The sequence below is a fragment of the Micromonospora sp. CNZ322 genome, from assembly GCF_007827755.1.
In genome coordinates, this window is sequence record NZ_VITD01000004.1 from 338,243 (window position 1) to 395,913 (window position 57,671).

At 71.4% G+C, this 57,671-nt stretch carries 49 protein-coding genes and 1 pseudogene (2 of these 50 running past the window's edge); 30 read left to right on the top strand and 20 right to left on the bottom strand.

The features are described from left to right. A protein-coding gene (locus FB453_RS12965; protein WP_145790155.1) for a winged helix-turn-helix domain-containing protein crosses the window boundary here: on the top strand, nt 1-2,177 show its 3' portion. 664 nt of this gene lie to the left of the window's left edge; 2,177 of the gene's 2,841 nt are visible here — the last part of the coding sequence; the start codon falls outside the window, past its left edge; it ends in the stop codon at nt 2,175-2,177. Nucleotides 2,178-2,374: 197 nt separating this feature from the next. Here FB453_RS12965 and FB453_RS12970 read toward each other — a convergent pair whose 3' ends face one another. Together FB453_RS12970 and FB453_RS12975 are read right to left on the bottom strand one after the other, a co-directional pair. Continuing rightward, nucleotides 2,375-2,911 carry a phospholipase gene (locus tag FB453_RS12970; RefSeq protein ID WP_145790157.1) on the bottom strand — a complete coding sequence of 179 codons (537 nt, stop codon included), beginning with the start codon at nt 2,909-2,911 and terminating at the stop codon, nt 2,375-2,377. 179 nt (nt 2,912-3,090) lie between these two features. Beyond that, the gene (locus FB453_RS12975; protein WP_145790159.1) at nt 3,091-4,749 is read right to left on the bottom strand and encodes a family 10 glycosylhydrolase; all 1,659 of its coding nucleotides are present in this window, start codon (nt 4,747-4,749) and stop codon (nt 3,091-3,093) included. A gap of 202 nt (nt 4,750-4,951) precedes the next feature. Here FB453_RS12975 and FB453_RS12980 point away from each other — a divergent pair, with 202 nt between their 5' ends. Next, on the top strand, nt 4,952-6,448 hold the full coding sequence (locus FB453_RS12980; protein WP_145790161.1) for an amino acid permease: 1,497 nt from the start codon (nt 4,952-4,954) through the stop codon (nt 6,446-6,448). A gap of 49 nt (nt 6,449-6,497) precedes the next feature. Here FB453_RS12980 and FB453_RS12985 read toward each other — a convergent pair whose 3' ends face one another. The 5 genes from FB453_RS12985 to arfA form a co-directional block, all read right to left on the bottom strand. After that, nucleotides 6,498-7,526, bottom strand: a complete 1,029-nt coding sequence (locus tag FB453_RS12985) for a glycoside hydrolase family 43 protein (protein ID WP_145790164.1) — start codon at nt 7,524-7,526, stop codon at nt 6,498-6,500. Next, nucleotides 7,523-8,380 (bottom strand): carbohydrate ABC transporter permease, encoded by an 858-nt coding sequence (locus FB453_RS12990; protein ID WP_222431343.1) that lies wholly within the window; start codon nt 8,378-8,380, stop codon nt 7,523-7,525. The genes FB453_RS12985 and FB453_RS12990 overlap by 4 nt, the downstream gene beginning before the upstream one ends. A gap of 10 nt (nt 8,381-8,390) precedes the next feature. Beyond that, nucleotides 8,391-9,356 carry a carbohydrate ABC transporter permease gene (locus FB453_RS12995; RefSeq protein WP_145790166.1) on the bottom strand — a complete coding sequence of 322 codons (966 nt, stop codon included), beginning with the start codon at nt 9,354-9,356 and terminating at the stop codon, nt 8,391-8,393. Between the two features lie 6 nt (nt 9,357-9,362). Beyond that, entirely contained in the window at nt 9,363-10,694 is a 1,332-nt protein-coding gene (locus tag FB453_RS13000) for an ABC transporter substrate-binding protein (protein WP_145790168.1), read from the bottom strand. A 61-nt stretch (nt 10,695-10,755) separates the two neighbouring features. After that, nucleotides 10,756-12,270: an arabinosylfuranosidase ArfA gene (gene arfA / locus FB453_RS13005; RefSeq protein WP_145790170.1), complete on the bottom strand. Its 1,515-nt coding sequence runs from the start codon at nt 12,268-12,270 to the stop codon at nt 10,756-10,758. A 147-nt stretch (nt 12,271-12,417) separates the two neighbouring features. On the opposite strand from arfA, the gene FB453_RS13010 reads away from it, so the two are divergent. Next, the gene (locus FB453_RS13010) at nt 12,418-13,425 is read left to right on the top strand and encodes a LacI family DNA-binding transcriptional regulator (protein WP_145790172.1); all 1,008 of its coding nucleotides are present in this window, start codon (nt 12,418-12,420) and stop codon (nt 13,423-13,425) included. A gap of 18 nt (nt 13,426-13,443) precedes the next feature. On the opposite strand, the gene FB453_RS13015 is transcribed toward FB453_RS13010, so the two are convergent. From FB453_RS13015 to FB453_RS13025, 3 genes are all read right to left on the bottom strand, one after another. After that, the gene (locus FB453_RS13015; RefSeq protein ID WP_112584718.1) at nt 13,444-14,169 is read right to left on the bottom strand and encodes a methyltransferase domain-containing protein; all 726 of its coding nucleotides are present in this window, start codon (nt 14,167-14,169) and stop codon (nt 13,444-13,446) included. A 138-nt stretch (nt 14,170-14,307) separates the two neighbouring features. Continuing rightward, nucleotides 14,308-14,616: a hypothetical protein gene (locus tag FB453_RS13020; protein ID WP_091402668.1), complete on the bottom strand. Its 309-nt coding sequence runs from the start codon at nt 14,614-14,616 to the stop codon at nt 14,308-14,310. Between the two features lie 38 nt (nt 14,617-14,654). Next, nucleotides 14,655-16,292: an ABC-F family ATP-binding cassette domain-containing protein gene (locus tag FB453_RS13025; RefSeq protein ID WP_112699091.1), complete on the bottom strand. Its 1,638-nt coding sequence runs from the start codon at nt 16,290-16,292 to the stop codon at nt 14,655-14,657. 62 nt (nt 16,293-16,354) lie between these two features. Here FB453_RS13025 and FB453_RS13030 point away from each other — a divergent pair, with 62 nt between their 5' ends. The 3 genes from FB453_RS13030 to FB453_RS13040 all read left to right on the top strand — a co-directional run bounded on the left by FB453_RS13030 (nt 16,355) and on the right by FB453_RS13040 (nt 17,989). Continuing rightward, nucleotides 16,355-17,125, top strand: a complete 771-nt coding sequence (locus FB453_RS13030; RefSeq protein ID WP_112584721.1) for an ROK family protein — start codon at nt 16,355-16,357, stop codon at nt 17,123-17,125. Between the two features lie 119 nt (nt 17,126-17,244). After that, complete coding sequence (locus FB453_RS13035; RefSeq protein ID WP_112584722.1) at nt 17,245-17,613, top strand: tetratricopeptide repeat protein; 369 nt, start codon at nt 17,245-17,247, stop codon at nt 17,611-17,613. A 121-nt stretch (nt 17,614-17,734) separates the two neighbouring features. Next, nucleotides 17,735-17,989, top strand: coding sequence for a Smr/MutS family protein (locus FB453_RS13040; RefSeq protein WP_007465523.1), 255 nt, complete (start codon nt 17,735-17,737; stop codon nt 17,987-17,989). Nucleotides 17,990-18,913: 924 nt separating this feature from the next. Here FB453_RS13040 and FB453_RS13045 read toward each other — a convergent pair. Beyond that, the gene (locus tag FB453_RS13045) at nt 18,914-19,408 is read right to left on the bottom strand and encodes a GNAT family N-acetyltransferase (RefSeq protein ID WP_222431344.1); all 495 of its coding nucleotides are present in this window, start codon (nt 19,406-19,408) and stop codon (nt 18,914-18,916) included. A 283-nt stretch (nt 19,409-19,691) separates the two neighbouring features. On the opposite strand from FB453_RS13045, the gene FB453_RS13050 reads away from it, so the two are divergent. Further along, on the top strand, nt 19,692-20,009 hold the full coding sequence (locus FB453_RS13050) for a hypothetical protein (protein ID WP_145790176.1): 318 nt from the start codon (nt 19,692-19,694) through the stop codon (nt 20,007-20,009). Between the two features lie 16 nt (nt 20,010-20,025). After that, the gene (locus FB453_RS13055; protein WP_145790178.1) at nt 20,026-20,523 is read left to right on the top strand and encodes an NUDIX domain-containing protein; all 498 of its coding nucleotides are present in this window, start codon (nt 20,026-20,028) and stop codon (nt 20,521-20,523) included. Nucleotides 20,524-20,755: 232 nt separating this feature from the next. Here the strand turns inward: FB453_RS13055 and FB453_RS13060 are convergent, their stop codons facing one another. Continuing rightward, on the bottom strand, nt 20,756-23,176 hold the full coding sequence (locus FB453_RS13060; protein WP_486480253.1) for a zinc-binding metallopeptidase family protein: 2,421 nt from the start codon (nt 23,174-23,176) through the stop codon (nt 20,756-20,758). Nucleotides 23,177-23,466: 290 nt separating this feature from the next. On the opposite strand from FB453_RS13060, the gene FB453_RS13065 reads away from it, so the two are divergent. The 7 genes from FB453_RS13065 to FB453_RS13095 all read left to right on the top strand — a co-directional run bounded on the left by FB453_RS13065 (nt 23,467) and on the right by FB453_RS13095 (nt 32,170). Next, nucleotides 23,467-24,666, top strand: a complete 1,200-nt coding sequence (locus FB453_RS13065) for a fused response regulator/phosphatase (RefSeq protein ID WP_145790181.1) — start codon at nt 23,467-23,469, stop codon at nt 24,664-24,666. After that, on the top strand, nt 24,663-26,396 hold the full coding sequence (locus FB453_RS13070) for a sensor histidine kinase (protein WP_145790183.1): 1,734 nt from the start codon (nt 24,663-24,665) through the stop codon (nt 26,394-26,396). Before FB453_RS13065 ends, FB453_RS13070 begins: the two co-directional genes overlap by 4 nt. After that, on the top strand, nt 26,393-26,845 hold the full coding sequence (locus FB453_RS13075) for a response regulator (protein ID WP_088987503.1): 453 nt from the start codon (nt 26,393-26,395) through the stop codon (nt 26,843-26,845). The genes FB453_RS13070 and FB453_RS13075 overlap by 4 nt, the downstream gene beginning before the upstream one ends. Then, nucleotides 26,838-27,647 (top strand): inositol monophosphatase family protein, encoded by an 810-nt coding sequence (locus FB453_RS13080; protein ID WP_145790185.1) that lies wholly within the window; start codon nt 26,838-26,840, stop codon nt 27,645-27,647. The genes FB453_RS13075 and FB453_RS13080 overlap by 8 nt, the downstream gene beginning before the upstream one ends. 180 nt (nt 27,648-27,827) lie before the next feature. Then, on the top strand, nt 27,828-28,844 hold the full coding sequence (locus FB453_RS13085) for a coiled-coil domain-containing protein (RefSeq protein ID WP_112584727.1): 1,017 nt from the start codon (nt 27,828-27,830) through the stop codon (nt 28,842-28,844). A 36-nt stretch (nt 28,845-28,880) separates the two neighbouring features. Next, the gene (locus FB453_RS13090; protein WP_486480254.1) at nt 28,881-30,443 is read left to right on the top strand and encodes a fused MFS transporter/spermidine synthase family protein; all 1,563 of its coding nucleotides are present in this window, start codon (nt 28,881-28,883) and stop codon (nt 30,441-30,443) included. Between the two features lie 71 nt (nt 30,444-30,514). Beyond that, entirely contained in the window at nt 30,515-32,170 is a 1,656-nt protein-coding gene (locus FB453_RS13095) for a serine/threonine-protein kinase (protein WP_145790188.1), read from the top strand. Between the two features lie 113 nt (nt 32,171-32,283). Here the strand turns inward: FB453_RS13095 and FB453_RS13100 are convergent, their stop codons facing one another. After that, a complete protein-coding gene (locus FB453_RS13100; RefSeq protein ID WP_145790190.1) occupies nt 32,284-32,952 on the bottom strand; it encodes a potassium channel family protein in 669 nt (222 codons plus the stop codon). A gap of 68 nt (nt 32,953-33,020) precedes the next feature. Beyond that, entirely contained in the window at nt 33,021-34,355 is a 1,335-nt protein-coding gene (locus tag FB453_RS13105) for a potassium transporter TrkG (RefSeq protein ID WP_145790192.1), read from the bottom strand. Nucleotides 34,356-34,494: 139 nt separating this feature from the next. On the opposite strand from FB453_RS13105, the gene FB453_RS13110 reads away from it, so the two are divergent. The 8 genes from FB453_RS13110 (at nt 34,495) to FB453_RS13145 (ending at nt 44,173) form a co-directional block, all read left to right on the top strand. Further along, nucleotides 34,495-35,607 carry a glycerophosphodiester phosphodiesterase gene (locus FB453_RS13110; RefSeq protein WP_145790194.1) on the top strand — a complete coding sequence of 371 codons (1,113 nt, stop codon included), beginning with the start codon at nt 34,495-34,497 and terminating at the stop codon, nt 35,605-35,607. A 447-nt stretch (nt 35,608-36,054) separates the two neighbouring features. Next, nucleotides 36,055-37,254, top strand: coding sequence for a substrate-binding domain-containing protein (locus tag FB453_RS13115; protein WP_145790196.1), 1,200 nt, complete (start codon nt 36,055-36,057; stop codon nt 37,252-37,254). Nucleotides 37,255-37,256: 2 nt separating this feature from the next. After that, a complete protein-coding gene (locus tag FB453_RS13120) occupies nt 37,257-38,000 on the top strand; it encodes an ABC transporter ATP-binding protein (RefSeq protein ID WP_112584733.1) in 744 nt (247 codons plus the stop codon). Continuing rightward, entirely contained in the window at nt 38,000-38,779 is a 780-nt protein-coding gene (locus FB453_RS13125) for an ABC transporter ATP-binding protein (RefSeq protein WP_181518617.1), read from the top strand. Before FB453_RS13120 ends, FB453_RS13125 begins: the two co-directional genes overlap by 1 nt. After that, nucleotides 38,779-39,669, top strand: coding sequence for a branched-chain amino acid ABC transporter permease (locus tag FB453_RS13130; RefSeq protein WP_112584735.1), 891 nt, complete (start codon nt 38,779-38,781; stop codon nt 39,667-39,669). Before FB453_RS13125 ends, FB453_RS13130 begins: the two co-directional genes overlap by 1 nt. Next, nucleotides 39,666-40,775, top strand: coding sequence for a branched-chain amino acid ABC transporter permease (locus FB453_RS13135; RefSeq protein WP_145790198.1), 1,110 nt, complete (start codon nt 39,666-39,668; stop codon nt 40,773-40,775). Before FB453_RS13130 ends, FB453_RS13135 begins: the two co-directional genes overlap by 4 nt. Before the next feature lie 119 nt (nt 40,776-40,894). Continuing rightward, nucleotides 40,895-43,027, top strand: coding sequence for a DEAD/DEAH box helicase (locus tag FB453_RS13140; RefSeq protein WP_145790200.1), 2,133 nt, complete (start codon nt 40,895-40,897; stop codon nt 43,025-43,027). Nucleotides 43,028-43,246: 219 nt separating this feature from the next. Further along, nucleotides 43,247-44,173 (top strand): hypothetical protein, encoded by a 927-nt coding sequence (locus tag FB453_RS13145; protein ID WP_145790202.1) that lies wholly within the window; start codon nt 43,247-43,249, stop codon nt 44,171-44,173. Nucleotides 44,174-44,280: 107 nt separating this feature from the next. Here the strand turns inward: FB453_RS13145 and FB453_RS13150 are convergent, their stop codons facing one another. After that, nucleotides 44,281-44,697, bottom strand: coding sequence for a helix-turn-helix domain-containing protein (locus tag FB453_RS13150; protein ID WP_091402568.1), 417 nt, complete (start codon nt 44,695-44,697; stop codon nt 44,281-44,283). A 246-nt stretch (nt 44,698-44,943) separates the two neighbouring features. Between FB453_RS13150 and FB453_RS13155 the strand changes: the two genes are divergently transcribed. Next, nucleotides 44,944-45,399 carry a hypothetical protein gene (locus FB453_RS13155; protein ID WP_145790204.1) on the top strand — a complete coding sequence of 152 codons (456 nt, stop codon included), beginning with the start codon at nt 44,944-44,946 and terminating at the stop codon, nt 45,397-45,399. Here FB453_RS13155 and FB453_RS13160 read toward each other — a convergent pair. Together FB453_RS13160 and FB453_RS13165 are read right to left on the bottom strand one after the other, a co-directional pair. After that, nucleotides 45,396-46,550: a class I SAM-dependent methyltransferase gene (locus tag FB453_RS13160; RefSeq protein ID WP_145790206.1), complete on the bottom strand. Its 1,155-nt coding sequence runs from the start codon at nt 46,548-46,550 to the stop codon at nt 45,396-45,398. The two genes, FB453_RS13155 and FB453_RS13160, sit on opposite strands and share 4 nt — an antisense overlap. Before the next feature lie 88 nt (nt 46,551-46,638). Further along, on the bottom strand, nt 46,639-48,327 hold the full coding sequence (locus tag FB453_RS13165) for a DEAD/DEAH box helicase (protein ID WP_112584741.1): 1,689 nt from the start codon (nt 48,325-48,327) through the stop codon (nt 46,639-46,641). A 344-nt stretch (nt 48,328-48,671) separates the two neighbouring features. On the opposite strand from FB453_RS13165, the gene FB453_RS13170 reads away from it, so the two are divergent. Then, entirely contained in the window at nt 48,672-49,307 is a 636-nt protein-coding gene (locus FB453_RS13170; RefSeq protein ID WP_486480255.1) for a ferritin-like fold-containing protein, read from the top strand. Nucleotides 49,308-49,382: 75 nt separating this feature from the next. Here FB453_RS13170 and FB453_RS13175 read toward each other — a convergent pair whose 3' ends face one another. From FB453_RS13175 to FB453_RS34195, 3 genes are all read right to left on the bottom strand, one after another. After that, the gene (locus tag FB453_RS13175; RefSeq protein WP_088950288.1) at nt 49,383-49,610 is read right to left on the bottom strand and encodes a DUF3107 domain-containing protein; all 228 of its coding nucleotides are present in this window, start codon (nt 49,608-49,610) and stop codon (nt 49,383-49,385) included. Nucleotides 49,611-49,674: 64 nt separating this feature from the next. Further along, nucleotides 49,675-50,313, bottom strand: coding sequence for a TetR/AcrR family transcriptional regulator (locus FB453_RS13180; RefSeq protein ID WP_030489514.1), 639 nt, complete (start codon nt 50,311-50,313; stop codon nt 49,675-49,677). Nucleotides 50,314-50,702: 389 nt separating this feature from the next. Further along, entirely contained in the window at nt 50,703-50,987 is a 285-nt protein-coding gene (locus FB453_RS34195; RefSeq protein WP_186718269.1) for a hypothetical protein, read from the bottom strand. Between the two features lie 1,044 nt (nt 50,988-52,031). On the opposite strand from FB453_RS34195, the pseudogene FB453_RS13185 reads away from it, so the two are divergent. The 5 genes and pseudogenes from FB453_RS13185 to moeZ form a co-directional block, all read left to right on the top strand. Continuing rightward, nucleotides 52,032-53,744: pseudogene (locus FB453_RS13185) on the top strand (hypothetical protein); the annotation flags it as partial. A 23-nt stretch (nt 53,745-53,767) separates the two neighbouring features. Continuing rightward, the gene (locus FB453_RS13190) at nt 53,768-54,742 is read left to right on the top strand and encodes an alpha/beta fold hydrolase (RefSeq protein ID WP_145790211.1); all 975 of its coding nucleotides are present in this window, start codon (nt 53,768-53,770) and stop codon (nt 54,740-54,742) included. A 5-nt stretch (nt 54,743-54,747) separates the two neighbouring features. Then, nucleotides 54,748-55,593 (top strand): DUF3152 domain-containing protein, encoded by an 846-nt coding sequence (locus tag FB453_RS13195; protein ID WP_112584746.1) that lies wholly within the window; start codon nt 54,748-54,750, stop codon nt 55,591-55,593. A gap of 104 nt (nt 55,594-55,697) precedes the next feature. After that, nucleotides 55,698-56,519: a DUF3152 domain-containing protein gene (locus tag FB453_RS13200; protein ID WP_145790213.1), complete on the top strand. Its 822-nt coding sequence runs from the start codon at nt 55,698-55,700 to the stop codon at nt 56,517-56,519. Nucleotides 56,520-56,642: 123 nt separating this feature from the next. Next, nucleotides 56,643-57,671, top strand: partial view of an adenylyltransferase/sulfurtransferase MoeZ gene (gene moeZ / locus FB453_RS13205; RefSeq protein WP_112584748.1) — the 5' portion only. 153 nt of this gene lie beyond the right edge of the window; the window shows 1,029 of its 1,182 coding nt (coding positions 1-1,029); it begins with the start codon at nt 56,643-56,645; its stop codon lies beyond the right edge, outside the window.

A 57,671-nucleotide genomic window follows, 5' to 3' on the forward strand; every position in this document is an offset into this window, starting at 1 on the left:
TCACCGTGCTGGGCGCCGGCGGCGCGGGCAAGACCCGGCTCGCGGTGGAGCTGGCCAGCGGAGTTGTCGAGGCGTACCCGGACGGGGTCTGGTTCGTCGACATCGCCTCGGTGACCGACCCGGGGCTGGTGGCGTTCGCCATCGCCGCCGTGCTCGGCCTGCGTCCCGAGCCGGGCCGGCCGATGCTGGACACCCTCGTCGAGTACGCGGCCGGCCGCCGGATGCTTGTCGTACTGGATACCTGCGACACCCAACCGGCCGCCTGCGCAGAGGTGATCGCGCGTCTGCTGTCCGGCGGGGGCGGCGTACGGGTGCTGGCCACCAGTCGCGAGTCGTTCAGCCTGCCCGGCGAGGTGGTGTGGCGGATTCCGCCGCTCTCGGTCGACCCGCGGGCGGACGGTGCGGAGAGCGACGCGGTGGCGCTGCTGCTGGACCGTACGGCGGCGGCGCGCGGTGGTCGGCAGCCCGACCCGGCCGAGTCCGCCGACCTGCGCCGGGTCGTGCAGCGGTTGGACGGTCTGCCTCTCGCCATCGAGTTGGCCGCCGCCCGGCTGCGGGTGCTCTCCGTCGGCCAGCTCGCCGAGCGGCTGGACGACGTCCTCGGCACCCTGGACGCCGGCCGGGAGGACCCGGATCCGCCGCCGGTGGAGCGGGGTTGGTCCGGCAACCAGCAGGACACCGTGGACCTGGTCGCGGCGGCGGCCGGGGCGTCACCGCCCACGCCGGCGAGCCGAGCGGTGCAGCGCTCGGCCACCGAACGACATATGACCATGCAGGCCACCGTCACCTGGTCCTACCGGACGCTGGGGCCCCGGGCCGCCCGCCTGCTGCGGTGGCTGGCGGTCTTCGCCGGCCCGGTGGATCTGGCGACTGTGGAGTGGTTGCTGGGTGACGATCCGCTGGATCCGCTCTCGGTCCTGGTGGACAAGTCGATGGTGTTGGCCGAGCCGCGTGCCGCCGGCAGCACCTACCGGATGCTCGACCCCATCCGGGCGTACGCGGCGCGGCGGTTGGCCGAGGCGGGTGAGGAGCAGGCCGCTCGGGACCGGCACGTGGCCTGGTCGGCGCACGCCTTGGACCGGGCCCACCTGGGCCAGGACGGGCGGCCGGTGACGCTGTCGTTGTATGCCCTCGATCCACTGGCCGGGGAGCTGCGCGCCGCGTTGCGCTGGTGCGCCACCGGCGGCAGCGCGCGTGCCGGTCTCGGTCTGGCGGGTGGGCTGGACCAGTGGTGGCTGGAGCGGGGCCTGGCCCGGGAGGGCCGGCTGTGGCTGTTCCGGCTGTACGGGCGGATCGCCGAGACGGGGGAGCGGATCCCGGAGGCGGAGCTGGCGGCGGCGTACCACATGCATTCGCTGCATGCCAGCGCCGACGGCGAGTTCGCGGAGGAGCTGCGCTACTCCCAGCGGGCGGAGGCGGCGGCCCGTCAGGCCGGCGACGCCGGGTTGTTGGCCCGGGTCCTCGCCGGCCGGGCGGCGCCGCTGGTGGACATGGGGCAGTTCGTCGAGGCCGAGCGGGTGTGCCGGGAGGTCATCGACTGGGCGCACGGGCAGGACGTCGTCGGCGAGGCGCTGTTCGCGGTGTTCAGCCTGGCCGAGCTGCTCTGGCGGCGGGGCGCCCTGGAAGAGGCGGCCGAACTGCTGGGCGCGGTACGTCCGGTGGAGGCGGTCCGGCCCGTGGAGCGGGGCCGGCGTTCGGTGGACATGCTGCTCGGCATGGTCGCGCTGGCCCGCGGCGACGTGATCGCCGCACACGAGCATCTGCTGGTGGCGTTGCGCTCCCGGATGGGCCACGGCTACCACGGGCGGGCGTGCGACACCTTGAACGCGGTCGCGGTGCGCTGCGCGATCGGCGGGGAGCGGTTGACCGCCGCCCGCCTGTTCGGGGCCGCGCAGGCCACCCGGGCGAGCATGCGTGCCACCCCCGGCATCTTCGGCGGTTACTGGGCCGAGCAGCAGGGGGAGTTGCGCGCGGTGCTGGGCGACGCGGCCTTCGACGACGCGTACGGCGAGGGTGCGGAGCTGGGGCTGGACGAGGCCGCGGCGCTGGCACTCGACGTGGAACACCCGGACCTGGCGGCGGACTCGACCCGCTTCAGCACCGGCCTGTCCCAACCAACCCCCCGCCGTCCCGCCGACCCCGACCGCCATCCAGCCACCCGAACCGAACGCGCCTAACCCACCCCACCCCCTGCCCTGCCCCGCCCCGCCCTGCCCTGCCCCACCCCGGCGATCTTGCACTTTCTGTCGTGAGATAACGGTCCCAAAGCGGCAAACCGACAACCGAAAGTGCAAGATCGCGCGGTGCGGGCGCGGCGCGGCGCGGGCGCGGGTGGGGTGGGGTGGGGTGGTGGGGGTGGGGGTGAGGGGTGGGGTTAGTTGGTTGTGGCGTTGGCTTCGGCTTGGGCCTTCATTCGGGCGGCGCGGTCGATGTCGGCCTGCTGGACGGCCGCTACCGAACCGAAGATGCTGACCGCCTGGTAGTAGGTCCAGGCCAGGCTGTAGCAGGCCGGCCGTACGACCGAGTTGTACGTGGTGCAGACGCGCTTCAGGTCCTCGTAGAAGGCACTGTCGAGGCGGGACTTGTTGGCGGAGAACTGGCCGACCGCCTTGTAGTTGCGGTAGCCGAAGTCGTGCCGGTAGCAGCCCAGGTTGAAGGTGAAGCCGAGCGGGTTGTCCGGGCTGGACGAGCAGTAGTCGGTGGACCAGTTGAAGTTGTACTCGGCCCAGGGTGCCCGGTTGACCCGGGCGCTGTTCCACGAGTTGTAGCTGGACGCGCTGGTCTGGGTCCAACTGGACAGCACGGAGAGCCGTTGGGCGGGGGTGACGGCGGCGGCGGGGGAGGCGATGGCGAGGGTGGCGAGCAGCGCTAACGCGCCCGAGGCGATCAGGGTGGCGAGACGTCGGGGCACGGGTTACCTCCGCGGGGGTGAGCGGGTGGGACGGAAGTTACCGGCGGGTTACCGGATGTCGATGAGTGTCGATCAGCTGATCAACTAGGCGGTATGCGCATCGCCAACTATTGGTGACATACGTTGAAACAGACGAATGCCCCGGACGCGCGAGGCGTCCGGGGCATTCAGAGAGGCGGTCAGCGCAGGACGAATGCCGGCGGGCTGGCGGGGCTCTCGTTGGCGGACCGGTCCAGGGCGGTCAGCTGGTAGGTGTAGCGCCGACCGGGCTCGGCCGAGGTGTCCACCCAGGACTGGGTGCCACCGGGCGTGGCCCGGACGGTGTCGACCAGGCGCGCGGCGTCGGCCGTGGCGCACCTGCCGGGCAGCGTGGTGCCGTCGAAGCGGTAGATCGCGTACGAGGTGGCGGTGCCGAGCGGGCCGACGCCGTCGGCGGGCTGGCGCCAGGTGAGCCGGACCCCGTCGGCCTGCCGGGTCGCCTTGCTGACCACCGGGAAGAGCAGCGGCCGGGCCGGCAGGTGGGGCATGGCCGGCACCAGCGCCGGGCGGGAGTAGTGCTCGCCCGCGTAGATGTCGGTGGCGCCGAGGCGGTTGGCCCGAACCTGCACCGCGGAGAAGTGCACGTTGCCCTGCACCTCCGGGTACGACCGGTTGAGCGTCAGGTGGTCGGAGAGCTCACGCGGGTTCTGCCAGTACGGCCCGTACGCCGGATCGCCGCTCTTGTAGTCCGCCTGGCCGATGTAGAGCTGCACGCGGGTGCCGCGCACCGTCTCGGCCCACCACGGCACGAGGCGCGCGTAGTCGGCGGCCGGGTACTGGCCGATGTACCAGTAGAGCTGCGGCACCACGTAGTCGATCCACTCCTGCTTGATCCACTTGCGGGTGTCGGCGGAGATGATGTCGTACGACTGGCTGCCGGTGGTGTCCGAACCGAGCGGGTCGGCGGTCTTGTTGCGCCAGATGCCGAACGGGCTGACGCCGAACTTCACCCACGGCTTCGCCGCTTTGATCTTGCCGTTCATCTCCTGGATCAGCAGGTTGATGTTGTCCCGCCGCCAGTCGGCCCGGTCGGTGAAGCCCCGGTTGTGGGCCGCGAAGGTCGCGTCGTCCGGCACCTGGTGGGTGCCGCTGGGGTAGGGGTAGAAGTAGTCGTCGAAGTGGACGCCGTCGATGTCGTACCGCTTGACGGCGTCCATCATGGCGGTCTGGACGAACTCGCGGACCTCGGGAATTCCGGGGTTGTAGTAGAGCCGGCTACCGGCCACGCCGGCCGGCGGGTAGGCGAAGGTCCAGTCGGGGTGCTGCTGCGCCGGGTGGCCGGGGGCGAGCTGGGCGAGGTCGGCGCCGGCGCCGCCGGGGGCCGGCATGGAGACGCGGTACGGGTTGAACCAGGCGTGGAACTCCAGGTTCCGCTTGTGCGACTCGTCGACCAGGAAGGCCAGTGGGTCCCAGCCCGGATCCTGACCGCGTACCCCGGTCAGATATTCCGACCAGGGCTCGTACGGCGAGGGCCAGAGCGCGTCGGCGGTGGGCCGGACCTGCACCACGACGGCGTTGTGGTGCAGTCGCCCGGCGAGATCGAGCAGCTCGCGGTACTCGGCCTGCTGGGCCGCGATCCGATCCGGGCTGGTCTGGGATGCCTTGCTGGGCCAGTCGATGTTGACCACCGAGGAGATCCACATGGCCCGGAACTGCCGTTTCGGGGTGGCGGGGTCGGTGGCGCAGGTGGCGGTGGTGGTGTCGGCCGCGCTGGGTGCGGCGCTCGCGGGGGTGGCGCTGACGAACGTGCCGAGCAGGGCTGCGACCAGCCCGGCGACTCCGAGTCGGGTGGCTTTCATGCGGTGTGTCCCTTCGTTGGGGCTCCCGGATGCTTCGCGCGGTGCGCGGCAAGATTCGCCGTCGATGTCCGCGTTGCTGGTAGGAAATTTTCACAATCTGGCCATCGCCGCAAGAGTTCGTGGTTGACCAATCGCGCCGGTGGGTAGCAACGGCGGTCACCGGCCGCCACGGAGGTGGTCGCACGGTGGGAGGGGTGACCGGGTGTCCGTGCTGCGCACAAAACCAATCAAGGACGTGATAGCCCAGGGTGAGGCGGACGGCAGCGACGGCCAGCTGGGGCTGAAGAGGCGGCTCGGCGCGGTCGACCTCACCGGCTTCGGCATCGGCATCGTGATCGGCACCGGCATCTTCACTCTCACCGGGATCGAGGCCCGGGACAGCGCCGGGCCGGGCGTGGTGATCTCCTTCGCCATCGCCGGCGTGGTGGCCCTGCTCGCCGCCCTCTGTTACGCCGAGCTGGCCTCCAGCGTGCCGACCGCCGGCAGCGCCTACACCTACGCGTACGCCACGATGGGCGAGATCGTCGCCTGGATCATCGGCTGGGACCTGCTGCTGGAGTTCGCGCTCGGCGCCGCCGTGGTGGCCCGAGGCTGGTCCGGCTACCTCGCCGAACTGCTCGACCTGCCGACCCGCTGGTTTGGCGAGGAGGGCAGCACTGTCAACGTGGGCGCCATCGCCATCGTGCTGATCCTCGGCATCGTGGCGATCGTCGGTATCCGGGAATCCGCCCGGATCACCAACCTGCTGGTGCTGGTCAAGGTGGCGATCTGCGTCTTCGTGGTGGTGGCCGGGCTGTTCTTCGTCAAGGCCGCCAACCTCACCCCGTTCATCCCGCCGGCCGAGCCCGCAGGGAGCGGCGACGACGGCATCAAGCAGCCGGTCACGCAGGCGCTCTTCGGGCTGGAGCCGTCGGTCTTCGGCTTCGTCGGGGTGCTCAGCGCCGCCGCCGTGGTCTTCTTCGCGTACACCGGCTTCGAGGCTGTGGCCAACCTGGGCGAGGAGACGAGGAAGCCCAAGCGGGACCTCACCCTGGGTCTGCTCGGCACGCTGCTGATCTCCACAGTGCTCTACATCGGCGTCTCGCTGGTGGTGGTCGGGATGGTGCCGTACACCGAGATCGACCGGGGCGCCCCGATCGCGTCGGCCTTCGAGTCGGTCGGCGCGGGCTGGGCGGCCGTGCTGGTCTCCATCGCCGCTGTCGCGGGCCTGACCAGCGTCATCCTGGTCGACCTGGTGGCGATGGGCCGGATCGGCTTCGCCATCGCCCGGGACGGGTTGATCCCGCCCTCGATCGCGAAGGTGCACCCGCGCTGGGGCACCCCGTACCGGATCTCGGCGATCATGACGGTGGCGGTCGCGCTGCTGGCCGGCTTCCTGCCGCTGTCCGCGCTGGCCGACCTGGTCAGCATCGGCGCGCTCTGTGCGTTCGTCCTCGTGTCGGTGGCGGTGCCGATCCTGCGCCGCAAGCGGCCGGACCTGGAGCGGCCGTTCCGAGTGCCGTTCTCACCGGTGCTGCCGATCGTCTCGGCGTTGGCCTGCTTCTACCTGATGCTCAACCTGTCGGTGGAGACCTGGCTGCGGTTCCTGGCCTGGATGCTGCTCGGCGCGGTGATCTACTTCGGTTACGGCCACCGCCGCAACCGGCTGGCCCAGCACGAACCGGCGGTCGCCCCTGCTCCGCGCGAGCCGACCGACTGACCTGCGAGGTGCGGAGGGGCCCCGTCCCGGGCTCCTCCGCACGACCAGCTCAGGGGCGGGGCTGCGGCGTGGCCGTCGGGCCCTTGACGACCGGCTTGCCGTCGACCCAGGTGACCTCGTCCAGCCAGGTCTGACGACCCGGGTCGGTGCTGCCCTCCTGGCCGGGCGGCCAGGCGTGGTACAGCAGCCAGGTCCGGCCGTCCTTGACCACCATCGACGCGTGGCCGGGGCCCGAGGCGGCCTCGCTGCTCTTCAGGATCGGGTTCTCGGTGGCCTTCACACACGGGCCGGTCGGGCTCTCGCACACCGCGTAGCCCTCGGCGTACTCGGCACGGTCGTAGGCGTTGGCGGCGAAGAAGAGCAGCAGCCGACCGTCCTGGCGGTGGAAGAACGGCCCCTCGATCAGGGTGCCCTCCCACGGCTCGGTCTGCTTGAGCAGCTTCGTCGGCTCACCGACGAGGGTCAGGCCGTCGTCGGCGAGGCGCTGCGACCAGAGCCAGGTGTCCACCCCGATGGCGTTGCCGTCGTTCTTCCACAGCAGCCAGAGGCTGCCGTCGGTGTCCCGGAACGGGCTGGCGTCGATCGCCCCGCCCAGTTCGGCCTGGCAGATCAGCGGGTCGGCCGCGTCGTCGGAGTACGGCCCCTGCGGGGCGCTGGCCACCGCCCGCCCGATGCACTGCCGTCCCGACTCCCGGCCGGCGACGGTGTAGTAGAGCAGGAAGCGGTCCGGCGCGAGCTGGATCGCCTCCGGCGCCCAGGTCTTGCCAGCGTCCGCCCAGTCCGGCAGCGCCGGCAGGGCGTCACCGGCCTCGGTCCAGTCGACGAGATCCGTCGAGGTGAGCACGGGGACGTTGCGGCCCCCGGAGTTGGTGTGGAACAGGTACCAGGTGTCGCCCACCTGGATCGCCTGCGGGTCCGGGGCGTCCGTCTTCACGACCGGGTTGGTGAACATGCTGAAGTCGCTCCCGCTGCTCGTGGTGGGGGTGGGTTCGGTGTCGTCGGAGCAGCCCGCAACGAGCAACGCGGCGGCGAGAACGATCGCCGCCGCGCCACGTCGCCGGGCGGTAACGCGCGTCATCCCTTCAGACCGCTGCGGGAGACACCCTGGATGATGTGCCGCTGGGCCAGCACGAAGAGGACCAGCACCGGCAGGCTGGCCAGCACCGCGCCCGCCATGATCACCGGGTAGTCGGTGACGTACGAGCCCTGGAGCAGGCCCAGGCCCGGCGGCAGGGTGAGCTGCTCCGGGCTGAACAGCACGAAGATCGGCCAGAGGAAGTCGTTCCAGTTGGTGAGGAACGACAGCACGGCCAGGGTGGCCAGCGCTGGCCTGGACAGCGGCAGCACCACCTTGTAGAAGATCTGCCACTGGTTGGCGCCGTCGAGCGTGGCCGCCTCCTCCAACTCGTTCGGGAGCGAGAGGAAGAACTGCCGCAGGAAGAACACTCCGAACGCGCTGGCCGCGCCGGGCACCACCACCACGGCGAGGGTGTCGATCCAGTTGAGCTGGTCGACGATCAGGAAGTTCGGGATGATCAGCGAGGTCGGCGGGATGAACAGCGTCCCGACGATCAGGGCGAAGGTCACCCCGCGACCGCGGAACCGCAGCCGGGCCAGGGAGTACGCGGCCATCGAGGCGGTCACCAGCACCAACGCCGAGTGCAGCGTGGCGGCCAGCATGCTGTTGAGGAACCACCGCAGCACCGGGTTCGCCGAGTTGTTGAGGATCTGTTCGTAGCCGTAACCGGCGAGCGGGTTCGGCAGCCAGCTCGGTGGGATCTGCTGGGCGGCGGTGTAGGTCTTCAGTGAGGTGATGACCATCCACACCAGCGGGGTCAGGAAGATCAGGGCCAGGGCGACCAGGGTGGCGTAGAGCCCGACCCGGCGCAGCCCCGGTGTGGAGCCGTCGGTGGTCGGCGTGGGCGTCGTCATGGCGGTCCCCTCAGTCTTCCTTGTAGCGGAAGAGGCGGAAGTTGGCGATGCTCACGACCGCCAGCAGCAGGGCGAACACGATGCTCATCGCGGCGGCCTTGCCGGCGTTGTTGTTTCGCAGGCCCTCCTCGACGATGAACCACACCACAGTGCGGGTCTCCGTGCCGGGCGCACCCTGAGTGATCAGGAACGACTGGCCGAACATGTTCGCCGAGGCGAGCACTGTCGTGGTGATCACGAAGAGCAGCACCGGCCGCAGCCCGGGCAGTGTGACGTTGCGGAACCGCTGCCACGCGTTCGCGCCGTCCATCCGGGCCGCCTCGTACAGCTCCGGCGAGATGTCCTGGAGACCGGCCAGGTAGATCACCGCGTTGAAGCCGGAGGTCCACCAGACGGTCACCCCGACCAGGGAGATCCACGCCCACGGCATGTTCGTCACCCAGGGGGTGTCCGACGGCAACCCGACCACGCCCAGGAGCCGGTTGACCAGGCCCAGGTTGGCGTCGAGCAGGAACCGCCAGAGCAGGCCGATCACGGCGACACCCAGCACGTACGGCGCGAAGTAGATGGCCCGGAAAAACGTCCGGCCCGGGAAGGAGCGGTTGAGCAGCAGTGCCAACCCCAGCGGTACGACCACCAGCAGCGGCACCGACAGCACCGTGAAGATCGCGGTGGCCCGGACGCTCTGCCACCAGTCGCCGTAGACGGCGGAGTCGCTGGAGAAGAGCTGCTTGTAGTTGTCCAACCCGACGAACGGCCGGTTGGGCAGCTGGAAGTCCCACTGGTGCACGCTCAGCCAGACGCCGAGGACGATCGGCAGCAGGCCGAACACCCCGAACAGGACCAGGTAGGGAGCGAGGAACAGATATGGCGTCGCCCGTCTGGTCCGACCCGCCGAGGCGGACCGGCGGACTGCGTTGGCCGCCGGGGGCGGCGCGTCACCGCGCGCCGCCCCGACCTCGATCACGTCCGCCACGGGGTATCAGCTCCCGTACTTCTTGCGGTTGTCCTCGAGCTGCTTGTTGGCCTTGGCCACGCCCTCGTCGAGCGCCTGCTTCGGCGACTTCTTGCCCAGCGCTGCCACGTTGAAGGAGTCGTAGAAGGTCTTCATGACCTCGCCGAGACCCGGGGCCGCCGGCGGGAAGGCCGCGTACTCCAGCTCGGGGGCGAGCGCCGAGATCTCCGGCAGCGCCTTGAACTCGGCGCCCTCGCGGACGGCCTTACGGGCCGGGACCTGGCCGCCCTTCGCCCAGTCCAGCGAGTGCTCGCTGAGCCAGTTGATGAAGACCTTGGCACCGGAGACCTTGTTGGCGTCGTTGGCCCGCTGCTTGACGATGGTGAAGTTGTGCGAGTTGGCCCAGGCGGCCGGCTTGCTGCCGATCTGCGGGAGCGGAGCCACGCCCCACTGCACGTCGGGGCTCTTCTTCAGATCGTTGATCTGCCAGATGCCGTTCCAGGTGAAGGCGTTCTTGCCGCTCTTGAACGACAGGTAGTCGGCGTCCTGACCGACGTTGGCCGGCGAGAAGCCCTGCTTGATCATGTCGACCAGCCAGGTGCACGCCTCGACCGCCGGGTCCGAGTTGAAGGTGGCCTTGGCCACGTCCGCGTCGAACAGGGTGGCACCCCACTGGTTGAGCAGCGAGTAGAAGGTCATGCCGCCGGTGAACTGGAACGGGCTGACCCAGAAGCCCTGGATGCCGGCCTTCTTCAGCTCGGTCAGCGCGGCGACGTAGTCGTCCTTCGTCGTCGGCGGCTTGTTCGGGTCCAGGCCGGCCTTCTGCATGACGGTCTTGTTGTAGTAGAAGCCCAGCGGGTGCATGTCCAGCGGGATGCCGTACCGCTTGTTGTTGTAGAGCCCGCCCTTCCACACAGTGGGGGCGAAGTCGCCCTCGGCGAGTTCCAGATTCTTGGCGACGTCGTCGAGCTCGGTGATCACGCCGCGGGCGGCGAAGGTGGCGAGCTGGTCCATGTGCATGACCGCGATGTCCGGGCCGTTGCCGCTGGAGGCCGCGCCGGGGAGCTTGTTGTAGTAGTCCTCCCACTGGTACGTGGCCACCGACACGGCGATGTTCTTGTGCTCGGTGTTGAACTGGTTCACCAGCGTCTTGAAGATCTCGCCGTCACCGCCGGTGAAGCCGTTCCACAGCTTCAGGTCCACCTTGGGACCGGTGTACTCCTTGCCCCCGTTGCCGGCGGCCGGCCCGGAGGCGCTGTCATCGCCGCCGCCGCAACCCGCGAGGGTCAGCGAGGCCGCGGCGCCGAGTCCGAGACCGAGGCCGAGCAGGCGACGCCGGCTCATGTCGTTCTGGATCATGCTTTATCTCTCCTTGAGGGGGAACGGAATGAATTGTGCCTGCTCAGAACCGGTGTGACACCTACGCGTTGGCCGGGCCGAAGCGGAGCACGCTCCAGGACACGGCGGGCAGGCGCACTGTGCACCGGCCGCCGTCGGGGGTGGGGGTGGGCAGGTCCCGAGGCGTCACCCGGTCGGGCTCGGCCTCGGTGTTCATCGCCGACGGGTCAGACCCGGCCACGATGCTCTGGAAGGAATAACCGGATAGTCCTGGCAGACCGCGCAGGTCGATGTCCAATGCGAGGTCCGTTTGGTCCCGGTTGACCGCGAACACGGTCAGCTCGCCGGTCTCCTCGTCGTGCACGGCGACGGTGTCGAGCACCGGCACGTCCCCGTACTTCTTCGTGTCGTAGCGCGGCGACACCGGGTCGGTGCGCAGCACGGTGCCCCGGGCGTACCGGGCAGTCAGCGCAAACGGGTGGAAGATGCTCTGCCGCCAGGCCGGGCCGCCGTTGCGGGTACGGATCGGCGCGATCACGTTGGCCAGCTGGGCCTGCGCGGCCACCCCGACCCGGTCCGCGTGCCGCAGCAGGGTGATCAGCAGGTCACCGACGACCACCGCGTCGACAGCTGTGAAGTCGTCCTCGATCAGCGCCGGGGCCTCGACCCAGCCGCGCCGGTCCAGGTCGGCCTGGAGGCGGGACTCGTACCAGACGTTCCACTCGTCGAAGGAGATCTTCAGCTTGCGCTTGTGCCGCTGCTTGGCGGCCACGTGGTCGGCGGTCGCGACGACCTCGGTGATGAAGTTGTCCATGTCGACGGCCGAGGCCAGGATGCTGGCCTGGTCGCCGTCGGACGGGTCGTAGTAGGTGTGCGCCGAGATGTAGTCGACGTGCTCGTAGGTGTGCTCCAGCACCGTCGCCTCCCAGGAGGCGAAGGTGGGCATCCGCCGGTTGGAGCTGCCGCAGGCGATCAGGCTGATCGACGGGTCGATCATCTTCATCGCACGGGCGGCCTCGGCGGCGACCCGACCGTACTCGTCAGCGGTCTTGTGGCCGACCTGCCACGGGCCGTCCATCTCGTTGCCCAGGCACCACAGCCGCACCCCGTACGGGTCCTCGGCGCCGTGCTTGCGCCGCAGGTCGGAGAGCTCCGTGCCGCCCGGGTGGTTGGCGTACTCCAGCAGGTCCAGTGCCTCCTGGACCCCGCGTGTGCCGAGGTTGACCGCCATCATCGGCTCGACGCCTGCCTCTGCGGCCCAGGTCATGAACTCGTCCAGCCCGAACGCGTTGGTCTCGATCGTCTTCCAGGCCAGGTCGAGCCGGCGGGGGCGGTTCCCGACCGGGCCGACCCCGTCCTCCCAGCGGTAGCCGGAGACGAAGTTGCCACCCGGGTAGCGGACCACCGAAACGCCCAGCTCGCGGGTCAGGTCCAGCACGTCGCGGCGCAGGCCCCGGGAGTCGGCGCTGGGGTGGCCGGGCTCGTAGATGCCGCCGTAGACGCACCGCCCCATGTGCTCGACGAATGAGCCGAAGAGGCGTCGGTCGGCCGGGCCGATGGAGAAGGCCGGGTCGATCGTCAGCTGCGCGGTCCGCAAGGAAGTGCCACCTTTCCTGGTGCCGATGCCCGGGTGAGCGCGGTCACTGTTCACCCGGTGTCCACCGTTTCTACAACGTTGTAGGCAACGTTGTAAAGAGCTGGTGACGAGGTATGGTGCGCTGGGTTACATCGGGGAGGTTGGGGAGTGCGACACAGGCTCAAGGACGTGGCTGAACGGGCCGGGGTGTCGGTGAAGACCGTCTCCAACGTCGTCAACGGCTACGTGCACGTGCGGCCGGACACTCGTGCCCGAGTCGAAGAGGCAATCGCCGAGCTCAACTATCGGCCCAACCTCTCGGCCCGCCACCTGCGTAAGGGCCGCACCGGCGTGATCGCGTTGGCCGTTCCGGAATTGGACATCCCGTACTTCGCCGAACTGGCCCGCTACGTGGTCACCGCCGCCGCCGACTACGGCTGGACGGTGCTGATCGACCAGACCGGCGGTCGGCGGGAGCAGGAACGGGTGGTCGCCTCCGGTATCACCGACCACCTGATCGACGGGCTCATCTTCAGCCCGTTGGCGCTCACGGCGGAGGACCTGGCCGGCCTGGACGGCACGCCCATGGTGCTGCTCGGCGAGCGGGTCGAACACGGCCCCGCCGATCGAGTGGTGATCGACAACGTGACCGCGGCCCGGGAGATCACCGCTCACCTGATCCAGCTCGGCCACCGCCGGATCGCGGCCATCGGCTCCCAGCGAACCGACGAGGGCGCCAGCGCCCGACTGCGCCTGGCCGGCTATACCGACGCGCTGCGCGCCGCCGGGCTCGACTACGACGAGACCCTGGTGGCGCCCGCGTCGGCCTGGCACCGCGCCGACGGTGCGGCCGCCATGCAGGGCCTGCTCACCTCCGGTGTACGCCCCGACGCAGTCTTCTGCTTCAACGACACCCTCGCCCTGGGTGCCCTCCGCGCCCTGCACGAGGCAGGGCTGCGGGTGCCCGAGGACGTGGCGGTGGTCGGCTTCGACGACATCGAGGACGGCCGGTTCTCCATCCCCACCCTGAGCACCGTCGCCCCGGACAAGGAGAAGATCGCCCAACTGGCGGTCGAACTCCTCGCCAACCGCCTGGACGGCGACCGCACCGCCCCGGCGAAGGAGCTGTCCGCCCCCTACCGCCTGGAACTTCGCGAATCCACCCAGGTCCCCTGACCCCCGGACCGGGTGGGGTCAGTCGAAGAAGCGGGCCAGGTGGGACTGGGGTGCCGGGTCGGCGTCCGGGGGGAGGGGCGTCAGGTCGGCGAAGATCGAGGCGCCGTCGCAGCCCGCGTGCAGTGGGTACCAGCGCGGCGTGCCCGGTGGCCGCAGCTGGCAGATCCCCTTGAACGTCTGCACGTCCATCAGCCGGACGTGGGTCGGGTCGGCCACCGCGTTCACGTGCCCCCACCAGGGGCTCATCACGTGCAGCACCCCACCGGGGCGGAGCACCCGATGACACTCGTCGACCAGCGGCAGGAAGTCGATCAGGTGCTCCAGGATGTGCACCGCGAAGAGGACGTCCACCGAGTTGTCGGCGAGCGGCAGCGAGCCGGACAGGTCCGCCACGGCATCCACTCCGGGCGCCGGGTAGATGTCCAGCCCCAGGTTGCTCGACCACTGCTTGGTCGGCCCACAACCGAGGTCCACCACCACCGGCGCCCGCCCGCCGATGCCGACCCGGCACCAGACGCCGTAGACACCGGCCAGCCGCCCCACCAGCTCCCGCACCAGCCGTAGCTGGGCGGGATCGGCCACGTCGCCGCTCAGATGGGCCACCCCCCGGTCGAACCGCACCTCGACCGCCAGGTCCCGCAACCGATCATCGTGGCGGACCTGGTCCGCCCACGCCTGTGCGAGGGAATCGTCGATCGCCCGCAGCCGGTCGGCCGAGGGCGGAGTCTGTGCCAAAGCGACCATTCGGGCCACCTCCCGCCGCGCGATACCCGCAATCGCGCCCGGTATGCCCCACTCGTCCACCAGATCGGCGTGGCCCGCGCAACAGTGCGGTGGGCGTGTCGCAGCCCGCCGGCGCCCCAGGCTCGGCCCGCGCCCGGGTCAGCCGGAGAGAGTGCGGCGGCCCCCGCGCATCCGCTGGCGAGGCGGCGGGTCGGCGGGCTTCGGCCGCTTGAGGTGGTAGCGGTGCAGTTCGTTGTTGCCGGGCAGGGACGGGTCCTCGCTCATCGCGACCAACTCCCAGCCCTGGTCGCCGGCCCGGTTCAGGTGTGCCAGGGCGGTGTCGCCGTACGGCGTCACGTCGACCATCGAGCCGTCCGGGCCGTACCAGACGAAGACGACCTCCCAGCCGAGGTCGTTGGTCGCAGCCTGGCGGCGGCGGACCAGCAGGGCGTACTCCCACTTGAGCATGGAGTCATTCTCACCCCGCGCCGACCCGCGGGCACGGATCAATCCTCGGCGATCCGCCCGGCGTCGACCCGCAGTCGCCGGTTGGTCTCGATGGCGGCCAGCATCCGCCGGTCGTGGGTGACCAGCAGCAGCGTTCCGGGGTAGCTGGCGAGCGCCGATTCGAGCTGCTCGATGGCGGGCAGGTCCAGGTGGTTGGTGGGCTCGTCCAGCACCAGCAGGTTGACCCCACGGCCTTGGAGCAGGGCCAGCGCGGCCCGGGTCCGCTCACCGGGGGAGAGGGTGGCCGCCGGTCGGGGCACGTGCGCCGCCCGCAGGCCGAACTTGGCCAGCAGGGTCCGCGCGTCCGCCGGCGACAGGTGGGGTACGGCCGCCTCGAACGCGTCGATCAGCGGCACGTCGCCGAGGAACAACCCGCGGGCCTGGTCCACCTCGCCGACCACCACGCCGGGCCCGAGCGAGGCGGTGCCGGCGTCCAGCGGCAGCCGGCCCAGCAGCGCGGCCAACAGGGTGGACTTGCCCGAGCCGTTCGCCCCGGTCACCGCGACCCGGTCCGCCCAGTCGATCTGGAGGTCGACCGGGCCGAGGGTGAAACCACCACGGCGTACCACGGCTCCGCGCAGCGTGGCCACGACGGCGCCGGCGCGGGGCGCGGCGGCGATCTCCATCCGCAGCTCCCACTCCTTGCGGGGCTCCTCGACCACGTCGAGCCGTTCAATCAGCCGTTCGGTCTGCTTGGCCTTGGCGGCCTGCTTCTCGCTCGACTCGCTGCGGAACTTGCGGCCGATCTTGTCGTTGTCGGTGGCCTTGCGGCGGGCGTTCCGCACGCCCTTCTCCATCCACCCACGCTGGGTGCGGGCCCGAGCCTCCAGCCCGGCCTTGGTGTCGGCGTACTCCTCGAAGTCCGCGCGGGCGTGCCGACGGGCCACCTCGCGCTCCTCCAGGTAGGCCGCGTAGCCGCCGCCGTAGTGGTGCACCTGCTGCTGGGGCAGGTCCAGCTCCACGACCCGGGTCACCGTGCGGGTGAGGAACTCCCGGTCGTGGCTGACCAGCACCGTGCCGGCCCGCAGACCGGTGACGAACTCCTCCAGCCGCTCCAACCCGGCCAGGTCCAGGTCGTTGGTCGGCTCGTCGAGCAGGAACACGTCGTACCGGCTGAGCAACAGCGACGCGAGCCCGGCCCGGGCCGCCTGACCGCCGGAGAGCCCGGTCGTCGGGTGGTCCAGGTCGACCGCGAGCCCCAGGTCGGCGCTCACCTGCTCGGCGCGTTCGTCGAGGTCCGCGCCGCCGAGGGCGAGCCAACGCTCCAGCGCGTCGCCGTACGCGTCGTCGGCACCCGCCGCCCCGGCGGTCAGCGCCTCGGTCGCCGCGTCCAACGCCGCCTGCGCGGCAGTCACCCCGGTCCTGCGGGCCAGGAAGTCCCGTACCGTCTCGCCCGGCCGCCGTTCCGGTTCCTGTGGCAGGTGGCCGACGCTCGCGGTGGGCGGGCTGAGCCGCACGCTGCCGGCCTCGACCGGCAACAACCCGGCGAGGGTACGCAGCAGTGTCGACTTGCCGGCCCCGTTCGGCCCGACCAGCCCGACCACGTCGCCGGGGGCGACCACCAGGTCCAGTCCGGCGAAGAGCGGGCGGTCGCCGTGCCCGGCGGCCAGGTCCTTGACGATCATCGTGGCGCTCATCAGGACGGCAGCCTATCCGGCCGCCCGCATACGACCGGCCGGCAGCGGGCAGACTCAACGACGTGGTGACCACACTGGCGATCGACTGTGGCGGCGGGGGCATCAAGGCGTCGGTGCTCGACGAGGCGGGAACGATGCGGGCCCGGCCGTTGCGGGTGCCCACTCCGTACCCGTTGCCGCCCGCGCTGTTTGTCCGGACCCTGCTGGATCTCGGCGGGCGCCTGCCAACGGCGGACCGGATCACTGTCGGCGTACCCGGGATGATCCGGCACGGAGTGGTAGTCAGCACCCCGCACTATGTGACCCGCAACGGCCCCCGCACCCGGGTCGACCCGGACCTGCTGGCCGAGTGGTCCGGCTGGGATGCGCGCGGCGCGCTGGCCGACGCGTTCGGGGTGCCGGCGCTGGTGCTCAACGACGCCGAGGTGCACGGCGCCGGAGTGGTCGCCGGCACCGGCTGCGAGCTGGTGCTGACCCTGGGGACGGGGCTGGGCAGCGCGCTCTTCGACGGCGGGGTGCTCGCACCGCACCTGGAGTTGTCGCACGCGCCGGTGCGCTGGGGCACCACCTACGACACGTACGTCGGCGAGCCGGAACGGCGGCGGCTCGGCGACGCCTTCTGGTCTCGTCGGATCCGCCAGGTGGTGGACGGGCTGCGCCCGGTGTTCCGCTGGGACCGGCTCTACCTGGGCGGGGGTAACTCCCGACTGATCCGGCCCGAGCAACTGACCCGGATGGGCGACGACGTGGTGGTGGTGCCGAACACCGCCGGAATCGTCGGCGGTGTCCGCGCCTGGGAACTTTCCGCCGGACGCCGGGACGCCCGTACCTGACCCTTCGGCGGCCGTCGGGGGCCGGAACTGACCTGATCTCGACCCCGGGAACAGTCGCCAAACTCCCGGTGTTGTGCCAGCGTCGGAACAGGTGACGGTGCGACCCGAGGAGGTGGCAGATGGATCTTCTGGCGGACTACCGGCGGGCGACCATGTTCTTCGAAACCGGTGACCCCAGTGGGGCAGCCCGACTGCTGGAGCCGATCATCGACGCCGAGCCCGGCAACGCGGCGGTCCGGCAACTGCTGGCCCGGGCGTACTTCCAGTCGGCCCAGCTCAACCGGGCCGAGGAGCATCTGCGCGAGCTGGTCGAGCGGGACCCGAGCGACCACTACGCGCACCACGTGCTCGGTCGGACGCTGGAGCGGCTGAACCGACACACCGACGCGCTGCGGCACCTGCGGATCGCCGCGGCGATGTACGCGGCCAACGACGACTACCGGACCGCGCTGGAGCGGGTGGAGACCCGCCTCGGCGGCAGGCGCTGAGCCTGACCCGGTGACGCGTGCGGGGCGGCCCTTCGGGGCCGCCCCTTCGTCGCCTGGCGGGCGACCTGCCGGGCGTGCCTAGGATGGCGGACATGGGACCTGACCGGCCGGGGGCTGCGGCATGAAGCTCAAGCTGGACCTGCACGAGATCTTCAACAAGGGCCAGGACATCGACCGGGCGTTGCGCGGGATCATGGACGAGGCGGTGGCGAAGAAGGCCACCCTCGTCGAGATCATCCCCGGCAAGGGGTCCGGCCAGCTCAAGAAGCGGGTGCTGCGGTTCCTCGACCAGAAGGACGTCAAGCAGCTCTACCACCGCGTAGAGAAGGACTCGAAGAACTTCGGCCGCCTCTTCGTCCACTTCCGCTGGAAGTAGGAACGACATAGCCTCTGACCTGCATAGCCGGCTGCCGGCAGGGCCGATTAACCCAGCCAAAGTGGCTTAGGGGTGATCCAGTCTTGTGAGAACTTTCTGTACGGGATTTCAAGGCGGCCCGCTTCGCAGGCCGCTCGCGCCGCCGAACCTGGGCCGGGCCGATGGCCCGCCGCTGCGCCTTTGGCCTTCGGCCGCCAGCGCGTCGGTGATAGCCCGCCGGCGGCGCGACGTACGAAGAAGCCCCGGGCCGCCATGGTCGATGGCGGTTCCGGGGCATCGATTTGGTCGAGACACGAGCAGTGCCTCCGGCGGGGCGCTCAGGCGCTCCGGGATGGCTGGAAGGCACAGCCGGGGAGATGCGGCGGGGGCGACTACCTGGTGACGACCGGGAGGTTCACCGCTCCTCTGCCGGCCAGCGGGCATCGACTTCCTGGGCCGCAGCCACACAGGCGGCACATGCGTTGGGCCGTGATGGATCGAAGTGAAGCCGATACACCGTCACCTGGTGTCGTGGAAGACCGCATAGGGTCCCGTCGCCCACGGCGTGAAGCTTGGCACTCGGGTCCGACGAGTCTGCGGTGGCTGGGTGACCGGCCGCCCATTGCTGGTCTATCGGGGCGCGCGGCCCATAGAAGGACTCACCGGTCTTCTCGACCTGGTAGAACTGCGCTGGGCAGTGAGAGCACGAGTACCACCGGGTTGGCCCACGTCCATGGAGGTTGGTCACGCCGTTGAGAACCAGCTCACGTCCGCATATCTCACACGTCACCCGCGCAGGATTCCACAAGGCTTGACCGACCGGCCATCGTTGACCATCCATGCCAGGCGTAGCAGCAGCTCGGAGCCGCAGTCGTCCGTTTTGATCGACTACACTCCGTCCCTAGATCAATACCGCTGGAAATGGCGGCGGCTTAGCCTTTGACCTCAGGCCCCGATCTCAGCGACCATCGTGTCCGCGTCCTCGAACGACTCGACTGTGCGGAACCCCTCGGCGGCGTACAGCCTCGCAGCGAAGTTCGCCCGCTCCACGCTCAGCGACACTGTGCGGATGCCACGTTCTCGTGCGGCGTCCAGAACTGCGCGCAAAAGCACCCGGCCCACACCTCGGCCCCTCCAGGTTTCCACCACCCCGATAGTCAGCTCTGGCACGTCGTCACTCACATACCCGTAGCCCGGATCGGCCGCGGTCAGGTATCGGAACCAGGCCGCGCCGATTGACCGATCAGCTCGGTCCACCGCAACCAAGCCGAAGTCGTTTGGCTGCATCCACCCAGCGACATAGTGAGCCAGCGCGGGATTCGCCAGGATCTGCTCGCGAGACCAGTTGCGCTCAGGCAGCCAGTTCACGGCCTCCACGAGCATGTCGACCAGGAATTCGGAATCAGCCGAACTGGCTGCGTGGATGCCGACGTCAGTCACCGCCGAAGCCTCGCACACACGATCGGACAGAGCCAAGATCATGCCGTCTCGAGGCCGTTCATCGCGAACCAACAGCGACCATCATTGGCCATCGACGCCTGATGCGGGTGCCGCTCGCGGGTTGTCTCGTCCGATTCGATCGAGTACCTCCACGAACTGGATCAATGCCGCTGGAAGTAGGGACCGCCATGATCAGCGAGAGCGGTTAGCGTGCGTGGTGCACCACGATCCCGCCGGCCCGCACGGTCTGCCTCAGCTTGTTGGGGTCCAGATCGTCGAGGTCTTGGACTTCTACGACGGGCCGCTGGACGGGCTGGCCCGCTACGAGGATCGGGAGTACTGGTTCTCGGCCGGACCCGACTGGGTTCCGTCACAGCCTCGGCCGCTGATCCTGCGCGTGGTCACGGCCGAACAGGCGGATGAGGTGCGCGCGCAAGCCCGCCAGTTCACGGCTTTCGCCGCTGGCGGCGGCAACGGAGATGCGTGGGAGCGGGCATGGGAAGCCCGATCGACCTACGAGCGGGAGGCGGCGATTGGTTGGTTCATGGCCGCAGGCGCGTCAGGCCGCCATGCCGTCGCGGGCGTCGACGGTGATCGTTGACCCGTAGGGTGTCCTGATGTCGACGATGAACCTGCGGCGATCGGCGCGTGCGGTCGTCGTCGATGAGGACGACCGTGTTCTGTTGCTACGACTCGCCATTCCCGATCCGGCCGGCACGATCGCCGTTTGGATCACTCCCGGGGGTGGCGTCGAAGACGGCGAGACGCCACTGGCCGCCCTGCGGCGAGAGCTGCGCGAAGAGGTCGGTCTTGCTCTCGATGCCGACCCGCCTCAGGTCTGGCACCAGGAGATAGTCGCCGCCGGGTTCGCACCCGGTCACGATGGCGTCGTGAACAACTACTTCCTCGTTCGGACCGCGTCGTTCACGCCGCGTGGTTCGATGAGCGATGAGGAACTCGCCGCCGAGCACGTCATCGGCTGGCGTTGGTGGTCGCTGTCAGAGATCAGGGAACACCGCGGTCCGGAACTGTTCTCGCCACGTGACCTCGCCACGCCGTTGGCCGCATTGATCGCTGACGGAGTGCCGACCCAACCCGCCGCGCTCGGCCTGTGAACGTCTGAGGGGCGACGGGAGCACTGGCCTCTCTGTGGAGGGTCAACGCGCGAGGGCGTCAACGCGGGTGCCGTGGCCGCCGCCCTCGCCGACTAGCTGATGGGCCGCTACGACGAGAGCCGGGTCTTTCCCCGTCGTTGCCAGGTGCCGGCAACCCGAACCGGTGGGCTGACTGGAAGAGATGAAACGGTGGTCCGGCGGAGCGCTCTTTCCGCCGGACCACCGTTTCATCTCAGATGGGATAGGTGCGAGCCACCGCCAACATCTCCGAGCTGTGCGATCCGACGACGCCGACAGCCGGCGGCCGGGGCCGGAAGCCGGGCAGCGCGTCCAGCCCGTCACTGGCGTCCATGGCCCGCAGCGCGACCTGCCCGGCGATCGGGCGCACTGTCAACGTGACCTCGACGCCCTCCGCTGGCGGGGCGTGGAACACCAGCCCGAAGCCCCACTTCCCCGCGCGGGGCTCCACCGGCACCGACCGTCCCGCCACGTCGGCGCGCAGCACGGTGGCGGTCGACGTGTCGACGTGCAGGGTGGCGAGCCGGGCCGCCCGCTGCGGGGTGAGCCGCAGCCGCAGCGTGCGCTCGCCACCCGCAGTGGCGTCGGCCACCACCTCCAGTTTCGGTGCCGGCAGGTTCGCCGACTGCGCCGGGCCCGCCCGCAGCTCGCCGTCGCCGAGCCCGGGGAAGTCGTCGCCGACGTCGGTGACCCCATCCACGTAGCCGTCCGTCCACGGCTGCGGGTCGCTCTCGTGGCTGAGCCAACGGGCCTGGCCGGTGCTGGCGTCCATGGCGTACATCAGGTGGGTCGGGGCGGGGTGGGCGGCGTCGAAGCGGTCGACACCCAGGCCGACCCCGGCGAGCACCACCGCCGCCACGGCGGCGGCGCCGGCCGGCAGCACCGCGAGCCGCCGGGCCCGCAGCGCGAGCAGACCGCGCTGGCCGCCGGCCTGCGGGTGCAGCAGGTCGACCACGGGCAGGGCGACCAGGCCGAGCAGCACCGCGACCAGCGCGGCCACCCCGCCCATGGCCATCCCGAGCGCGGGGAAGAGCAGCACCACAGTGGGCAGCAGGATGACCACACCCACGGCCGCGGCGGCCGTCACCGCCACCACCGGCCACGGTCCGGTCTGCCGGGTACGCAGCGCGACCAGCCCGCCGAGGGCGCCGGCCAGCGCCGGCACCGTGGTGAGGTACGCCCCACCCGGCACCGCCAGGGCGAGCAGCACCCCGAGCAGGGCCAGCCAGGCCAGCCCGCCGACGGCGAGCGCGGCCGGGCCGATCCGGCGGCGGGTCAGCGCGTACCAGGTGAACAGGATGGCGGTGGCGAGCGCCAGGACGGCCAGGCGGTACCAGATCGGCCGGTACGGGTCGAGCAGCTCCGCGTACCCCGGTCGGATCGTGGTGATGGCCAGCCAGAGCAGCTGGGCGGCGACCGGCGCGGCGACGATGGGCACCAGGGCCAGCGCGAAGCCGGCGGCCAGCCGGCCGGTGCTGGCCCGGCCGCTGCGGCGGGTCAGCCAGCCCAGGGCGGCAACCAGGGCCACCGCGAGCAGGGCCAGCGGCAGTGTGAGCCAGCCCGGGTAGCGGACCAGCCCGCCGGGGACGGGGAAGTAGGTGGCGTCGTGCCCGGAGCGCAGGTCGGTCAGGTCGGTGCCGCCAAACTCCCGGGCCAGGCCCAACGCGTTGTCCCCGTGCTGCTGGAGGCTGCCCCGGTCCATGGCGGCCGGGGTGTCAAGCGGCGTGTGGTAGATCGCGCCGCCGTCGATGTACGCCGAGTTCAGCCCGACGAACTTCTTATCGAGGAAGGCGGTGAAATCGGTGTCGTTGGGCAGCGCGCGGTAGATCTCCACAGCGAACGAGGTGCCGACGGGGTGTGGGGCGGCCCGGCCGAAGATGTCCACCAGCTTCGCGTTGTTCCGGGAGGTCTCGAACATGATCACCGGCCCGGTGGAGCCCCGCGCCTCCAGGTTGAGCACCACACCGCCGTCGGCGGCCAGCGGGTGGCTGGCAGCGAACGCGGCAGCGCCGCAGAGGCACGCCTCCTCGGCGTCGGTCAGCACGAAGACGATGTCGTTGCGCGGCCGGGGGCCGGTGGTCAGCGCGCGGGCCACCTCCAGGATGGTCGACGTGCCGGCCGCGTCGTCGTTGCCGCCCGGCCCGGTCTGTACGGAGTCGTAGTGGGAGACCAGGAAGACCCGACCCGTCGAGCCGGTGCCGGGCAGCCGGGCCACCACGTTGCGGACCCGGGCCAGTGTCGCCCCGCCCGCCGCCCCGCTGAGCTGACCGGCCTCCGGTGCCACAGTGTCCTGCACCTCGGTCTCCAGGCCCAGCCCCCGCAGCTGCTGCTCCAGGTGCGCGCGGACCTGTTCGTTGGCCGGGCTGCCGGCGACGTGCGACCGGGCGGCGATCACCTGGACGTCCTCGTACGCGCGGCCGGCGCTGAACTCGCCAGCCGGCGCGTCGGCCGACTTCGGGGCCGGGGTGCGCAGGTCGAGCAGACTGCCGGCGCCGACCGCGGCCAGCGCGACCAGCGCCGCCGCGGCGGCCACGAGCCGCCGACGCGGCCGGGTCAGCGCGCGGCTGGCAGGGTGTACGCCCGGAATCGGACGGGGCGGCGTGCCCGTCGTGGCCGGGGTGGTGGGTGCGCCCACGGGAACTCCTCGGGGGGTGGTGGGGCCTGGGGTGGGATCATCCTGCCCGTCGGGGGCTGCGGATGGGATGGCCGGTGGGTCCCGCGTCCATCAGCCGCCCGGTTTGTCCACGGCCGAGCAGTGATGCGCCCCATCCCCGGCCGCGCCGCAGGCGTCGTGTTGTGTGCGACCGTTGTCTAATACAGGATCAGCAGGGCACTCGGAAGGAGCCCGACATCACCAGCGAACTCCCGCGTCTGGCGGCGGTGACCCGGCCGCACCGGGGGGCCGGCTTGGCCGGTTCCCCAGTTGTGCCGTACCCGCACGGTGGCCTGGCGCGGCACGCCAACCTGCCGCCGGGTGAGCGGCTGCGGGTGCTGCTGGTGGAGGACGACGAGGGCGACGCCTTCCTGGTCGGTGAGCTGCTCGCCGAGACGAACTCGATGATCGACCTACTGGTCGCCACCAGTCTCCGGGAGGCGCGGCAGCGGATCAGCGACGTCGACTGCGTCCTGCTGGACCTGGGCCTGCCCGACGCGCAGGGGCTGGACGGGCTGCGCCAGGTGTTGGAGATGTCCAGCGGCGCCGCGGTCTGCGTGCTGACCGGCCGCACGGACGAGCACCTGGGTGTCGTGGCGGTCGCCGAGGGTGCCCAGGACTACCTGGTCAAGGGCCAGGTCGACGGGGTGCTGCTGACCCGGGCGCTGCGCTACGCCGTGGAGCGTAAGCGCGCCGACGAGAACGCCCGCCGGTTGCGCGAGGTCGAGCTGCGCCAGGCCGAGTCGGCCCGACTCGAACGCGGCCTGCTGCCCCAACCGCTGATGACGACCGACCAGGTCGCGGTGCACACCTTCTACCGGCCGGGCCGGCACGCCGCGTTGATCGGCGGAGACTTCTTCGACGTGGTGCAGACCCACCCGGACCGCCTCGACCTGATCGTCGGCGACGTCTGTGGGCACGGTGTGGACGAGGCCGCGCTCGGGGTCGAGCTGCGGGTGGCCTGGCGCGCCCTGGTGCTCGCCCGGGTGCCGGACGACGAGGTGCTGCCCGCCCTGGAGCAGGTGCTGATGAGTGAGCGCCGCCTCCAGGAGATCTTCGCGACGGTGGCCACCGTCAGACTGGACCTGGACGCCAACCGGGCCACCGTCCGACTGGCCGGGCACCCGCCACCGCTGCTGCTCTCCGGCGGCCGGGTCGCCCCGGTGCCCGCGCCCGGCGGCCTGCTGCTGGGCGTACGACCTCGCCGGCCGATCGCTTACGACCTGGAGTTCGACACCGATGACTGGTCCCTGTTGATGTACACCGACGGCCTGATCGAGGGGCGGGTGGGTGCCGGCAACGAACGGCTCGACGTGCCGGGCCTCAGTGGCTTGCTGGACGAGCCGGCCAACCGTTCGGTGTCGCTGCCCGAGCTGCCGGCGTGGCTGGTCGGGCGCGCCGAGCGGCTCAACGGTGGCCCGCTCGCCGACGACGTGGCCATGCTGCTGGTCAGCCGGGGCGGTGGCCGGTGAAGCCGGTGGTCGGCGGCTGGAGTCTCCGCCGCCGGGTGATCACCCTGCTCACCGTCGTGGGCTTCCTGTTGATCGGGCTGGCCAGCGCGGAAGCGGCGATGGCCGCCCGCAACCGCACCCAGATCGACGCGGTCCTGAACGAGACCGGCCCGTTGCGGGTGCAGTCCCAGGAACTGCTCAACGCGCTGCTCGACCAGGAGACGGCGATCCGCGGGTACGCGGTCAGCGGCGACCAGGACGACCTGAACCCCTACCGGGAAGGGCTCGCCCAGGAGCAGAGCGTCATCGTCTCGATGCGGACGCTGCTCGACGACTATCCGCAGATCAGCCAGGAGCTGCGGACCGTCGAGGAGCGTGTCACGCAGTGGCGACAGTCGGTCGCGGAGCCGGTGATCGCCACCACCGAGCAGAGCGGCACCACCGCCGGCCAGGCGTTGGTCACCGAAGCGGCCCGGCAACAGTTCGACGAGGTGCGCTCGGCGGTGAACGACCTCCAGGCGGAGGTCCTGGCCGCCCGGGAGCAGACCGCCACCAACGTGCGTACCAGCAGCAACGTGCTGGTCGTCCTGCTGATCGTGGCCGCCCTGGTGGTGGTCGTGGCCGGTGCGGTGCTGCTGCTCTCGCTGGACCGGATGGTGGTCCGGCCACTGACCGGCCTCGCCACCCAGGTCCGCGAGGTCGCCGAGGGCGACTACCAGCACCGCATCGCCACCGTCGGCCCGCCGGAGTTCATCCAGCTCGGCGAGGACGTGGACGCGATGCGGCAGAAGATCGCCGCCGACCTGGCCGAGGTCCGGGCCGCCCGCGAGCGCATCGAGTGGGTCAACAGCCAGCTTCAGAAGCAGGCCGAGGAGCTGACCCGGTCCAACCGCGACCTGGAGCAGTTCGCGTACGTGGCCTCGCACGACCTGCAGGAGCCGCTGCGTAAGGTCGCCAGCTTCTGTCAGCTGCTCCAGCGCCGTTACGCCGGGCAGCTCGACGAGCGGGCCGACCAGTACATCGCGTTCGCGGTGGACGGCGCGCAACGAATGCAGCGCCTGATCAACGACCTGCTCGCGTTCTCCCGGATCGGGCGGCTCACCACCGGCTTCGTCGAGGTCGACCTCAACAAGGTGATGGGCGACGTGGCTGGCCAGACCGAGGCCGCCCGGCAGTACGCGGACGCCGAGTTGACCTGGGACGAGCTGCCGGTGATCTCGGGTGAGGAACCACTGCTCACCAACCTGCTGGCCAACCTGGTCAGCAACTCGATCAAGTTCCGCCGCCCGGATGTGCCGTCGAAGGTGCACGTCTCGGCCCGGTTGGTGGGCGCCGAGTGGGAGATCACCTGCCAGGACAACGGCATCGGGATTGAGCCGGAGTTCGCCGACAAGATCTTCGTGATCTTCCAGCGGCTGCACTCGAAGGACGCGTACCCGGGCACCGGCATCGGGTTGGCGATCGTCAAGAAGATCGTCGAGTACCACGGCGGCCGCGTCTGGGTGGACACCGACGTGCCGGAGGGCACCGCGATCCGGTTCACCCTGCCGGCACTTCCCGAGGACGTCGCGGCAGCTGCCGACGCCGATTCCGCGGGGGAGCCGAACGTCCCGGCCGTGGACGACGCGACGCCCTCGACCGAGGCCCCAGCAGCGCTGACGGAGCAGGCCGACGGGCCGGACCAGCCGGACCGGGTCGACGAGACGCTGGAAAGCGGTAGAACGGGTGACATGAGGGAGACGGTGGGATGACCGCGCCGGCGGATGGCAAGAGCCCGATCGAGGTCCTGCTCGTCGAGGACGACCCGGGTGACGTGCTGATGACCCAGGAGGCGTTCGAGGAGCACAAGCTGCGTAACCGGCTGACCGTCGTCTCCGATGGGGCCGAGGCGCTCGCCTACCTGCGCCGGGAGGGTCAGTACGCCGACGCGGTGGCACCCGACCTGATCCTGCTCGACCTCAACCTGCCCCGGCGCGACGGCCGGGAGGTGCTGGAAGAGATCAAGAAGGACCAGGAGCTTCGCCGGATCCCGGTGGTGGTGCTCACCACCTCGCAGGCCGACGAGGACATTCTGCGCAGCTACCAGCTGCACGCCAACGCCTACGTGACCAAGCCGGTGGACTTCGAGCGCTTCATCTCGGTGGTCCGTCAGATCGACGAGTTCTTCGTCAGCGTGGTCAAGCTGCCGCCGCGTGGCTGACACCCTGCTGGACCACGTCGGCGGCCTGCTCTGGGAGGCCGCCGACCAGGTCGTGCTGCCACTGTTCCGCAAGCTCGACGACGACGACGTGTCGGAGAAGGCGCCCGGCGAGGTGGTCACTGTCGCCGACCGCCGGGCCGAGGAGCTGCTCTCGGCGGGGCTGCGCCGGCTGCGGCCGGGTTCGATGGTGGTCGGCGAGGAGGGTGTCGCCGACGATCCGGGGCTGCTGCGACACCTACGTGACGGCGGGGACGTCTGGCTGGTCGACCCGGTCGACGGGACCGCCAACTTCGCCGCCGGTCGACGGCCGTTCGCCCTGATGGTGTCGCTGCTGACCGACGGGCGGCCGACCGCGGGCTGGATCCTGGACCCGCTCGCCGGCACTCTCGCCGCCGGCTCGGCGGACGAGGGCACCCTGCTCAACGGTCGGCCGGTGGACGGCACCGGCACGGTGCCGCCGCTCGGCGAGCTGCGCGGCGCGGCGATGACCAAGTTCCTGCCGCCGGAGACCCGCGACCGGGTCCGCGCCGGCGGTCGGCGGCTCGGTGAGCTGCTGCCCGGCCTGCACTGCGCCGGTCGGGAGTACCTGGACATCCTCACCGGCGAGCAGCAGTTCGCCCTCTTCTGGCGCACCCTGCCCTGGGACCACGCCCCGGGCACGGTGCTGGTCCGCGCCGCCGGGGGTGTCGCCCGCCGGTTCGACGGCGTCGACTACCACCCCGCCGACGACGGCCGCGGTCTGCTCGTCGCGGCCAACGAGCAGGTCTGGCTCGAGGTGCGTGACGCGCTCCTGAGCACCTGATCCGCGCGCTGCGCGACCACGTTGGGACGCTCCGTCGACATCCAGGCGGTCCGAGGGTCAGCGGGCTGGTCACCGGCCCACGATCCGGTATCGTGACCGGCGGTCTCCGCCAGCAGGCCGCCGACCGGCGCCGCAGTGCAGTGTTCATCGGGGGCCGGCGGTCGACGGAAGGACGCTTTCGTGCCCAGGACCAGGCTCAGCCCGCGGCTCGGTCGCCGCGCTCTGTTCGCCCTGCTCGCCGCCGTCGCGCTGGTGCTCGGCGGTGCCGCCGTGCCCGCGTACGCGGAGCCTGGCGAGGGCGGCAGCAAGAAGTTGCAGGACGCGCTGGAGCTGACCGCCAAGGGCCACATCGAGGCCAAGGCCAAGCTGGACAACTCCAAGCGTCGCCAGACGGCGCTTACCGGTGAGCTGGCGACGCTGGAGGGTCGGCTGGTCGGGCTCAGCAGCCAGGTGGGAGAGGTGGCCGCCCAGTCGTACCGGGTGGGTCGGCTGAGCGCTGTCTCGATGCTGCTCAACACCGCCACGCCGGAGGCGTTCCTCCAACGCGCGGGCGACCTCGACCTGATGGCCCAGCGGGACAGCAAGCGGCTGCGTGACCTCACCGAAGCCCGGCAGCAGGCGCAGCAGGCCAAGGTCGCCATCGACGCCGAGGTCCGCGAGCAGCAGAAGCAACTCGCCGTGATGGCGAAGAAGAAGAAGGAAGCCGAGGAGGCGCTCGCCGAGGTCAGCTCCGGCGGCAGCAACGGTTTCAGCGGTGGCAGCTCCGCCTCGGCGAAGCCGGCGCCGCGTAACTCCGACGGGTCGTGGCCGCCGGAATCCTGCTCGGTGAAGGACCCGACCACCTCCGGGTGCATCACTCCGCGCACCCTCAACGCGCTCAAGCAGACCCAGGCGGCCGGCTACAAGCGGCACGTCTCCTGCAAGCGCAGCGGTGGCAGCGGCGAGCATCCGAAGGGCCGGGCCTGCGACTTCTCGGCCGCCACGAACGGCTTCGAGGACAAGAACGCGACCGGCGGCGACAAGGCGTACGGGGACAGCCTGGCCGCCTGGCACGTGCGCAACGCTGACCGGCTGGGCGTGCTCTACGTGATCTGGTACCGGCAGATCTGGCATCCCGGCACCGGTTGGCGCTCGTACAGTGGAAGCGGCTCTCCGGCGGCGTCTCACACGAACCATGTTCATCTCTCGATGTACTGACCCGAAGCACCAGCTTCGCTGCGTACCATCGCGACGATGAGCTCCCCACCGTCCGACGTAGCGGCCCTGCCGGCATCCCCGGCCCCGCCCGTGCCGGTCACCGGCCGGGCGCTGCCCAACGGCCTGGCCGCCTTCCTGGTCTTCTTCTCCAGTGGTGCCGTGCTGGTGCTGGAGACCGTCGCCCTGCGCCTGGTCGGCCCGTACGTCGGGGTGACCCTTCAGGTGACCAGCTCGGTGATCGGCATCGCGCTGGCCGCGATCGCGTACGGGGCGTGGTCCGGCGGTTGGCTGGCCGACCGGCGCAACCCGCGGGGCCTGCTGGCACCGGCGTTGGTGCTGGCCGGCATCGCCACCGCGATCACCCTGCCCGTCGTCCGGTACGCCGGTGAGGTGTTGCGCGGTGGTGCGGCCAGCGGCATCCTGCTGCTTGTCGCGTTGGCGGTGTTCGTGCCGGCCGCGCTGCTGGCCGCGGTCACCCCGCTGGTCGTGAAACTCCAGCTCGCCGACCTGCGCCGCACCGGCCAGGTGGTCGGTCGACTCTCCGGGATCGGCACCCTGGGCGGCATCACCGCAACCCTGCTGACCGGGTTCGTGCTGGTCGCCGCGCTGCGCAGCACCGTCATCCTGCTGGCCCTGGCGCTCGCGCTCGGACTGGTCGGCATCGGCCTCGGCTGGTACCTGCGCCGGCAGGAGCGCACCGAGCTGCCCGGTCCGGCCCGGGCCCGGGCCGCGCTGGCAGTGCTCGGCCTGGCCGGGGCGGGGCTGACCACCGTGGCGCCCAACCCGTGCGACATCGAGACGGCGTACCACTGCGCCCGGGTCACCGCGGACCCCGCCCGGCCCAGCGGGCGGACGCTGCTGCTCAACTCCGCCCAGCACTCGTACGTGGACCTCGCCGACCCGAAACACCTGGAGTACGCGTACACGAAGTGGATCGGCGCGGTCGGCGACGTCGCCGCGCCGGCCGGTCAGCGCCTGGACGCGCTGCATCTGGGCGGCGGTGGTTTCACAGTTCCGCGCTACCTGACCGCGACCCGACCGGGCACCGACAACCTGGTGTTCGAGATCGACGGCGGGCTGGTCGAGCTGGGTGAGCAGGAGTTGGGCGTACGGCCGGGGCCGGAGCTGCGGGCGGTGGTGGGTGACGCCCGGATGCTGGTTGCCGGTGAGCCGACCGACAGCCGTGACCTGGTGGTCGGTGATGCGTTCGGGCACCTGGTGGTGCCCTGGCACCTGGCCACCCGCGAGATGGCCGCCGACGTGCGACGGGTGACCCGCCCCGGCGGCGTGTACGTGCAGAACGTCATCGACTACCCGCCGCTGCGGTTCATCCGTGCCGAGTTGGCCACCGTGGCCGCCGAGTTCGGGCACGTCGCGTTGATCGCGCCGCCGGAAGCGCTCGCACAGGAGCAGGGCTCCAACTTCCTCATCGTCGGCTCCGACGCGCCGTTGCCGCTGGAAGCTGTCCGGGCCCGGCTGGCCGAGGTGGACCCGAAGGTCAGCCTGTTGTCCGGTGGGGCGCTGACGGACTTCGTCGCCGGGGCGATGGTGTTGACCGACGACTACGCCCCGGTGGACCAACTGCTGGCCACCGCCTGATCGGGTGACAATCCTGACCGATTCCGATACTCCAGGTGTAGGCGGGCCGTTCCTGGGCAACATCGCTCACCATGGGTGGTGGGGACCGAAACGGCGCGCAACTGCTCGATGAGCGGTACCGGCTGATCGAGCAGCTCGGCGCGGGCGGCATGTCGGTGGTCTGGCGTGGCTACGACGAGGTGCTCGGCCGCCAGGTCGCGGTGAAGGTGTTGGCCTCACGGCTGGCCAGCGACCGGGCCTTCCGTCACCGCATCCGGATCGAGGCGCAGGCCGCCGCGCGGCTCTGCCACCCCAACATCACCAACGTGTACGACTACGGCGAGTCCGAGCAGGTCGGTCTGACCGTGCCGTACGTGGTGATGGAGCTGGTCGACGGCGCTTCGCTTGCCAGCCGGTTGGGTCGGGAGACCCAGCTGCCGTGGCGGGAGGCGGTGACCATCGGCGCCGAGGTCAGCTCGGCGCTGGCCACCGCGCACGCTCGCGGGGTGGTGCACCGCGACGTCACCCCGGGCAACGTCATGCTCACCTCGACCGGGGTCAAGGTGGTCGACTTCGGCATCTCCGCGCTCGTCGGGGAGAGCGAGAAGGGCCCCGACGGCGCGCTGTTGGGCACTCCCGCGTACCTCGCCCCGGAGCGGCTGGACAACGGCCAGGTCTCCCCGGCCACCGACGTGTACGCCGTCGGGCTGCTGCTCTACCGGATGCTCACCGGCCGACTGCCGTGGCTGGCCAGCACGACCACCCAGATGCTGCGCGCCCACATGTACAACGACCCGGAGCCGATGCCCACCGTCCCGGGGCTGCCCGACGGGGTGGCCGACCTGGTCGGACGTTGCCTGGCCAAGCGGCCCGCGGACCGGCCGGCCACCGCCGAGCTGACCCGGACGCTCGCCGAGGCAGCCGGCATGCTCGCGGCGGTGCCGGTCTCCCCGGCCGCCGGGCCGCTGGACGCGGCCATGCTCGGCAGTGCGCGTACCACGATCCTGCCCTGGTCGGCGGCGACCGACGCGTTGCCGCTGTCGCGGACCCGCAACCGGGACCGTCGGACGCAGCAGCGGGTGACCCGGCGTCGGCGGGTGGAGGCCGGAGTGGCGGCCGTCGGGCTGATCGCGGTCACCGGGGCCATGTGGGGGTTCACCTCGCGCAGCCCGGCCAGCGGCGGGGACCGGCCGACGACCGAGGCTCGGATGGGTCTGCCGGCGGCGGCGCCCTGCGAGGTGGCGTACGCCTTGCGCACCGACTCCGGCACCGAGTTCGCCGCCGAGCTGACTTTGACCAACACCGGTGGTCGTGAGCTGCGGGACTGGGCGATGAGCTTCACCTTCCCCGGTCAGCAGAAGGTGACGAAGGCGGAGCCCGCGCCGGTGCACCAGCAGGGGAGCACGGTGCTGATCCGACCGGCGGCCCAGCGCACCACGCTGGCCCCCGGTGCGGCCGAGAAGGTGATCCTCACGGGTAAGTACAGCGGGGCGAACCCCTTGCCGGTGGAGTTCCGGCTTGGCGAGGCGACCTGCGGGGTTCGGGTGTCCGGTGTCGCCGGCAGTGCGCCGTCGACGGCCCCGCCGAGCAAGGCCGCCACGACGAAGGCTCCGCCCAAGGCGGCGAAGGTGCCCAGCGGCTCCGGTTCGGGCGGCGGCGCGTCGAAGGCCAAGCCGCCGAAGCCTGCGAAGGCTCCGGCGAACCCCGCGAAGGCCGCCGGTGGTGGTAAGGGAAAAGCGGAAAGGTGACCAAGGGGCCGCGTGGTCACCGGAAGTGAGCAGGCCACATTGTGTCGCCACACTTCGGGGCCGTCAGACCAGTTGGTCCGACGGCCCCGATCGGTCTCGCCCTGGGGAGCAGGTCAGCGCATCCCCGCGAATTGCTGCACCTGGTCGATCCCACCCTCGACGATGAGCACCCCGCCCTGGGGGAGCGCCGTGTCGTCGGAGGTGTACCGGAAGCGTTCGCCCGGCAGCTTGGCGCCGACCACGCGTACCCCGAAGCGCTCCTCCGGTTTCAGATCGAGCAGGGTGCGCCCGACCAGTGACTCCGGCACCCGGACGGCGGCGATGGCGAAGTCGTCGTCGAACTCGATGAAGTCGAGCAACCGGCTGACGATCAGGTGCGCGACCCGGTCCCCGGTCTCCGCCTCCGGAAAGATCACGTGGTGCGCGCCCACCGACGCCAGGATCTTGGCGTGCTTCTGCGAGGTGGCCCGTGCCCAGATCTGGGGCACACCCAGCTCGACCAGCGCCAACACGGTGAGCACACTCGCCTCGACCGAGGCCCCGATGGCCACCACCGCCCGCCCGAAACTGGTGATGCCCAGCTGCCGCAGCGCCCCCTCCTCGGTCGCGTCGGCCTGAACCACCCGGTCAAGCTGCGCCGACCAGCGCTGCACCTTCGCCGGGCTGCGGTCAATGGCCAACACCTCGCGGTTCATCCGGCTCAGCGACCCGGCCAGGTGGCAACCGAATCGACCCAGCCCGATCACCACGATGCCGCCGCTGTCCGCGCGTCTAGCCGACACCTCGGCCCTCCCTGCTTCCACGGGTGCGTCTCCGACGTGTGGGTCGGCCGACACTTCCGAAACACGCCCTAGCCGACAATGGGTTGCTCCTGGGGATAGCGGTAGAGCCGGCGTCGGGTGTTCAGGGCGATCGCCGACCCCAGGGTGAGCGTCCCGACGCGTCCGATGAACATCAGCACGGTCAGCACCAGTTGGCCGCCGGCCGGCAGTTCGGCGGCCAGACCGATGGTCAGACCTGTGGTGCTGAACGCCGAGGTGATCTCGAACAGGGCCGCGACGAAGCGGACGCCCTCGGTGAGCAGCAGCAACAGCATGGTTCCGGCCGTCACCAACGCGACGCTGAGCAGCGCCACGGTGATCGCCTGCCGCTGGCTCGCGGTGGCCACCCGCCGGTGTCCGATCGTCACGTCGGGCTCACCCCGCAGCTCCGCCCAGATGGTGAACGCCAGCAGGAAGAACGTGGAGACCTTGATGCCACCGGCCGTGCTGGCGCTGCCGCCGCCGATGAACATCAGCACGATCAGCAGGGGATAGCTCTCCTCCTGGAGAGCGGCGATGTTCACGACGCTGTAGCCGCCGGTGCGGCTCAGCGCGATCTGGGTGAACGACGCGAGGACCTTCCCGGGTACGTCGTACTGGCCGATCGTGCTCGCGTTGGTCCACTCGGCGGCGAGCAGGCCAGCGAAGCCGACCAGCAGCAGCGCCGCGCTGCCCCAGATGGTCAACTTCGTCGCCACCGCCCAGCGGGTGGGTTGCCGCCACTCGCGGACCGCCTCGAAGAGCGCGGGAAACCCGAGACCGCCGATGATCGCGCCGATCGCCAGGGGCAGCGACACCCACGGGTCACGGCTGAAGGCCAGCAGGCCCTCGGTGTAGAGCGCGAATCCACCGTTGTTGAACGCCTGCACGGCGTGGAAGACGCCCGACCAGAGGGCCTGCCCGAAGGGATAGTCGTAGGCCAGCCAGAGCCGACCGGCGACCAGCACTGTCATCACCGCCTCGCAGGCGAAGACGGTCAGCGCGATCCGGCGGAGCAATCGACCCACGTCACCGATGCCGAACTCCCCCGTCTCGGCCTGCACCAGCAACCGGTTGCGCAGCCCGAGCTGACTGGAGACCACCAGGATGACCAACGCCGCGACGGTGAGGATGCCGAGGCCGCCGAGCTGGGTGAGCAGGGTGATCACCACCAGTCCAGCGTCGGACCAGTAGTTCGGCGTGTCGGTGATGGCCATGCCGGTGACCGACACGGCCGAGGTGGCGGTGAAGAGCGCCGTGACCACGGGTGGGCGTACGTGTTCGGTGGTCGCCCAGCGCGTCATGAGCAACCCGGTACCGAGCAGGATCGGCACCAGGAACGCGAACGGCACCAGCCGCACGGGATTGCGGAAAAACCGGCGCACCAGACAATCTTCCTGTCCGCCCACAGTCCTGGAGTGGGAACGGGCATTCCGGAGATTCATCTGCCGGCCAGCCATCGACCAACTCCTGGCAAATCACGGGCGGTCTGCTTACCCGGACCATCGATGACAGGAGACGGCGTTGCGACGTACCCTTTCGACCCTCGGCGTGGCCAGCGCTCTGCTCGCCGCCGCCGTGGCCCTGCCGGCCGTGGCCGCGGCCGAACCAACGGCCAACGCGGACCGCTCCCGGGCCAACGACCGACCAATCGTGATCGGTCACCGTGGCGCCAGCGGCTACCGGCCGGAGCACACGCTGGAGGCGTACCGGTTGGCGATCCGGATGGGTGCCGACTACATCGAGCCGGACCTGGTCTCCACCTCCGACGGCGTGCTGGTCGCCCGGCACGAGAACGAGATTTCCGGCACCACCGACGTGTCGACCCACCCGGAGTTCGCGGCCCGCAAGGCGACGAAGACCATCGACGGTGTCGCGGTGACCGGGTGGTTCACTGAGGACTTCACCCTCGCCGAGCTGAAGACGCTGCGGGCCAAGGAGCGGCTGCCGCAGGTCCGCGTGGCGAACACCGCCTTCGACGGCCGCTTCGAGGTGCCCACCCTCCAGGAGGTCATCGACCTGGCCCGGACCGAGGGGCGGGCACGGGGCCGCACCATCGGCATCTACCCGGAGACCAAGCACCCGACCTACTTCGCCTCGATCAAACTGCCGTTGGAGGAGCCGCTGCTGCGGGTGCTGCGGCAGAACAAGCTGGACCGGAAGAACTCGCCGGTCTTCATCCAGTCGTTCGAGACGGCCAACCTGCGCCGCCTGAGCCGCCTGACCGACGTGAAGCTGGTCCAACTGCTCGACGCGACAGGCCGTCCGTACGACTTCACCGTCGCCGATGACGCCCGCACCTACCAGGATCTGGTCACGCCGGCCGGCCTGAGGTGGATCGCCGGGTACGCCGACGGCATCGGCGCGAACAAGAACCTGCTCGTCCCCCGGAACGCCGCCGGCGCCCTGCTCGCCCCCACCAACGTGGTGCGCGACGCGCACCGTGAGCGGCTGCTCGTGCACTCCTGGACGTTCCGCGCCGAGAACCAGTTCCTCCCGGTGGACTTCCGGATCGGCACCGACCCGAACGCGCGCGGCGACATCACCGCCGAGTACGAACTCTTCCTCGGCCTGGGCCTCGACGGTGTCTTCAGCGACCACCCGGACACTGCCGTCGCCGCCCTCGCCGGCCGCTGACCCACATCTCGGCCCGGAGCTGATCCGCTCCGAGTCGACCACCGGGCCGACCAGGACCGGCCCACACGCTGGCCCGCCTTCCGCCACCCGGACGGCGGGCCAGCGGCACGTTCGGGCGGCCCACGCCGCAAGATCGCACTCGATCCAGGAAGTAGTGGTGTCGCGGCGGCCAGAGGCCACTACAACCAGGATCGAGCACGATCTTGACGGGGTAGCCCTGCCCGAACCGGGCGAATGGTGCGGGGCGACACACGGCTCGGGTGGTCCGTGGGGGTTCGGGCCATCGAGGGCGTGGGCTCCCGGCTGGTAGTGCGGCCCGCTGTAACCTCCGGCCACCTCATTCCTGTTACTTGTGTGTTTCTGCCACATAGCTCGTGGGTGACGTCACTTCTAGCGTGAGCCGTCACGAAGAAGTTCTCTCCCTCTGAGTCCTCATGTGGAGTCGCAATGACGGTCCGGACGACGCGGCGGGCGTTCCTCTCCGCCGCCACGATGATGGCCGCGGCGCTGGCCGCCACGGCCTGTGGCAGCCCGCAGGACACCGCCACCGGCGGCGGCGACAGTGCCGCGCCGGTCAAGGTCGGCCTGGTTTACTCCCAGTCGGGAGCCCTGGCCAGCTATGGAAAGCAGTACATCGAGGGGTTCAAGGCGGGGTTGGACTTCGCCACCAAGGGCACCGGCAAGGTCGGTGACCGGAAGATCGAGCTGACCGAGGTCGACGACGCGGGCGACCCGGCCAAGGCGGTCTCCGCGGCGAAGGACCTGATCGGCAAGGGCACGAAGATCATTGCTGGCTCCACCGCCTCCGGTGTGGCACTCCAGGTGGCGCCGATCGCGGCGCAGAACAAGGTGCTGTTCATCTCCGGCCCGGCCGCCACGGACGCGGTGACCGGCGCGAACAAGTACACCTTCCGCTCCGGTCGGCAGTCGTACCAGGACGTGGTGACCGCCAAGTCGTTCATCGGCGACCCCACCGGCAAAAAGGTGGTGGTCTTCGCCCAGGACGGCGCGTTCGGCGACGCCAACGAGGCTGCCGTCAAGGCCGTCATCGGCAGTGCGGGCGCGACGGTGAGCAGCGTCCGGGCCCCGGCCAGTGCCACCGAGTTCACCCCGTTCGCCAGCCAGATCAAGGCCGCCAAGCCGGACCTGCTCTTCGTGGCGTGGGCGGGCACCACCGCCCCGGCCATGTGGCAGACCCTCGACCAGCAGGGCGTCCTCTCGTCCACCACTGTCGTCACCGGCCTGGACATCCGCGCCTCGTGGCCGACCTTCGGTGCCGCCGGCGCGAAGATCTCCTTCCTGTCGCACTACTTCGACGGTGCCAGCGACACCGAGGCCAGCAAGGCGCTGAAGGCCACTGTCAACACCATCGACCTGTTCCACCCGGACGGCTTCGCCGCCGCGCAGATGGTGGTCCGGGCCGCGCAGGAGGGTGGGGACGACGTCGACAAGATGGCCACCGCGCTGGAGGGCTGGAGCTTCGACGGGGTCAAGGGCAAGATGACCATCCGGGCCGCCGACCACGCGCTGCTCCAGCCGATGTTCCAGGCCAAGCTGACCGGCAGCGGCACCGCGTTCACCGCCACCGCGCAGAAGAGCCTCACCGGTGACGAGACCGCGCCGCCGGCCGTGGCCATGAAGGGCTGACCATGCTCGCCACCCGCGGTCTGACCTGGCGGATCGGTGAGGTCGCCATCGTCGACAGCGTCTACCTCGATCTGGCGCCCGGGGAGTTCCTGGGCGTCATCGGGCCCAACGGCGCCGGTAAGACCTCACTGTTCAACCTGATCACCGGTCTGCGCCGGGCAACCGAGGGCCGGATCGTCCTGGACGGGCAGGACATCGGCGCGCTTCCGCCGCACCGGCGGGCCCGCCTCGGTCTGGGCCGTACCTTCCAGGCGTCCTCGGTCTTCGGCTCGCTCAGCGTGCGGGAGAACGTCCGGCTCGCCGTGCAGGCGCACCGCGGGGGCTCGATGGCGCTGTGGCGGCGGGCGGCGGCCGACCGGGAGGTCGCCGCCGCCGCCGACGCGGCGCTCGACCGGGTCGGCCTCGCCCACCGGGGTACGGCCCTCGCCGGCACCCTGGCCCACGGCGAGAAGCGCAAACTGGAGATCGCCCTGCTGCTCGCCGGTGAACCGCGGGTGATGCTGCTGGACGAGCCGATGGCCGGGGTCAGCGCCGAGGACGTGCCGGAGCTGGTCGCCGTCATCAAGTCGTTGACCGGCGACAGCGGCCGGGCGGTGCTGATGGTCGAGCACCACATGGACGTCATCCTGGAACTGGCCGACCGCATCGCCGTCATGCACCACGGCGCGCTGCTGGCCTGCGACACCCCGGAGACGGTGATGGCCAACCCCACAGTGCAAGAGGCCTACCTGGGGGAGTCGCTCTGATGGAACCGATCCTCAGTGTGGAGGAGCTGTCGGTCCGGATCTCCGGGCTGCACATCCTCCAGGGGGTGTCCTTCACTGTCGCCCCGACCGGCGTGACCGTCCTGCTCGGTCGCAACGGCGTCGGCAAGACCACCACGCTGCGCGCGATCGTCGGCCTCACCCCGCCCGCCGGGGAGGTCCGCGGCACCATCCGGATGGGCGCGCAGAGCCTGCTGGCCCGGCCGACGCACCGGCTGGTCCGCGGTGGGCTCGGCTACGTGCCCGAGGACCGCTGCGTGTTCGCCGGGCTCACCGTCGCGGAGAACCTGCGGCTCGCCGAACGGCGCGGCACCACCCCGGCGTACGACAAGGTCTTCGCGCTCTTTCCGGAGCTGGACCGGCGCGGACGGCAACGGGCCGGTTCGCTCTCCGGCGGGCAGCAGCAGATGCTCGCCATCGGTCGGGTGCTGCTCAACGACAACCGGCTGCTGCTCGTCGACGAGCCGACCAAGGGGTTGGCGCCGAAGGTGGTGACCGAGGTGGCCGAGGTGTTGGAACGGGTCGCGGAGTCGGTGCCGGTGCTGCTGGTCGAGCAGAACCTGGCCGTCGTACGCCGACTGGCCCGCGACGCGGTCGTGCTGGCCGCCGGCAAGGTGGCCTGGACCGGCGACGCCCACGAGTTGCTGTTGGAGACCGCGTTGACGAAGTCGCTGCTCGGTGTCGGCTCCGCGGAGGTGGCCACGCCGAGCGCGAGGAGTGAGCTTGCGAGCCCCGCAGCCGCGAGGGAGGACCAGCTCTGATGGGCACAGTGATCCTGTTGGCGTTGACCGGGCTCGGTCTGGCGGCGCTGTACTTCCTGGTCGCCTCCGGCCTGTCCCTGGTCTTCGGCCTGGCCGACGTGCTCAACTTCGCGCACGGGCTGTTCCTCGGCGTCGGCGCGTACGGCACCTGGTGGGCGGCGGGCAACCTGCCGGGCGCCGGCCCGGACGGGTTCGGCTTCGTGTTGGCTGTCGCCTTCGGGGTGGCCGCCGGCACGCTGGTCGCGATCCTGGTCGAGCTGGTGCTGATCCGCCCGCTGTACTCCCGCACCATCGAGCAGGTGCTGGTCACCGTCGGGCTGTCGCTGGCCGGGGTGGCGTTGCTCCAGGCCACCTGGGGTGCGGACGCCCGGCCGTTCCCGCGTCCGGACTGGACCCGGCAGGTGACCGGGATCTTCGGCGCGCAGGTGCCGAACGGTGGCCTGCTGCTGATCATCGCGGCGGTGCTGGTGCTCGGCGCGATCCTGGCGTTCCTGCGGTGGACCCGGTACGGCCTGGTGATCCGGGCCGGGGTGGAGAACCGGGAGATGGTGACCGCGTTGGGCATCGACGTCCGCAAGGCGTTCACGCTGGTCTTCGCGATCGGTGGGGCGGCCGCCGCGCTCGCCGGCGCGCTCGGCGGGGTCTACTTCGGCACCGTCTCGCCCGGGCAGGGCGGCTCGCTACTGATCTTCGCGTTCATCGTGGTGGTGATCGGCGGAATGGGCTCGGTGGTCGGCTCCGCGTACGCGGCGGTCGTGGTCGGGCTGGTGCAGCAGTTCGTCAACTACTACGGCACGTCCGGGCTGGGCGACATCTGCGTGGTCGGGCTGCTGGCCGTGGTGCTGCTGCTGCGCCCGCAGGGCATCGCCGGAAAGGTGGCAACGGCATGACGGTGATCGACGCGCCTCGCGCACAGGTGCCCGACGAACTGAGCCCGCAGCGGGGGCGATGGCACCGGGTCCGCCCGTTCCTGCCGCTGGTCGCACTGGTCGTGCTGGCGATCCTGCCGTACTCGACGATCTCCCTGCCGGGGATCTTCGAGGGGCCGGTCAACTCACCCGGCACCCTGCAACTGCTCGCCATCTGCCTGATCTTCGGCGGGCTGGCGGCCGGGTACGACCTGCTCTTCGGCCGGACCGGGATGCTCTCCTTCGGGCACGCGCTGTACTTCGCCGCCGGTGTCTACGGCACCGACATCCTGGTCACCCGGGCCGGTCTGCCGCTGTGGCAGGCGGCGCTGCTGACCGTCACCGGCGGCACCATCCTCGCCGCGCTGCTCGGCGCGGTGGCGCTGCGGACGGTGGGCATCGCGTTCGCCATGGTCACGTTGGCCTTCGCCCAGGTCGGGGCGATCCTGGTGGCCCGGGACTTCGGCGGGCTCACCGGTGGCGAGGAGGGCCTGCCGCTGGACGTGTCGGGGCTGCCCGCCGGGCTGGTGGGGGTGACCAACACGGTCAACCTGTACTGGTTGGCGTTGGCGTACCTGACCCTGGTGGTCTTCGTGGTGCACCGGGTGAGCGGCTCACCGACCGGTCGGGTGCTCGCCGGGCTGCGCGACGACGAGCGGCGGATCGGTGTGCTCGGGTTGGACCCGTACCGCTACAAGCTGGTGGCGTTCACCCTGGCCGGCGGCTTGGCGTCGGCGGGCGGGGTGGTCTACGTCCTGATCGTCGGCGGCGCGTCGCCGCACATCACGTCGTCCGAGCTGACCCTGTCGCTGCTGGTCATGGTGGTGCTCGGCGGGCCTGGCACCCGGTGGGGTCCGGTGCTCGGTGGTGTCCTCTACATGTACCTGGATCACCGGCTCACCGCCTTCGGCACGAGCGACGCGGTGGACAACCTACCGGCCGTCCTCAGCCGTCCGCTGAGCCAGCCGCTGTTCGTCCTGGGCACTGTCTTCATCCTGGCTGTCTACTTCTTCCCAGGTGGCCTGACCAGCCTCGCCCCCCGCCTGTCCCACCTGACCCGAGCGCTCCGTCCCCCACGACGCGGCTGAGCGCGTTGACTCCACGTCGACCCTGTTGATCAAGAGGTTTGCGTCGGAATCCGGCCGAATGATGACGCAAACCTCTTGATCAACAGGGGGATGACGGACGGCGCTGGTAGAAATGCCGGGTGGAGACAGCAGAGCGGGCAGCGGTACGGGAACGGGCCGAGGCGGTGCTGCGCCGGCTGGCCGGTGACCACGCCCGGCTGCGCGAGGATCAGTGGCGCGCCATCGAGGCGCTGGTCGTCGACCGGCGACGGGTGCTCTGCGTCCAGCGCACCGGTTGGGGCAAGTCGGCTGTCTACTTCGTGGCCACCGCACTGCTCCGGGACCGCGAGCAGGGCCACCAGGCCGGGCCGACCGTCATCGTCTCGCCGCTGCTGGCGTTGATGCGCAACCAGGTCGAGGCCGCCGCGCGGGCCGGCATCCGGGCCCGCACGATCAACTCGGCGAACCTCGACGAGTGGGACGAGATCACCGCCGAGATCCAGACCGGCGCGGTGGACGTGCTGCTGATCAGCCCGGAACGCCTCAACAACCCGGATTTCCGCGACGGCGTCCTGCCGAAGTTGGCCGCCACCACCGGCCTGCTGGTGGTCGACGAGGCGCACTGCGTCTCCGACTGGGGGCACGACTTCCGACCGGACTACCGGCGGCTGCGGACGTTCCTCGCCGAGCTGCCCGAGCGCACCCCTGTGCTGGCGACCACCGCCACCGCCAACGCCCGGGTCACCCAGGATGTCGCCGAGCAGCTGGGCGACGCCCTCATCCTGCGCGGCACCCTGGACCGCGAGTCGCTGCGCCTCGGGGTGCTCGACCTGCCCAGCCCGGCGCACCGGCTGGCCTGGCTCGCCGACCACCTGGACCAGCTGCCCGGCTCGGGCATCGTCTACACGCTGACCGTGGCGGCAGCGGGGGAGACTGCCGAATTCCTGCGCTCCCGGGGCTACCCGGTCGCCTCGTACAGCGGGCAGTCCGACGACGCCGACCGGCGGGCCGCCGAACAGGACCTGCTCGACAACAAGATCAAGGCTTTGGTCGCCACCAGCGCCCTCGGCATGGGCTTCGACAAGCCGGACCTGGGCTTCGTCGTCCACCTCGGCGCGCCACCCTCGCCGATCGCGTACTACCAGCAGGTCGGCCGCGCGGGCCGCGCCGTCGAGCACGCCGAGGTGCTGCTGCTGCCCGGCGTCGAGGACGCCGCGATCTGGCGTTATTTCGCCTCGCTCGCGTTCCCACCGGAGCAGCAGGTCCGGGCCGTGCTGGCCGCCCTGCACACCGACCGCCCGCTCTCCACCCAGGCTCTCGAACCCCTCGTCGACCTGCGCCGGGCCCGGTTGGAGCTGATGCTCAAGGTGCTCGACGTGGACGGCGCGGTCCGCCGGGTGCGCGGTGGTTGGCTCGCCACCGGCGAGCCGTGGGTCTACGACGAGGCCCGGTTGCGCCGCGTCGCCGAGGCACGCACCGTCGAGCAACAGGCTATGCGGGAGTACGCGACGACGTCCGACTGCCGGATGCGGTATCTACGGGAACGCCTGGACGACACCGAGGCGGCTGACTGCGGCCGATGCGACAGGTGCGCCGACCCACTCTTCGCCGCGGACGTGTCGACGGCCGCGCTCTCCGCCGCGCAGACCTTTCTGGGTCGACCCGGCGTGGAGATCGCGCCGAAGAAGCTCTGGCCGACCGGGCTCGACGCGGTGGGCGTACCCCTCAAGGGCCGGATCGCCCCCGCGGACCAGGCGCTGCCGGGTCGGGCCGTCGGGCGCCTCTCCGACCTGGGCTGGGGTGGCCGGCTGCGCGCTCTCGTCGGCCCGGAAGCGCCCGACGCGCCGGTGCCCGACGACGTCGCCGGCGCGGTCGTGGAGGTGCTGAAGGCGTGGGCGCACGGCGACGCCCCGTGGCCCCGTCGGCCGGTGGCGGTGGTCGCCGTCGGTTCCCGGCGGCGGCCCCGGCTGCTCGGCTCGCTGGCGGAGCGGATCGCCACAGTGGGCCGGCTGCCGCTGCTCGGCGAGGTCACCGCGACCGGCCCCGATGGCCCGGCCGGGCCGCGCGGCAACAGCGCCCAACGGGTACGCGCGCTGCACGACGCCTTCACAGTGCCGACCGACCTGGCCGACGCCCTGGCCGGGCTGGACGGCCCGGTGCTGCTCGTCGACGACCTGATCGACTCGGGCTGGACGATGACGCTGGTGGCCCGGGCCCTACGCCGTGCCGGCGCGACCGACGTGCTCCCGCTCGCCCTCGCCGTGGCCGGCTGACCCGCTGCCGTCCGGTTGGGTGGGAAAGTTCCCGGGCGGTGTCGAATGCGACCGTCGCCACGCTGTCCGGGCGTCGGCCTGACGCGGCCGGACGCGGCGGTACCGTGGGCGGCATGACCGACCAGCAGCCCGTCCGCCGCGCGTGTGCCGGCACGGACCCGACCGCCGGCACGGACCCGACCGCCGGCGGCGAGGCCGGTCAGGCGCTGGGCGTCGGTCGTGACTGACCAGGGCCCCGCCGAGCCGGACCGGAGCACTATAAGGCTGGCGCTGGTGGTCGGCGGGCTGGTGCTGGCGGTGCTGCTCGGCTTCGGGCTCGGCCGGCTGAACGCCAACGGTGCCGTCACCGGCAGTCCGTCGTTGGCCGCCGAGCACACCGACCCACCGGGCGTCGCGCCGCACAACCACGGCAGTGCCACCACCACCGATCAGGGCGCGGCCACCGAGCCGGGCGGTCTGGCGGTCAGCTCGGCCGGGTTCACAGTGGTGCCCCTGGCCACCGAGTTCGCGGCGGGTCGCCCCGGTCAGCTCCGCTTCCAGGTGCGCGACGCACAGCGCCGGCCGGTGACCCGGTTCGCCATCGTGCACGACAAGCCGATGCACCTCATCGTCGTCCGGCGGGACCTGACCGGTTACCAGCATCTGCACCCGACCATGGCGACGGACGGCACCTGGTCGGTGCCGTTGACCCTCGCACAGCCCGGCCTCTGGCGCGCGTACGCCGATTTCACAGTGGTCGCCGACAACGGCGCCCAGACCGCGGTGACCCTCGGGACGGACCTGGTGGCACCCGGCGACTATCGGCCCCGTCCACTGCCGGCGCCGACCACCTCGACGACCGTGGACGGCTTCACCGTCGGCTACCAGGGCACGCCGCAGGCCGGGGCGACAGTGCCGCTGACCTTCCGGGTCGACGGTGCTGGCGGCGCAGCCCCGCTGGAGCGCTACCTCGGGGCGTACGGGCACCTGGTGGCGTTGCGCGAGGGCGACCTCGGCTACCTGCACGTGCACCCGGAAACCGAGTTGGTGGACGGTCAGATCAGGTTCTGGTTGACCACCCCCGGCCCAGGCCGCTACCGCCTCTACCTCGACTTCCAGGTGAACGCCGAAGTCCGAACAGCCGAATTCACTCTGACCGTCCCCTAGGCGCCCCGGCCCTCCGTCGCCTTCCTTGCGTTGATCATGAAGTTCTTGCCACTCGCCGCGGCGTGTCTTGGCAATAACTTCATGATCAGCGGGAGCGGGAGCGGGGTTCAGCCGGCTCGGCGGATGGGGCGGCGGGCCAGGTAGCGGAGCAGGTCGCGGATGTGGTGCTTCTCCTCGGCGGGGACCGTGGGGTCGGCCAGCCGGTCCAGGATGGCCCGGACGTCGGCCTCGACCGGGCCGTCGTCGTGGCGGCGGCGAGGCGCGGGGCCGGCGTCGGGCAGCCCGAGAGCGCGGAACGCGGCGGCGACCGGCAGATCCAGTGCGGCGCAGAAGCCGCGCACCTTGGCCAACTCGGGATAGTCCTGCCAGTCACCGGCCAGCCAGCGGAAGACGGTGGAGCGACCCACGCCCGTGTGCGAGGCAAGATCAGTCACGGTCCAGCCACGTTCGTCGCGAGCGTCATCGATGGCGCGCCGGACGAAGCGGGCGAAGGCCATCTGCGGTGATACGTCGGCGGATCCCATCCCTGTGTGTCTTCCCCTCCCACCGGAGCACCGGGACGATGCGCCTTCCGAGGGTAGTACGCCAGGAGCCGGAAACAATTGACTGACCGCACAAACTGTCCCGTGGACGAGACTTTCTCCGGAAGCGTGTGTGCAGAACGAAAATTGCATCGAGCGATCTTCATCGTTCTTCCATTAGGCTCGGTGCCCGTCCCGACATCGCGTCTGTCGCTGCCGCCTCCGACCGGACCACCGCCGAGGAGCACCATGGCCGAATCGAGCCGCCCCCAGCCGTACCAGCCCGGTGCGGTGAGCCTCTTCTTCGTCGCCAAGGCCGGCGTCTTCGCCGCCGCGTTCTGGATCTGGTTGCTGGTCCTGGTGCTCCGCACCGACTCCGCGACCGGTCTCCAGGTGCTGGCCGCCACCGGCACCATCACCACCACGCTCGTCGCGGTCCTGCTCGGCGCCCGGATGGCGTTGCAACAGAACGCCGCCATCCGGCACGCCGAGGTGAAGAAGCTACTGGTCGACATCTCCTGGAACGCCTTCGCGGCGGCCGGCAACGCCGAGACCGGGGGCAAGGTCGTACCATTCCCGACCGCACCGGGCGACGGTGAGTGGGCCACCCAGCGACCCGCCGCGGACCGGGTGTCGGTCCTCGACCGTGGTGCCAGCGAGCGCAACGGTGGCCGGGACCGCCGACGCCAGCCACCCAGGAGCTAGGACGCCTCTCCGGTGGCCAGCAGGGTCTCCAGCCGGGGAGTGACCTGCCACTGGTCCACCAGCTCGCGGTACTCCGCGCGCTGCGGCTCGGTTGCCCCGGCACCGGTGCGACGGGCGCGGATCAGCAGGTTACGCGGGGTGTGCTGCGAGTCCACGAACTCCACCACCTCGGTCCGGTACCCGTGCACCCGCAGCAGCCCGGCGCGCAGCGCGTCGGTGAGCACGTCGGCGAAGCGCTCGCGCAGGATGCCCTGCCGGGTCAGCAGCTCGTACGGGGCCGGGGCGGGGTGGGCGCGGAGCTGCCTCGCCAGATCGTGGTGGCAGCACGGCGCGGCCAGCACCCAGCGGGCCTCCCAGCGCACCGCGCGAGCCAGCGCCTCGTCGGTGGCGGTGTCGCAGGCGTGCAGCGCCAGCACCAGGTCGGGGGCGGGGTCGACGACGGCGTCGGCGATCGTCCCGGCCACGAAGCTGATCTGCTCGGCCCAGCCCAGCCGCTGCGCCAGCTCGGTGTTGCGCCGCCGCTGGTCCTCCCGGACGTCCACGCCGACCAGCTGGACGTCGAGCCCCCGACTCGTCAGGTAGCGGTACGCGGCGAACGTCAGGTAGGCGTTGCCGCAGCCGAGGTCGACCACCCGCAGCGGACCGGTCAGGTCGTCGGGCAGGGTCGCGGCCAGGGCCCGCAGGAACGCGTCCACCTGGCGGCGCTTGGCCGCCGAGCCGCCGATCTCCGCGAAGATCGGGTCGCCGGGGTCGAGCAGGTATTCCTTCGTCCGGTCGTTTCCGGTGGGCGTCGCCGCCGGGCGGGACGTCGCGGCCCGGTGCACCTGCGCCTCGCCGGACTTGGTCACCCGCAGTTGGAGAGTCGCGTCAGCCGTCTCGACGTGCCAGTTGCCGAACGGCTCGGCGAGCAGTTCGTCGATCGCCGCAGCGGCCTCCGGACCGGAAGCGAGGTTGCGGGTGTAGGGGCGCGCACCGTCGGACGTGGTGATCTGCATCCGGGGCCCGGCCTTGAGCCGCACCGGCCGCAGCTCGGCCCGGTCAACGGTGGGGCGGCGACCGCGTCGACGTCCGGCGGCGACCGCCCGGGTCAGGGCGGGGTCGAGCAGCAGCGCCCGAACCTCGGTCAGGGCGGCGTCCAGTGGTTGCGGCATCGTTCCATCTTCGGCAGGTGGGGTGGGAGAAGGGAACATCCCCCGCGCCGCGCGAGGCGGTGCGGGGGATGTCAGGTGTGGCTGGTGGTCAGTCCGCGGTCGCCTCGGCCGGCGTGTCCGCACCGGAACCGCCACCACGGCGGCGGCGTCGGCGGCGCGGCTTGGACGCCTCGCCGTCGGACGCGGTGGCCGGCTCGGAGGGGCCGGCGTCGGCGGAGATCACCGCGGTCGCCTCGGCCGCGACCACCTCGCCGGCCCGGCGACGACGCCGGCGGCGGGGGGTACGGGTGCCTTCGTCGGCGGCGTCGGCCGCGGGTGCCTCGGCGACGGCCGGCGTGTCGGCGTCGGAGCGGTCGCGGCGGCCATCGCCCCGACCACGGCGCTCGCCGCGACCCTCACCACGGCTCTCGCCGCGTCGGGGGCCCCGACCACCGCTGTCGCCCCGGCGGGAGCGGGTCGTCCCACCCAGATCCTCTTCGATCTCGGCGGACAGCCCGGCCCGGGTGCGCTCGGCCGTGGGCAGCGTGCCGCTGACCTCGGTGGAGATGTGCAGGTCGGTGTAAAGGTGCGGCGACGTGTGGTACGTCTCCGGCGGCTCCGGCATCTCCAGACCGAGGGTCTTGTCGATGATCCGCCAGCGTGGCATGTCGTCCCAGTCGACGAAGGTCACCGCGACACCGGTCGCGCCGGCCCGGCCGGTACGACCGATCCGGTGGGTGTAGGTGTCCTGGTCTTCCGGGCAGTCGTAGTTGATGACGTGGGTGACGCCGGTGACGTCCAGCCCACGCGCCGCCACGTCGGTGGCGACCAGGATGTCGATCTTGCCGGCCCGGAAGGCCCGCAGGGCCCGCTCGCGGGCGCCCTGGCCGAGGTCACCGTGCACTGCGGCGACCGCGAACCCGCGGAAGTCGAGGTCCTCGGCGACCCGGTCGGCGGCTCGCTTGGTACGCGTGAAGATCATGGTCAGCCCACGCCCCTCCGCCTGGAGGATGCGCGCCACCACCTCGACCTTGTTCATCGAGTGGGTGCGGTAGACCAACTGCTGCGTCTGCGGCGACGGGCCGGTCTCGGCGGTGTGCCCGGCGTGGATCGTCATCGGCTGGCGCAGGAAGCGCCGCGACAGGGTGACGATCGGGTCCGGCATGGTGGCCGAGAAGAGCATCGTCTGCCGGTCTTCCGGAAGCATCGCCAGGATCTTCTCGACGTCGTCGAGGAAGCCCAGGTCGAGCATCCGGTCGGCCTCGTCGAGGACGAGTGCGTGCACCCGGTCGAGCCGGAGGTGCTTCTGCTTCTGCAGATCCATCAGTCGGCCAGGCGTGCCGACCAGGATCTCGACGCCCTTGCGCAGCGCGTCGATCTGCGGCTCGTAGGCCACGCCGCCGTAGATCGGCAGCACCCGGACGCCACGCGTCCGGCCGGCGGCGGCCAGGTCCTTGGCGACCTGGATGCCCAGCTCACGGGTGGGGACGACAACCAGCGCCTGGGGAACACCGTCGCTGCCCTCGCCCGGGGCGAAGACCCGGTCGAGCAGCGGTACGCCGAAGCCGAGGGTCTTGCCGGTGCCGGTGGGCGCCTGACCGATCAGGTCGACGCCGCGCAGCGCGATCGGGATCGCGTACTCCTGGATGGCGAAGGCGCGGGTGATGCCGGCCGAGGCCAGGGCCTCGACGGTCTCGGCGCGGGCGCCGAGTGCGGCGAACGTGGGGGCCTCCGGTCGAACCGGGGCGGTGGGGGCCAGTTCCTGGCCGTCCAGCAAATCTTGAGTCAGGTCGCTCATGTGGATGTGGGGGTGCCCTCTCGTGGGTGCGCCCGTCATGTCCTCAGGGCGCGTTCGGTATGACGCGGGCCACACGGTCGGCGGCAGATTGCCGAGCCGGACCGGGCCGCACGCGCGCCGCGGGCTGAGCTTCGATCAGATCGGCGCCCACGGCAACTGCTCCATGTTACCTGAACAGGCATGTCCCCGTCGCGATTCCCGGTCGGCCACTCGCCACGCGGGGCAAGTAAATGTGACCTACGCCACACCAATTACGCGCCGCCCATCCCGTCGACCTTGATCGTGAAGTTGCGCTGGGGTGCGCGGGACGCCCGCCAGGGCCGGTGCGCGATAGCCTGCCGCTCGTGTCCGGTTCCGCGTACGCCGACCTGCTGGGTCTGGTCGCCTTCGGTGAGCTGCTCGCCTTCGAGCGGATGGCGGGCGATGCCCGGCTCGCTCCTGACCTGCGCCGCCGGGCCGCACTGAACGAGATGGCCGCGGCCGAGATCGCCAACTACCGGCGCATCGCCGACCGGCTCACCGCGCTGGGCGTACCGCCGGAGGCTGCGATGGCGCCCTATGTCGAGCCGTTGCAGGCTTACCACGATTCGACCGAGCCACGGGACTGGGCGGAAGTGGTCACCAAGGCGTACGTGGGCGACGCGATCACCGACGACTTCGTTCGCGAGATCGCCGATGCGCTGGAGGAACCGGACCGGGCGCTGGTGCTGGACGTCCTGCACGACTCCCGGTACGCGGATTTCGCCGCGGCGGAGATCCGGGTGGCCGTCGCCGACGACCCCCGGGTGGCTGGTCGACTCTCGATGTGGGCCCGCCGGCTGGTCGGCGAGGCGTTGTCCCAGGCCGGCCGCGTCGCCGCCGAGCGGGCCACCCTCACCGCGCTGATCGCGCGCGACGGCCGGGTCGACGTGCCGGGGCTGTTCGGCAGGCTCACCACCACGCACACGGCGCGGATGGCCGCCGCCGGGCTGAACAACTGACCACCCGGGCGGGTCGGCCGGTGCCGGCCTGCGGCAGGTGGGCCGAGTGCCGACCTGCCGCGATGGCCGGACCGGTCAGCGGACGGTGAACCCGACCGCCCGGGACGACGCCTCGGCGATCTCGACGTAGGCGACCTTCTCGACCGGAACGATGACCCGCCGGCCCTTCTCGTCGGTCAGGGAGAGCGTGCCGCCGTTGCCGGCGAAGGCGTCGGTCACGATCTGCTCGATCTCGGCCGGCGACTGCGCGCTGTCCACTACCAGCTCGCGTGGCGCGTACTGCACGCCGATCTTGACCTCCACTGTGCCTCCTCAACTGGGGCGAAAGAACCGCCCTGCGAAGGCTATCCGATCACGGGGCCGGCGGTCAGGCTGACTCACCTTGCAGCGGGAAGCTCGCGATACCCCGCCAGGACAGCGCGGCCACCAACGCCTCGGCCTCGGCCTTCGGCACCTGCCGGCCGCCGGCCAGCCAGAACTGCGCGGCCGTCTCCGCTGCGCCGACCAGCCCGGAGGCGAGCAGTTCGGCGTGCGCCCGGCTCACCCCGGTGTCGGAGATGATGGTGTCGGTGATCGCCGCGATGCAGCCCTGCTCGACCCGCTCCACCCGCTGCCGCACGGCCGGGTCGTTGCGCAGATCCGACTCGAAGACGAGCCGGAACGCCTCGCTCTCGTGGTCGACGAAGTCGAAGTACGCCCGTACCGACGCGCTGACCCGCTCCTTGTTGTCGCTGGTACCGCGCATCGCGTCCTGCACCTGAGCGACGATGGCGTCACAGTGCGTGTCGAGCAGCGCCAGGTAGAGATCCATCTTTCCGGGAAAGTGTTGGTAGAGCACCGGCTTCGAGACCCCCGCCCGCTCGGCGATGTCGTCCATCGCGGCGGCGTGGTAGCCCTGCGCGACGAACACCTCCTGCGCCGCAGCGAGAAGCTGCTTACGACGCGCGGAGCGGGGCAGGCGGGTGGGCCGGCCAGCGGTCTGTGCACCGTTCCCCGCAGCGGTCATGGGATCCTCCGAGTTCTCCGTACGAGCCGGCATTTTCCCCCCAGACCGGGCGAGGCCCGTGACCTCGGTCGTGGAAATGGCCCGCCGCTGTAACTTATCGCCACTCTCGGCACACGGTAGCCTCAGCGGGGGCGACCAAGGAGCGCGCGGTGAGTGAAACAGGGCAACCCGGAGCCGCCACCCCGGGAGAGCACGGTGACGGAGCGGGTCAGCACGACGACCCGAGCCGTTCCGTCAGTGGGTGGGCGCCTCCGACGGGTGGGTGGCCCCGAGCCGCCGACCGCGAGGACGCCCGGGATGAGGCGCCGCGCTGGCAGCCCGACCCCGCGTCGGGCTGGCGGACCTCCTCGACACGGCACGGCGATCTGCCATCGCCGCTGGTCGGACGGTCAGGCGACCCCGAGTCGCCGGCCCGCACCAACGGCCACCACGTCAACGGCGCGCACCACCCGGACGACGTCAACGGCGTCCACCACCCCGGTCTCGAACCGCCCGCGGGACGCGCCACGCCGGTGAGCGCCCCGCCCGGGCTGCCCGCCGAGGGTCGCCCCGGGGCGGCCAGCGACCGGCTCGTGGTGCCCGCCCAACGTCCCGCACCGCCGACGGAGCAGGGTGCCGTCGAGCCCGACCAGGGCCCCGCCCCACACTCCACCGTCGATCCGGCTGCCACGCACCGTGCCCGCTGGGCCGAGCCCGGGTTGCCCACCTCGGCCCCACCGGCCGTCCAGGTGCCGCCCGTCGGCACCGCGGCATCGGGTTTCGAGGTGCCGCCCGGTTTCCACGCGCCGACCGGCGAGCGGCTGGCCGCCGACGAGAGTCCGACCGCGCCACGCGACTGGCGGGACCCGCTCGCACCCGAGCCCGCAGCGGCCTCGGGGCGCACCCCGGGCCCGGCCGCGTCCGCCGACGAGGGCGAGCCCGGCCGCGCTGGCGAAGGCTCCCGACCGGCAGAGACGCATCGCGCCGGGGACGCGCACCGTCCCGGCGAAACTCACCGGGCTGGGGAGTCGTCGGCCATCGAGCCCGACTGGTCGGGGCCGAGCTGGAACCGCCCGAGCTGGGGTGGCGGGTGGGCCCCGCCCTGGTCCCGGCAGGACGACGAGCCGGCTGGCCCGACAGCACGGGACGAGCCGGCGCCGGACTGGGTCGGCGAACCCCACCAGCCGTACGAGCCGGTGCGTGCCGAGGTGCCCCGCCCGTACGAGCCGGTGCGCGTCGATCCACCCCGGGCGTACGAACCCGGCCGGGGCGAGTCCGAGTCCACCCCGGAACACCCCGCCGAACCGACCAGCGCACCACCGGCCGACCGGCCGTCCTGGGCGGGTGGTGCGACGCCGACCAGTGGTCCGCCGGCCGACCGTCCGTCCTGGGCGGGGTCCGGGGCGACCGGCGGACCCCGGCCCGACCGTCCTTCCTGGGCTGGCGGGGCCGATCCCGACCCCACCAGCGCGTCGCCCGCGCGGCCCTCCTGGGCCGGGGGGTCCGATCCGACGCCGACCAGCGTGCCGCCGGTGCGGCCGTCCTGGGCCGGCGGGTCCGAGGCGGCGACCGGCGTGCCGCCGGTACGACCGTCCTGGGCTGGCGGGTCCGAACCGCCCGCGACCAGCGCGGCGTCGACGCGACCGTCCTGGGCCGCCGGTGCCGATCCGGCACCGGTCAGCTCCCCGTCGACGCGACCCTCCTGGGCCTCCAGCCCCGCCTCGGCCGACCCGCCCGCACCGGCCGAGGCGATACCTCCGGCACCCGCCGGCCCGCCTCCGGCTCCGGCCGGGCCACCTCCCACGCTGACCGACACGCCACCGGCTCCGGCAGGCCCGTCGCTGGTCGCCGAGCGCGCGTCCTGGACCGGCGGTTCGCCGACGGCGAGCAGTTCCCGGGCCGAGCGGCCGGACTGGTCCGAGGGCCGGCTCCCGGCCACCCCGGTGGAGCGCCCGTCGTGGCCGGCCAGCCGGTCGGCCAGCGCCGGTGGGGGCGACGGAGGCGAGACGCCCGGCCGGTCGCGGCCCGACGTCCGGCCGACCGCACCGTTCCGGCTCCGGCCGGCGACACCCGAGCCCGGTCCGTCACCCGTCGAGCCGCCCCCACCGGCCGCGCCGGTCAACGGCTTGCCATCGACTGACGCCACCCCGTCCTCCACCGCGGCGGTCCCGCCCACCGCCACCAAAGGTTCCGGCCGCCGCGATCAGCCCGCACCGGCGTCCGCCTCCGCCTACGCGGCGCGCCGATCCGCACCCGACCCGACGTCGCCGGCCGACGATGGCCGGCCGTCGGCTGCGAGCGCGGCGGTGCTGCCGCAGCGCGTCCCCGCGGAACCGGACGTGCCCGTCGTGCCGGAGCCGCCAGCCGTGGATCCACCCGCCGAAACCCCGGAACTCGCCCGCATCGCCACTCACCTGCGCCGGGACGACGAGCCGGCCCCCCTGCGGGAGCGCCCCGAGGGGTTCGATGTCAACGCCATCCTGGACGCCGTCCGGGAGGTGGCCGGTGTCCGCGACGCGGCCCTACGCCGTACGCCGGCGGGAGCGCACAGTCTGCGACTGGACCTGGCCGACGGCGCCGACCCGGCCGAGGTGAGCCGGCAGGTGGCCCGGCTGCTCCAGGAGCGGATGGGGTTGGCCGCGGCCCCGCAGAACGTGCCCGGTCTGCCCAGCACGCCACCTCCACCGGTTCGCCGTCGCGCGGCTGAGCCCGCCGAGCGGCGTACCCCGGAGACTCGAAACGCGGCTTCGCGCGATGGCGGCGAGGTTCGGTCGGCCGAGTCGCCGACGGTCGTCCGTCCGTCCTGTGGTCGGGTCGAGTCCTCGCCGTCCGGCCCGGAGCAGCGGAGCGGCACGGATCCGACGCGCCGCCGCCGGTCGAACGCTCCGCACCGGGGGCGCGCCACGGTGGAGGAACCCGGGTCGGTCTCGTCCGCGCCGACCGGCGGCGCGACCGGTAGCCCGGCGACGCTGGGCACGTCGTACTCCGGTGGTCAGGTGACCACGACGGAGTCGGCGCCGTCCCGGCCGCTGGAGACCGGCGGTACGCCGGGGCCCCGAGTGGTGATCGACCACGTGCAGGTCAGCACCTTCGGGCTGGACGCGAACGTGGAGGTCCGGCTGCTGGCCGGGGGCGACAGCGCCTCCGGGTACGCCACCGGGCCGGCGGTTGACGGCTACGTGTTGCGGCTCTGCGCGGTGGCGGCGGCGGCCGCGGTGGACGAGTTGCTGCGCGGCGCCGAGAACGCCGAGCGGGGGCGCTGTTTCGTCGAACACGCGGCAGTGGTGCCGTTCGGCAATTGCGAGGTGGCCACCGTGGTGGCGCTGCTGGTCTGTGAGGGCTGGGTCGAGCAGCTCGCCGGGTCGGCCCTGGTCGCGGGTGATCCGCGTCAGGCGGTGGTCCGGGCGACGCTGGCGGCGGTCAACCGTCGGCTGGAGGCGCTGCTGTCCTGAGTGGTTCGAGGCAGACTGGAGCGATGAGACGCGCCACCCTCTGGCCGGACCACCTGCTCCCCGACGACCGCGTTCCGCCGCCGTGGCCGGGCCGGGAAGTCCGCCTCGACGGCCGGGTCACGTACGTCCGGGACACCCCGGCCACCGCCGTTGGCGCGGAGCCGGCGCTGTACGTGCACGGGTTGGGCGGGTCGTCGCAGAACTGGACCGACCTGGCCGGGCTGCTCGCCGACCGGCTGGACGGTCAGGCCATCGACCTGCCCGGCTTCGGCCGTAGCGAGCCGGGCCCGAGCTACACGATTCCGGCCTTCGCGGATCTGGTCGTCCGCTGGATCGAGCAAATCGGTCGAGGGCCGGTGCACCTGTTCGGCAACTCGCTGGGTGGCGCGGTCGCGGTCCAGGTCGCCGGGCTCCGGCCGGATCTGGTCCGCACCCTCACCCTGATCTCCCCGGCGCTGCCGTTCCTGGATTTCCGGCGCTCGTTGCAGGGGCGGATGCTGCCGGTGCTCGCCATTCCCCGGGGTGAGCGGCTGGTCGCCCGGCACCTCACCCAGCTTGCTCCCGAGGTGATGGCCCAGCAGGTGCTGGAGGCGTGCGTCGCCGACCTCAGCCGGATCTGCGATCAGCGCCGGGCCGAGGCGCTGGAGGAGATCCGGGTGCGGTACGAGGCCGAGCACTACGCCGCCGCGTACGTCCGGACGTTCCGTGGGCTGGTCTCCAGCTTCCTGCGGGCGTACCTGCCGGGGCCGGGGTCGCTGTGGCGCCTCGCCGAGGCGGTACGCGCACCGACCCTGGTGGTGGGCGGTCTGCAGGACCGTCTGGTCGACGTGCGGGTCGCGCCGCAGACGGCCCGGGTCATTCCGGACAGCCGATTGATGATGCTCCAGGGCGTCGGCCATGTGGCGCAGTTGGAGGTTCCCCGGCTGGTTGCCCGCGCGGTGGTCGGCCTGCTCGCCGAAACGGAGGACGCCGCGGGGCGGTCTGATCTGGCAGGCTGACGTGGATGCCCAGCTCAGCCCGCCATCCTGCTCGCCGTCGGCGACGTTTCGCACTGTTCGCCCAACTGGTGGCGGTGGTGGTGGCCGTCGGCGCGGCGGTGACCGTGATCGCCGAGGGGCCGGGTGGGCATCCCGGCGCTGACCGGTTGGCCGCCGAGGAGATCGGTGCGCCGCCGCTGGTGGCCGGGCCGCTGCCGCCCGACCCCTCGCCGTCTGCCGCGGTTCCGTCCAGCCCGCCCCCGGTGTTGCGGGTGCCCGGCGCGGTTCCGAGCGCCGGCACGGGCGGGTTCGGCTACGACGCCCGTTCCGGCCCGGTGCTCGGTCGGGCGGGTGAGCTGCGGCGTTACCGGGTTGCGGTGGAGTCGGGCAGTGCTGAGGACGTCACCGAGTTCGCCCAGGCGGTTGAAGCGGCGCTCGCCGGGCCGGGCAGTTGGGTCGACAGCGGCAGGTTGCGGCTACAGCAGGTGCCGGGGGCTGCGCCTCGGGACTTCACCGTCTACCTGGCCACTGCCCGCACCGCGGGTCGGATGTGCGCGAAGGGTGGGGTGGACATCCGGATCAACGGTCGTCCGTACACGTCCTGTCGGGCGCCCGGCCAGGTGATCATCAACCTGGATCGGTGGCGGTTGTCAGTGCCGCACTTCGTCTCGGCCGGCGTGCCGTTGGCGGTCTACCGGACGTACGTGGTCAACCACGAGGTGGGTCACCAGCTCGGGCATCGGCACGAGCGCTGCCCCGGTGCGGGCCGCCCGGCACCCGTGATGATGCAGCAGACGCTCTTCCTCAACGGTTGCCGGGTCAACCCGTGGCCGTACCTGAACGGGCGTCGATACACCGGTCCCGCCCTGTGAGTTGATCGGCCTGACACGCTGACCATTGACCCCTCCATCAGGCGTCTTGCGGTAATAGCGATAAAAATGGAGAAATGCCCGAATAATCTGGCAGGCTTGATCCCATGACGCCGTCGTCCCCTTACGGCCCGCCCCGGCCGCCCGAGCCCCGGTCGGCATTGCGGGGCGTGCGTCCCGCGTTCGTCCGGATGCACCGGCGTCGTCGTCGCAGCATGCTGCTCGGCCTGCTCGTGCTCGCGGCCGCCATCGGGGTGACGGTGAGCCGGGGCGGCGAGCCGTCGTCCGAGCCTCCGGCCACCACCCAGGGCGGGATGGGCCACGGAGGTGGGGTGGCCGCGCACCCGGCGCCCACCGGCTATCCGTCGGTCGGAGCGGGACGCTTCACGGCAGCCGACGGCGAGACGCCCGTGCACGGTGCGGACGGGCCGCTGCACCGATACCGGGTCGTCGTCGAACGAGGTGCCGGCCAGGACGCCGACGTGTTCGCCGCCAGTGTGGACGAGGTGCTGGCCGACCCGCGCAGTTGGATCGCGTCCGATGAGCTGCGGGTGCAACGGGTGGCCGACGCCGGGGCCGCCGACTTCACCATCTACCTGGCCACCCCGGTCACGTCCGAGCGGATGTGCGCCGAGGGCGGGTTGACCACCGAGCGCTACACCTCCTGTCGGCTGCCCGGTCAGGTCATCATCAACCTGGCCCGCTGGATGGAGGCGGTCCCCGACTACGGCGCTTCGCTGGACACCTACCGCACCTACGTCATCAATCACGAGGTGGGCCACGAGTTCGGTGAGGAGCACGAGGCGTGCCCCGGCCCGGGGGAGCCCGCCCCGGTGATGCAGCAGCAGACGTACGGGCTGGAGGGCTGCGTCGCCAACGCCTGGCCGTACCTCGACGGTCGTCGCTACGCGGGGGACATCGTCCCCTGATCTGCCGGCTCGTCGGTTATTCCCGCTCCCGCATACCGGACCACGTGTCGTCCCTCATGGCCGAGGAGGGCTCCCGCGAGCAACAATGGCGCGGTTCACACCGCCGATCCCGGGGAGTCCACCGTGTCGTTGCCCCCGCTCGTCGAGCCCGCCGCCGAGCTGACCGTAGACGAGATCCGCCGCTACTCACGTCACTTGATCATCCCGGACGTCGGGGTGACCGGCCAGAAGCGGCTGAAGAACGCCCGGGTGCTCTGCGTCGGCGCCGGTGGCCTCGGGTCGCCCGCCCTGTTGTACCTCGCCGCAGCCGGGGTCGGCACGCTCGGCATCATCGACTTCGACACCGTCGACGAGTCGAACCTCCAGCGCCAGGTCATCCACGGCGTCTCCGACATCGGCCGTTCCAAGGCCGAGTCCGCCGCCGCGTCGATCCGCGAGATCAACCCTCTGGTCAACGTGGAGATCCACAACACCGCGCTGGACCGCGAGAACGTCCGCGAGATCTTCGCCCAGTACGACCTGATCGTCGACGGCACCGACAACTTCGCCACCCGCTACATGGTGAACGACGCGGCGGTGCTGCTGGGTAAGCCGTACGTCTGGGGCTCGATCTACCGCTTCGACGGCCAGGCGTCGGTGTTCTGGGCCGAGCATGGCCCCTGCTACCGCTGCCTCTACCCGGAGCCGCCGCCGCCCGGCATGGTTCCCTCCTGCGCCGAGGGTGGCGTGCTCGGGGTGCTCTGCGCGTCGATCGGTTCGATCCAGGTGAACGAGGCGATCAAGCTGCTCACCGGCATCGGTGAGCCGCTGGTCGGTCGCCTGATGGTCTACGACGCCCTGGAGATGGAATACCGCAAGATCAAGGTCCGCAAGGACCCGAACTGCGCGCTCTGCGGCGACAACCCGACGGTCACCGACCTGCTGGAAGACTACGAGGACTTCTGCGGCGCGGTCTCCGAGGAGGCCCAGGAGGCGACGCTCGACTCGACCATCACCGCCCTGGAGCTCAAGGAGTGGCAGGACGCCGGCAAGGACATCTTCCTCGTCGACGTACGCGAGCCGGCCGAGTACGAGATCGTCCAGATCCCCGGCGCCACCCTGATCCCCAAGGGCGACATCATCTCCGGTGAGGCCCTCGCGAAGCTGCCGCAG

Excerpts from the sequence above, each read along its gene's own strand:
- FB453_RS13180 (WP_030489514.1), bottom strand. The coding sequence starts at position 50,313 with ATGACCGCTGCGGGGAACGGTGCACAGACCGCTGGCCGGCCCACCCGC.
- FB453_RS13165 (WP_112584741.1), bottom strand. The coding sequence starts at position 48,327 with ATGAGCGACCTGACTCAAGATTTGCTGGACGGCCAGGAACTGGCCCCC.
- FB453_RS13150 (WP_091402568.1), bottom strand. The coding sequence starts at position 44,697 with ATGGGATCCGCCGACGTATCACCGCAGATGGCCTTCGCCCGCTTCGTC.
- FB453_RS13020 (WP_091402668.1), bottom strand. The coding sequence starts at position 14,616 with ATGCTCAAGTGGGAGTACGCCCTGCTGGTCCGCCGCCGCCAGGCTGCG.
- FB453_RS13120 (WP_112584733.1), top strand. The coding sequence starts at position 37,257 with ATGCTCGCCACCCGCGGTCTGACCTGGCGGATCGGTGAGGTCGCCATC.
- FB453_RS13190 (WP_145790211.1), top strand. The coding sequence starts at position 53,768 with ATGAGACGCGCCACCCTCTGGCCGGACCACCTGCTCCCCGACGACCGC.
- FB453_RS13015 (WP_112584718.1), bottom strand. The coding sequence starts at position 14,169 with ATGGTCGCTTTGGCACAGACTCCGCCCTCGGCCGACCGGCTGCGGGCG.
- FB453_RS13115 (WP_145790196.1), top strand. The coding sequence starts at position 36,055 with ATGACGGTCCGGACGACGCGGCGGGCGTTCCTCTCCGCCGCCACGATG.
- FB453_RS13135 (WP_145790198.1), top strand. The coding sequence starts at position 39,666 with ATGACGGTGATCGACGCGCCTCGCGCACAGGTGCCCGACGAACTGAGC.
- FB453_RS12975 (WP_145790159.1), bottom strand. The coding sequence starts at position 4,749 with ATGAAAGCCACCCGACTCGGAGTCGCCGGGCTGGTCGCAGCCCTGCTC.
- FB453_RS13055 (WP_145790178.1), top strand. The coding sequence starts at position 20,026 with ATGTCGACGATGAACCTGCGGCGATCGGCGCGTGCGGTCGTCGTCGAT.
- FB453_RS13090 (WP_486480254.1), top strand. The coding sequence starts at position 28,881 with ATGAGCTCCCCACCGTCCGACGTAGCGGCCCTGCCGGCATCCCCGGCC.
- FB453_RS13195 (WP_112584746.1), top strand. The coding sequence starts at position 54,748 with ATGCCCAGCTCAGCCCGCCATCCTGCTCGCCGTCGGCGACGTTTCGCA.
- FB453_RS13075 (WP_088987503.1), top strand. The coding sequence starts at position 26,393 with ATGACCGCGCCGGCGGATGGCAAGAGCCCGATCGAGGTCCTGCTCGTC.
- FB453_RS13155 (WP_145790204.1), top strand. The coding sequence starts at position 44,944 with ATGGCCGAATCGAGCCGCCCCCAGCCGTACCAGCCCGGTGCGGTGAGC.
- FB453_RS13160 (WP_145790206.1), bottom strand. The coding sequence starts at position 46,550 with ATGCCGCAACCACTGGACGCCGCCCTGACCGAGGTTCGGGCGCTGCTG.
- FB453_RS13095 (WP_145790188.1), top strand. The coding sequence starts at position 30,515 with ATGGGTGGTGGGGACCGAAACGGCGCGCAACTGCTCGATGAGCGGTAC.
- FB453_RS13200 (WP_145790213.1), top strand. The coding sequence starts at position 55,698 with ATGACGCCGTCGTCCCCTTACGGCCCGCCCCGGCCGCCCGAGCCCCGG.
- FB453_RS13130 (WP_112584735.1), top strand. The coding sequence starts at position 38,779 with ATGGGCACAGTGATCCTGTTGGCGTTGACCGGGCTCGGTCTGGCGGCG.
- FB453_RS13125 (WP_181518617.1), top strand. The coding sequence starts at position 38,000 with ATGGAACCGATCCTCAGTGTGGAGGAGCTGTCGGTCCGGATCTCCGGG.
- FB453_RS13035 (WP_112584722.1), top strand. The coding sequence starts at position 17,245 with ATGGATCTTCTGGCGGACTACCGGCGGGCGACCATGTTCTTCGAAACC.
- FB453_RS13025 (WP_112699091.1), bottom strand. The coding sequence starts at position 16,292 with ATGAGCGCCACGATGATCGTCAAGGACCTGGCCGCCGGGCACGGCGAC.
- FB453_RS12985 (WP_145790164.1), bottom strand. The coding sequence starts at position 7,526 with ATGACGCGCGTTACCGCCCGGCGACGTGGCGCGGCGGCGATCGTTCTC.
- FB453_RS12990 (WP_222431343.1), bottom strand. The coding sequence starts at position 8,380 with ATGACGACGCCCACGCCGACCACCGACGGCTCCACACCGGGGCTGCGC.
- FB453_RS13040 (WP_007465523.1), top strand. The coding sequence starts at position 17,735 with ATGAAGCTCAAGCTGGACCTGCACGAGATCTTCAACAAGGGCCAGGAC.
- FB453_RS13000 (WP_145790168.1), bottom strand. The coding sequence starts at position 10,694 with ATGATCCAGAACGACATGAGCCGGCGTCGCCTGCTCGGCCTCGGTCTC.